Source organism: Aliiglaciecola sp. NS0011-25, from assembly GCF_040370605.1.
GTDB classification, from domain to species: domain Bacteria; phylum Pseudomonadota; class Gammaproteobacteria; order Enterobacterales; family Alteromonadaceae; genus Aliiglaciecola; species Aliiglaciecola lipolytica_A.
In genome coordinates this window covers 115,343-173,013 of the sequence record NZ_BAABWR010000011.1, presented here as the reverse complement: position 1 = coordinate 173,013, position 57,671 = coordinate 115,343, and the positions used below count along the sequence as shown (strand labels likewise).

49 protein-coding genes (1 of these 49 cut by a window edge) are annotated in these 57,671 nt (G+C 41.9%); 27 read left to right on the top strand and 22 right to left on the bottom strand.

Translation table 11 applies throughout. The annotated features are described in order from the left end of the window. The 5 genes from ABWV72_RS11610 to ABWV72_RS11590 all read left to right on the top strand — a co-directional run. Window positions 1-606, top strand: partial view of a glycoside-pentoside-hexuronide (GPH):cation symporter gene (locus ABWV72_RS11610; protein WP_303500111.1) — the 3' end only. 711 nt of this gene lie to the left of the window's left edge; 606 of the gene's 1,317 nt are visible here — the last part of the coding sequence; its start codon lies beyond the left edge, outside the window; its stop codon occupies window positions 604-606. Window positions 607-608: 2 nt separating this feature from the next. Further along, complete coding sequence (locus tag ABWV72_RS11605) at window positions 609-2,252, top strand: glycoside hydrolase family 43 protein (protein ID WP_353370669.1); 1,644 nt, start codon at window positions 609-611, stop codon at window positions 2,250-2,252. Window positions 2,253-2,374: 122 nt separating this feature from the next. After that, window positions 2,375-5,557 (top strand): TonB-dependent receptor, encoded by a 3,183-nt coding sequence (locus ABWV72_RS11600; RefSeq protein WP_353370667.1) that lies wholly within the window; start codon window positions 2,375-2,377, stop codon window positions 5,555-5,557. A gap of 154 nt (window positions 5,558-5,711) precedes the next feature. Beyond that, entirely contained in the window at window positions 5,712-7,244 is a 1,533-nt protein-coding gene (locus ABWV72_RS11595) for a tryptophan halogenase family protein (RefSeq protein ID WP_353370665.1), read from the top strand. Window positions 7,245-7,599: 355 nt separating this feature from the next. Beyond that, window positions 7,600-9,294, top strand: coding sequence for a purple acid phosphatase family protein (locus ABWV72_RS11590; protein WP_216049397.1), 1,695 nt, complete (start codon window positions 7,600-7,602; stop codon window positions 9,292-9,294). An 87-nt stretch (window positions 9,295-9,381) separates the two neighbouring features. On the opposite strand, the gene ABWV72_RS11585 is transcribed toward ABWV72_RS11590, so the two are convergent. Then, window positions 9,382-10,404 carry a purine-nucleoside phosphorylase gene (locus ABWV72_RS11585; RefSeq protein WP_353370663.1) on the bottom strand — a complete coding sequence of 341 codons (1,023 nt, stop codon included), beginning with the start codon at window positions 10,402-10,404 and terminating at the stop codon, window positions 9,382-9,384. 141 nt (window positions 10,405-10,545) lie between these two features. On the opposite strand from ABWV72_RS11585, the gene ABWV72_RS11580 reads away from it, so the two are divergent. The 6 genes from ABWV72_RS11580 to ABWV72_RS11555 all read left to right on the top strand — a co-directional run bounded on the left by ABWV72_RS11580 (window position 10,546) and on the right by ABWV72_RS11555 (window position 15,611). Further along, window positions 10,546-10,902, top strand: coding sequence for a VOC family protein (locus tag ABWV72_RS11580; RefSeq protein ID WP_353370661.1), 357 nt, complete (start codon window positions 10,546-10,548; stop codon window positions 10,900-10,902). Between the two features lie 240 nt (window positions 10,903-11,142). Further along, the gene (locus ABWV72_RS11575) at window positions 11,143-11,511 is read left to right on the top strand and encodes a hypothetical protein (RefSeq protein ID WP_342806124.1); all 369 of its coding nucleotides are present in this window, start codon (window positions 11,143-11,145) and stop codon (window positions 11,509-11,511) included. A gap of 71 nt (window positions 11,512-11,582) precedes the next feature. Next, window positions 11,583-12,260: a YjbF family lipoprotein gene (locus tag ABWV72_RS11570; protein WP_353370659.1), complete on the top strand. Its 678-nt coding sequence runs from the start codon at window positions 11,583-11,585 to the stop codon at window positions 12,258-12,260. Next, window positions 12,253-12,984 carry a capsule biosynthesis GfcC family protein gene (locus ABWV72_RS11565; protein WP_353370657.1) on the top strand — a complete coding sequence of 244 codons (732 nt, stop codon included), beginning with the start codon at window positions 12,253-12,255 and terminating at the stop codon, window positions 12,982-12,984. The genes ABWV72_RS11570 and ABWV72_RS11565 overlap by 8 nt, the downstream gene beginning before the upstream one ends. Then, the gene (locus ABWV72_RS11560) at window positions 12,981-15,101 is read left to right on the top strand and encodes a YjbH domain-containing protein (protein WP_216049391.1); all 2,121 of its coding nucleotides are present in this window, start codon (window positions 12,981-12,983) and stop codon (window positions 15,099-15,101) included. The genes ABWV72_RS11565 and ABWV72_RS11560 overlap by 4 nt, the downstream gene beginning before the upstream one ends. A 78-nt stretch (window positions 15,102-15,179) precedes the next feature. Further along, window positions 15,180-15,611 (top strand): acyl-CoA thioesterase, encoded by a 432-nt coding sequence (locus tag ABWV72_RS11555; RefSeq protein ID WP_353370654.1) that lies wholly within the window; start codon window positions 15,180-15,182, stop codon window positions 15,609-15,611. A 26-nt stretch (window positions 15,612-15,637) separates the two neighbouring features. On the opposite strand, the gene ABWV72_RS11550 is transcribed toward ABWV72_RS11555, so the two are convergent. From ABWV72_RS11550 to imuA, 3 genes are read right to left on the bottom strand one after another with little or no spacing between them, the layout of a single operon-like run. Then, window positions 15,638-18,712, bottom strand: coding sequence for an error-prone DNA polymerase (locus ABWV72_RS11550; protein WP_353370652.1), 3,075 nt, complete (start codon window positions 18,710-18,712; stop codon window positions 15,638-15,640). Between the two features lie 35 nt (window positions 18,713-18,747). Then, complete coding sequence (locus ABWV72_RS11545) at window positions 18,748-20,202, bottom strand: Y-family DNA polymerase (RefSeq protein WP_216049388.1); 1,455 nt, start codon at window positions 20,200-20,202, stop codon at window positions 18,748-18,750. A 1-nt stretch (window position 20,203) separates the two neighbouring features. Further along, window positions 20,204-20,884: a translesion DNA synthesis-associated protein ImuA gene (gene imuA, locus ABWV72_RS11540; RefSeq protein ID WP_216049387.1), complete on the bottom strand. Its 681-nt coding sequence runs from the start codon at window positions 20,882-20,884 to the stop codon at window positions 20,204-20,206. A gap of 273 nt (window positions 20,885-21,157) precedes the next feature. On the opposite strand from imuA, the gene ABWV72_RS11535 reads away from it, so the two are divergent. Then, window positions 21,158-21,625 carry an EVE domain-containing protein gene (locus ABWV72_RS11535; protein ID WP_216049386.1) on the top strand — a complete coding sequence of 156 codons (468 nt, stop codon included), beginning with the start codon at window positions 21,158-21,160 and terminating at the stop codon, window positions 21,623-21,625. A 45-nt stretch (window positions 21,626-21,670) separates the two neighbouring features. On the opposite strand, the gene ABWV72_RS11530 is transcribed toward ABWV72_RS11535, so the two are convergent. The 5 genes from ABWV72_RS11530 to coaBC form a co-directional block, all read right to left on the bottom strand. After that, window positions 21,671-23,428 carry a DUF885 domain-containing protein gene (locus tag ABWV72_RS11530; RefSeq protein ID WP_353370649.1) on the bottom strand — a complete coding sequence of 586 codons (1,758 nt, stop codon included), beginning with the start codon at window positions 23,426-23,428 and terminating at the stop codon, window positions 21,671-21,673. Window positions 23,429-23,537: 109 nt separating this feature from the next. Next, on the bottom strand, window positions 23,538-23,861 hold the full coding sequence (locus ABWV72_RS11525) for a DUF1820 family protein (protein WP_216049384.1): 324 nt from the start codon (window positions 23,859-23,861) through the stop codon (window positions 23,538-23,540). Between the two features lie 141 nt (window positions 23,862-24,002). Further along, entirely contained in the window at window positions 24,003-24,572 is a 570-nt protein-coding gene (locus ABWV72_RS11520) for a TetR/AcrR family transcriptional regulator (RefSeq protein ID WP_216049383.1), read from the bottom strand. Between the two features lie 318 nt (window positions 24,573-24,890). Then, complete coding sequence (gene slmA, locus ABWV72_RS11515) at window positions 24,891-25,481, bottom strand: nucleoid occlusion factor SlmA (protein WP_216049382.1); 591 nt, start codon at window positions 25,479-25,481, stop codon at window positions 24,891-24,893. A 45-nt stretch (window positions 25,482-25,526) separates the two neighbouring features. Further along, window positions 25,527-26,735 carry a bifunctional phosphopantothenoylcysteine decarboxylase/phosphopantothenate--cysteine ligase CoaBC gene (gene coaBC / locus ABWV72_RS11510; RefSeq protein ID WP_342806140.1) on the bottom strand — a complete coding sequence of 403 codons (1,209 nt, stop codon included), beginning with the start codon at window positions 26,733-26,735 and terminating at the stop codon, window positions 25,527-25,529. 176 nt (window positions 26,736-26,911) lie between these two features. On the opposite strand from coaBC, the gene radC reads away from it, so the two are divergent. Continuing rightward, entirely contained in the window at window positions 26,912-27,586 is a 675-nt protein-coding gene (gene radC / locus ABWV72_RS11505; RefSeq protein ID WP_216049380.1) for a RadC family protein, read from the top strand. Between the two features lie 105 nt (window positions 27,587-27,691). Continuing rightward, on the top strand, window positions 27,692-28,183 hold the full coding sequence (locus ABWV72_RS11500) for a VOC family protein (protein ID WP_216049379.1): 492 nt from the start codon (window positions 27,692-27,694) through the stop codon (window positions 28,181-28,183). A 480-nt stretch (window positions 28,184-28,663) separates the two neighbouring features. Here the strand turns inward: ABWV72_RS11500 and ABWV72_RS11495 are convergent, their stop codons facing one another. The 10 genes from ABWV72_RS11495 to ABWV72_RS11450 all read right to left on the bottom strand — a co-directional run bounded on the left by ABWV72_RS11495 (window position 28,664) and on the right by ABWV72_RS11450 (window position 42,466). Then, window positions 28,664-29,551 (bottom strand): TauD/TfdA dioxygenase family protein, encoded by an 888-nt coding sequence (locus ABWV72_RS11495; RefSeq protein ID WP_353370645.1) that lies wholly within the window; start codon window positions 29,549-29,551, stop codon window positions 28,664-28,666. Window positions 29,552-29,568: 17 nt separating this feature from the next. Then, window positions 29,569-30,894, bottom strand: a complete 1,326-nt coding sequence (locus ABWV72_RS11490; protein WP_342806144.1) for a zinc-binding metallopeptidase family protein — start codon at window positions 30,892-30,894, stop codon at window positions 29,569-29,571. Further along, window positions 30,891-31,538, bottom strand: coding sequence for a cysteine hydrolase family protein (locus ABWV72_RS11485; RefSeq protein WP_342806146.1), 648 nt, complete (start codon window positions 31,536-31,538; stop codon window positions 30,891-30,893). Before ABWV72_RS11485 ends, ABWV72_RS11490 begins: the two co-directional genes overlap by 4 nt. Beyond that, window positions 31,531-32,586 carry an LLM class flavin-dependent oxidoreductase gene (locus tag ABWV72_RS11480; RefSeq protein ID WP_216049375.1) on the bottom strand — a complete coding sequence of 352 codons (1,056 nt, stop codon included), beginning with the start codon at window positions 32,584-32,586 and terminating at the stop codon, window positions 31,531-31,533. The genes ABWV72_RS11485 and ABWV72_RS11480 overlap by 8 nt, the downstream gene beginning before the upstream one ends. Before the next feature lie 22 nt (window positions 32,587-32,608). Beyond that, window positions 32,609-33,910, bottom strand: coding sequence for an MFS transporter (locus ABWV72_RS11475; RefSeq protein ID WP_342806149.1), 1,302 nt, complete (start codon window positions 33,908-33,910; stop codon window positions 32,609-32,611). Between the two features lie 63 nt (window positions 33,911-33,973). Next, the gene (locus ABWV72_RS11470) at window positions 33,974-36,433 is read right to left on the bottom strand and encodes a TonB-dependent siderophore receptor (protein ID WP_353370642.1); all 2,460 of its coding nucleotides are present in this window, start codon (window positions 36,431-36,433) and stop codon (window positions 33,974-33,976) included. 151 nt (window positions 36,434-36,584) lie between these two features. Next, window positions 36,585-38,954 carry an acetamidase/formamidase family protein gene (locus ABWV72_RS11465; protein ID WP_216049372.1) on the bottom strand — a complete coding sequence of 790 codons (2,370 nt, stop codon included), beginning with the start codon at window positions 38,952-38,954 and terminating at the stop codon, window positions 36,585-36,587. 216 nt (window positions 38,955-39,170) lie between these two features. Beyond that, on the bottom strand, window positions 39,171-40,259 hold the full coding sequence (locus tag ABWV72_RS11460; protein WP_353370640.1) for an acetamidase/formamidase family protein: 1,089 nt from the start codon (window positions 40,257-40,259) through the stop codon (window positions 39,171-39,173). A gap of 117 nt (window positions 40,260-40,376) precedes the next feature. Beyond that, the gene (ygiD, locus tag ABWV72_RS11455; protein ID WP_216049370.1) at window positions 40,377-41,177 is read right to left on the bottom strand and encodes a 4,5-DOPA-extradiol-dioxygenase; all 801 of its coding nucleotides are present in this window, start codon (window positions 41,175-41,177) and stop codon (window positions 40,377-40,379) included. Between the two features lie 86 nt (window positions 41,178-41,263). Continuing rightward, on the bottom strand, window positions 41,264-42,466 hold the full coding sequence (locus ABWV72_RS11450) for an aromatic ring-hydroxylating oxygenase subunit alpha (RefSeq protein WP_216049369.1): 1,203 nt from the start codon (window positions 42,464-42,466) through the stop codon (window positions 41,264-41,266). Between the two features lie 355 nt (window positions 42,467-42,821). On the opposite strand from ABWV72_RS11450, the gene ABWV72_RS11445 reads away from it, so the two are divergent. The 6 genes from ABWV72_RS11445 (at window position 42,822) to mutM (ending at window position 46,297) form a co-directional block, all read left to right on the top strand. Next, complete coding sequence (locus ABWV72_RS11445; RefSeq protein ID WP_353370637.1) at window positions 42,822-43,430, top strand: NAD(P)H-dependent oxidoreductase; 609 nt, start codon at window positions 42,822-42,824, stop codon at window positions 43,428-43,430. A gap of 31 nt (window positions 43,431-43,461) precedes the next feature. After that, window positions 43,462-44,268, top strand: a complete 807-nt coding sequence (locus ABWV72_RS11440; RefSeq protein ID WP_353370635.1) for a TauD/TfdA dioxygenase family protein — start codon at window positions 43,462-43,464, stop codon at window positions 44,266-44,268. Between the two features lie 217 nt (window positions 44,269-44,485). Then, complete coding sequence (gene rpmB, locus ABWV72_RS11435) at window positions 44,486-44,722, top strand: 50S ribosomal protein L28 (protein WP_008845260.1); 237 nt, start codon at window positions 44,486-44,488, stop codon at window positions 44,720-44,722. 11 nt (window positions 44,723-44,733) lie between these two features. Then, on the top strand, window positions 44,734-44,889 hold the full coding sequence (rpmG, locus tag ABWV72_RS11430) for a 50S ribosomal protein L33 (protein WP_216049366.1): 156 nt from the start codon (window positions 44,734-44,736) through the stop codon (window positions 44,887-44,889). Between the two features lie 137 nt (window positions 44,890-45,026). Further along, entirely contained in the window at window positions 45,027-45,485 is a 459-nt protein-coding gene (locus ABWV72_RS11425; protein WP_216049365.1) for a hypothetical protein, read from the top strand. Further along, window positions 45,485-46,297 carry a bifunctional DNA-formamidopyrimidine glycosylase/DNA-(apurinic or apyrimidinic site) lyase gene (gene mutM, locus ABWV72_RS11420; RefSeq protein WP_353370632.1) on the top strand — a complete coding sequence of 271 codons (813 nt, stop codon included), beginning with the start codon at window positions 45,485-45,487 and terminating at the stop codon, window positions 46,295-46,297. Before ABWV72_RS11425 ends, mutM begins: the two co-directional genes overlap by 1 nt. Before the next feature lie 164 nt (window positions 46,298-46,461). Here the strand turns inward: mutM and coaD are convergent, their stop codons facing one another. Beyond that, a complete protein-coding gene (coaD, locus tag ABWV72_RS11415) occupies window positions 46,462-46,950 on the bottom strand; it encodes a pantetheine-phosphate adenylyltransferase (RefSeq protein WP_216049363.1) in 489 nt (162 codons plus the stop codon). Between the two features lie 205 nt (window positions 46,951-47,155). Between coaD and ABWV72_RS11410 the strand changes: the two genes are divergently transcribed. The 3 genes from ABWV72_RS11410 to ABWV72_RS11400 are packed head-to-tail and all read left to right on the top strand — an operon-like array spanning window position 47,156 to window position 50,192. Further along, entirely contained in the window at window positions 47,156-48,598 is a 1,443-nt protein-coding gene (locus ABWV72_RS11410; protein WP_353370629.1) for a capsule assembly Wzi family protein, read from the top strand. Window positions 48,599-48,630: 32 nt separating this feature from the next. Next, a complete protein-coding gene (locus ABWV72_RS11405; protein ID WP_252729304.1) occupies window positions 48,631-49,410 on the top strand; it encodes a glycosyltransferase family 2 protein in 780 nt (259 codons plus the stop codon). A gap of 5 nt (window positions 49,411-49,415) precedes the next feature. Continuing rightward, window positions 49,416-50,192 carry a glycosyltransferase family 2 protein gene (locus ABWV72_RS11400; protein ID WP_353370627.1) on the top strand — a complete coding sequence of 259 codons (777 nt, stop codon included), beginning with the start codon at window positions 49,416-49,418 and terminating at the stop codon, window positions 50,190-50,192. A gap of 16 nt (window positions 50,193-50,208) precedes the next feature. On the opposite strand, the gene ABWV72_RS11395 is transcribed toward ABWV72_RS11400, so the two are convergent. Next, a complete protein-coding gene (locus ABWV72_RS11395) occupies window positions 50,209-50,925 on the bottom strand; it encodes a 3-deoxy-D-manno-octulosonic acid kinase (RefSeq protein WP_353370625.1) in 717 nt (238 codons plus the stop codon). An 83-nt stretch (window positions 50,926-51,008) separates the two neighbouring features. Between ABWV72_RS11395 and ABWV72_RS11390 the strand changes: the two genes are divergently transcribed. Then, the gene (locus tag ABWV72_RS11390; RefSeq protein ID WP_303500095.1) at window positions 51,009-52,049 is read left to right on the top strand and encodes a glycosyltransferase family 9 protein; all 1,041 of its coding nucleotides are present in this window, start codon (window positions 51,009-51,011) and stop codon (window positions 52,047-52,049) included. On the opposite strand, the gene ABWV72_RS11385 is transcribed toward ABWV72_RS11390, so the two are convergent. Then, on the bottom strand, window positions 52,037-53,356 hold the full coding sequence (locus tag ABWV72_RS11385; protein WP_353370622.1) for a 3-deoxy-D-manno-octulosonic acid transferase: 1,320 nt from the start codon (window positions 53,354-53,356) through the stop codon (window positions 52,037-52,039). The two genes, ABWV72_RS11390 and ABWV72_RS11385, sit on opposite strands and share 13 nt — an antisense overlap. A gap of 197 nt (window positions 53,357-53,553) precedes the next feature. On the opposite strand from ABWV72_RS11385, the gene ABWV72_RS11380 reads away from it, so the two are divergent. From ABWV72_RS11380 to ABWV72_RS11370, 3 genes are all read left to right on the top strand, one after another. Next, on the top strand, window positions 53,554-53,991 hold the full coding sequence (locus ABWV72_RS11380) for a type 2 periplasmic-binding domain-containing protein (protein ID WP_216049359.1): 438 nt from the start codon (window positions 53,554-53,556) through the stop codon (window positions 53,989-53,991). A 3-nt stretch (window positions 53,992-53,994) separates the two neighbouring features. Continuing rightward, window positions 53,995-55,176, top strand: coding sequence for a TonB-dependent receptor (locus tag ABWV72_RS11375; RefSeq protein WP_353370620.1), 1,182 nt, complete (start codon window positions 53,995-53,997; stop codon window positions 55,174-55,176). A gap of 76 nt (window positions 55,177-55,252) precedes the next feature. Beyond that, the gene (locus ABWV72_RS11370) at window positions 55,253-57,622 is read left to right on the top strand and encodes a putative bifunctional diguanylate cyclase/phosphodiesterase (protein ID WP_353370618.1); all 2,370 of its coding nucleotides are present in this window, start codon (window positions 55,253-55,255) and stop codon (window positions 57,620-57,622) included. Window positions 57,623-57,671 lie beyond the last annotated feature (49 nt).

Sequence of the window (57,671 nt, the reverse complement as noted above, 5' to 3'; positions counted from 1 at the left end):
CTTGTTAGCCTGCTATTGCTAATCAGCGTGGCGATGCGAGGCGCAACCACTCCTTATTACGTGCAATATTATTTGCAACAAGAGAGCTTAATTACGTTATTTATGACCAGCGGTATGGTTGCTGGTATAGCGGGGGCTTTAAGCGCGAATTGGCTGGTAAAAAGATTTTGCAAAGTAACACTTATGCGCATTTCTGCTCTGGGCATAGTCGTTGCCAATGGTGTGTTGTTCTTTGTGCCCCGGGATGCATGGGAAATTGCACTAGTGTTCTCAATTTTAGCCAATTTTACGCACATGATATTTACCCCTTTACTATTTTCAGCCGTACCCGACACCGTTGATTATGGCGCTAAAAAGTTAGGTCAAAGTGCGATGGCAATGGCGTTTTCTGGCCACCTCCTGATGATCAAGCTAGGTATCGCGTTGGGCGGCGCGTTTACTGGCTGGATTCTGGCCACCTCTGGCTACCAACCAAATATAGATCAAAGCGAATCAGCTTTGAACGGTATCCTGTTTTTGTATTCTGCAAGCTCTGTTATTGCCGGCCTTGTAGTATTTGCATGCATGAAATTTTACAAACTTACACGTGATTTTAAGGAAGCGTGAGAATGACAAACTCTACTCAAACAATGATACAAAATCCAATACTTCCAGGTTTCAATCCTGACCCGAGTATTGTTGCCGTTGGTGACGATTTTTACATCGCTACATCCACGTTCGAATGGTACCCAGGTGTGCAAATACATCACTCAAAAGATTTAAAAAATTGGCGATTACTAAGTCGGCCATTAAATCGAGAGGCTTTGTTGGATTTGCGTGGCGAGCCGGATTCTTGCGGAGTTTGGGCCCCGTGTCTTAGTTATCATGATGGGCTGTTTTATCTAATTTATACAGACGTAAAACGATTCGATGGCAATTTCAAAGACGCACACAACTATTTGACTACTTGCGACACTATAGATGGCGAGTGGAGTGACCCTATTTACATGAACTCTAGCGGCTTCGATCCATCTTTATTTCATGATGATGATGGCAAAAAGTGGTTCGTAAATATGGTGTGGGATCATCGCCATCAAAAGAATAGATTTGGTGGTATTTTGCTTCAAGAATATTGCCCTGTTAAAAAGCAACTTGTTGGTGAAATCAAGAATATCTTTGCCGGCAGTAAACTCGCTTGTACCGAAGCCCCTCATTTGTATAAACGAAACGGTTACTATTATTTAATCACTGCCGAAGGTGGCACCTTTTATACCCATGCGATGACGGTTGCTCGTTCTAGAAATATTGACGGTCCTTACGAGCTAGACCCTTATGGGTACTTGCTAACCGCTAAAGACAACCAACATTTAGGGCTGCAGCGGACAGGGCACGGCGATCTGTTTGAAACACCCAACGGTGAAACTTATCTTGTTCATTTGTGCGGTCGTCCATTATTAGGCGAACGACGCTGTCCACTTGGCCGTGAAACCGGTTTGCAAAAGACTTATTGGACTGAGGATGACTGGCTAAGAGTTGAAAATGCAGTCACAGATGGGCTACCCGAAATGCTAGTGCCAGCGCCGAATATGCCAGAACATCCATGGCCTGCCACTAAACATAAACATGATTTTGATACACCAGAGCTACCAATAGAATTTCAATGGTTACGTACACCGAATCCCGAGCGCTTGTTCAGTTTAAGTGCTCGACCAGGTTACATGCGTTTGATTGGCCGAGAATCAATCGGGTCGTTATACGAACATGCGTTAGTCGCCCGCAGACAACAGGCTTTTGCTTATTCAGCACAAACCGCTATGGAGTTTTCGCCAACTAATTTTCAGCAAACTGCTGGGCTTATCTGTTATTACAACAGCAATAAATTTCACTATTGTTACGTATCCATCGACGATGAAGGTAATCGTTTTGTGGATGTGATGAGTTGTTTGGGTAACCAAGACTTAACCCTCACATTTGGCCTTCGCGAGGGGCATACAGACGGTTTCATCACGGATCCCCGCTTTTTATTGCCAAACCAAGGGCCTGTATATTTAAGAGCAGATGTTGACCATCACTTACTCACCTTTTCTTTTTCAGTGGACGAAAAACACTGGACAAAACTGCCTATCAACCTTGACTACACCATTATTTCAGATGAAGCAGGCGGAGGCGATGGCTGTCATTTTACCGGGGGGTTTGTCGGTATGGCTTGCCAAGATGTGTCAGGACAGCAATGCAAAGCTGATTTTGACTATTTTGAATACATTGAATGCTAGACAGAGTGAGTGTTTTTAGACCTTTTATACGGCGGCATTTATTGGGCTGCTGGTAAGCGCATTGCCAAATAAACACAATAAAAATAAAACCATAAATAATCATACGAACTTGGAGCTTAACCGTGCAACATAATAACGAATTAGCCGAACTAAAACGTAAGAGTATAACTAGATTTAATAAATCCATGATTGCACTAGCAATAATGGGTTTTAGCAGCCAAAGCTTGGCACAAGAAGCTGGGGCAATCACCGCAGTTGAAGGCGATGATGTTGAAGTAATCAACGTCAGAGGTGTGAGATCAAGCGTCATTCAGGCGCAAGAATTAAAACGTGAAGCCGATACTTTTGTCGACGCAATAACCGCGTCGGATATTGGTGCGCTTCCTGACCGAAGCGTACTTGAGGCGATGCAACGTATTCCGGGCATTTCAATTGAACGTTTTGCCGCCGCCAATGATCCTGATCACTTTGGTGTGGAAGGCAGTGGCGCGGTCATCCGCGGCATGTCAGCAACCCGAAGTGAATTTAACGGGCGCGACTCATTTACTGCAAACTCGGGCCGTGGTCTTAGTTTCCAAGATGTCCCACCAGAATTAATGGGGTCGGTACAAGTCTATAAAAATCAGAGTGCTGATCTTATCGAAGGGGGGATTGGTGGTACTGTTAGTTTACATACTCGCCTGCCTTTTGATTCTGAAGAGCGTATTTTTGCGGTTTCAGCAGATCTCACATACAGCGACCTGATAGAAGAAACAACGCCTAGTGCTTCTGCGATGTTTAGCGACAGTTGGAATACCGACGCTGGTAAGTTCGGTTTTCTAGTTAACGTCGCTAAGTCAGAGTTAGATAGCCTGTCTCATAGTATGCAGTCAGAAGTGTTTTTAACCCGCGATGATTTAGTCGATGGACAAACTGTCCTTGCTCCTAACGGCGGCAATTTTGGGAAAAACAATATAAATCGCGAACGACAAGGGCTTGCACTCGCCGCTCAATGGGAAAGTCCTGACCGACGTACCTTAGTGACAGGCCAGTTTATGCGTTCAGACGCGACCTTGGCTTGGACAGAAAATACGTTTAGCTATCAGACTGATCAAAATAATGGCGACGAAGCTGATGGCCTAAGACGTGACACTTATCCTCTTGACGGCACGCCGGCTTATGAATTTGATGATAGCGGCACTTTCATTAATGGCACAATTACTGATCAACGTGATGGTGGTTGGCGTTCAAATGGTAGTGACCAACAGCGAGTCCCTATTGCCGCTGATTGGGGAAATCCGTCTGTACCGCAATTTGGTAATACTTATCAATCGACCACCCGTGCTAAAGAGCAACGGACGGTTGTTGATGATTACGCTTTTAATGTTAAATTTAGACCGAATGATACTTGGTCCCACGAGTTTGACATTCAGTATATCGATGCAACAACTAAAGACGATGATGTGACTTTATATTTAGGTACTCAAGCCAACTTGAGTTTGAACTTAAAAGGTGATGTTCCTCAAATCGAACTTTTAGAGCCTTGGAATGGTAACGCTGGTGGTAACGGACAAGAGAGTAATCCGGCCTTTTTCCAAACCAAATCTTCGTATTATTGGCGTTCTGCAATGGATCATTACGAACGCAGTGAAGGGGATTCGGTGGCGTTTCGCTATGATACTAAGTATACCTTCGATAGCGGTTTTTTCTCTTCGATAAAAGCCGGTGTGCGATACTCTGAACGGGAACAAACAGTGCGCTTTTCTGCATATAACTGGCAAACACTTGGTGCACTATTTAGTAATGACGTCGATGGTGATGGCTATGCCGCTGCATGGCTGGATTTACCGGCAAACGAAAGCTTGATTAACGAAGTTCAACAAGTGAGCTGGGATGATCATCATCGTGGCAACAATGTAATAGTACCTGGCGGCACAACTCTGCATCCTTCGATTGCATTAGTACAAGACTACGCTAATTGGGGAAGTCGACTTTCTGGAGTAGCTTCTGACTGGGAACCCTTGTCTGAGAGACAAATACAAAACGGTGTTGATGCCAATGGCAACCCCACTTACGAACAATTAGACGGCCCCTTTAGACCAGCTGAAACTAATACTTTTGTGGAAACAAATACCGCCGCCTATGTACGATTTGATTTTGAATCTGATGCATACAAGTTCCCATTTAATGGTAACTTTGGCGTTCGCTACGTTAAAGTCAAGCGGGAAACAGATGGCGCTGTTACCTTTCCTAACCTAATTCCTAATGATCCAGCGGATACTTCTGACCGCTTAAACTTTTTACCCGCGGATGACAGTGCCTTTGGTAACTATGGTACCGCGGTACTTAACGATGTTTACAAGGATGATTTCATTCTGCCTAGCTTTAATATAAAAGTAGAATTGGACGACGATTTAATTGCTCGCTTTGCGGTATCTAAAGCGATTGCTTACCCAGACACTGGCAACTTAAAAAACTACGTTAATATTCAAGATGGCATCTTTATCACCGACCGAACTGAACCATCAGAACCTGGTGGTGAAGCCATCATAAACAGCTCAGATGTAGTTACTTGGGAAGGGAGTTCAGGAAATCCGTATTTAGCGCCAATGGAGTCGATTCAGTATGACTTCTCTTTGGAGTGGTATTTCAGCCCCTCAAACTCACTAACCACAACGGTATTCTACAAAGATTTGAGTAACTTCTTTGTGACAGGTGCTGTAGATGAGCAGTATACCAATAATGGTGTGACGAATACCGTGCGGGTACAAAAACCGCTTAATACCGACGAAGGTACTATGCAAGGTATTGAGTTTGCTTATTCACAGTTTTTCGATTTCTTGCCAGAACCTTTTGATGGCTTAGGTATACAGGCAAACTACACTTATATTGAAGCTGAAGGTGTGCCCAATAGTAATACTTTTGAAACAGAACCTGACGGCCAACCGAAGGATGGACCAGCGGAAGCGGCATTTGAATCATTGCCGTTAGAGGGACAGTCTAAACACACTGCTAATTTAGTGCTGACTTATGAAAAGAATGATGTGTCAGCGCGCATGGCCTATAACTGGCGGTCTGCATATTTGTTAACCGCTAGGGACGTTATCGCGCCTTATAGACCCATTTATAATGAAAGTGCTGGTTTTCTTGATGGTTCGATTTTTTACAACGTAACTGACAATATTAAAGTCGGACTGCAAGCCGTTAACTTGTTAGATACAGTTACCAAGACGACCATGCAGATTGACGATGCAGGAACTAGAACTGGACGTTCTTGGTTTGTAAATGATAGACGATTCTCTTTTGTGGTTAGAGCGAATTTCTAATCTATCTAACTAAGCTGAAGAATTATGCGCAACCTATTGGTTGCGCATTTACATTCAATCATATGTTTGTAATCTTTCAGTCAGATATAACCTCAACAAAAAGTTGACCCGCTTCATTAAGTAACACAGAGTAGTTAAAGAGTAGGAGAGGTAAATGAGCGAGCACCTAATTAAAAATATTGTGATCGTGGGTGGTGGCACTTCAGGCTGGATGACGGCCGCAGCCTTGGGCACTTTACTGCGCCAAGAGGGCATGAATATCCGCTTAATAGAATCAAGTGATATTGCTAATGTAGGTGTAGGTGAAGCAACCATTCCGCAACTTAAACTATTTAATGACTTGCTTGGATTAGACGAAGATGATTTTGTCAGAAAAACCCAAGCGACCTTCAAACATGGTATCGAATTCGTTAACTGGAAGAAGTTGGATCATAGCTATATGCATCCCTTTGGTACATTAGGCTTGAATTTTGAAGGTGTGGAATTTCATCAATTTTGGTTGAAGATGGCAAAGCTCGGTAAAGCCAGCAACTTACAGGATTATTCGTTTAACAGTGTGGCCGCTAAATCGGGCAAGATGATGCGCTCAATCGATACACCGAACTCGCCACTGAATAATATCGCTTATGCTTTCCACTTCGACGCTAGTTTATATGTTAAATATCTGCGTGAAATTGCAGAAAAACATGGCGTTAAACGCACTGATGCAAAAGTCACAGAAGTGAAATTGCGTAAAGAAGACGGTTTTATAGAAAGCCTGTTGTTAGACAATGGTGAAGTGGTTGAAGGCGAGTTGTTTATTGATTGTAGTGGTTTTCGGGGCATACTAATTGAACAAGCACTGCACACCGGTTATGAAGATTGGAGTCATTGGTTGCCCTGTGATCGTGCGGTTGCTGTGCAAAGTAAAACCACCGAAGCGCCTATTCCTTATACCCGTTCAACAGCGCAAAAAGCTGGCTGGCAATGGCGCATTCCTTTGCAACATAGGGTTGGCAATGGGCATGTTTACTCCTCGAAGTTTATGAGCGATGAAGAAGCTGAGCAAATTCTACTTGAAGGTATAGATGGTGAGCCGTTAACCGCGCCACGTATCATTAGGTTTAAAACCGGCATGCGACGGAAATTCTGGAATAAAAACTGTGTGGCGATAGGTTTAGCTGGTGGTTTTATCGAACCGCTTGAGTCAACTGCAATCCACTTAGTACAAAGTGGTATTTCTCGTCTTATGAGCCTTTTCCCGTCAAAGCAGTTTTTTAAATCTGATATAGATACTTATAACCAGCAGGCTGCTTTAGAAATGGAGCGCATTCGCGACTTTATTATTCTGCACTACAAAGTTACAGAAAGGGACGATACGCCGTTTTGGGACTATGTTCGCAATATGGAAATACCAGAATATCTACAGAGAAAAATAGACTTATTTAAGGCAAATGGCCGCATATTTCGTGAAGACGAAGAATTATTTAATCAAACTAGTTGGTTAAGTGTAATGGTGGGGCAGGGTATTGTGCCCGACGGCTATCATCCTATGGTTGACGTATTGAGCGAAGAGCAAATAACAAAGCGCATGGATAACGTTAAGAGCGTGATCGAAAAATCTGTCGACTATATGCCAAGCCAAGCACAGTTTATTGCTCAACACTGTGCAGCCCCTTCAATGGATGCCAATTCTAATAATGACTAAAAGGCTGCAGCTTAGGTGTAGATGTCAATACACAAATGGCCTACACCGCTAACCTAAATTTTTTTATCTTGTAGCACTGGCTTTAGCCTGAGGCATGTCCAGCCCATGGAATGCCTCACCCGTGGCGCGTTTAGTCCCTGATATTTAACCTTAAATAAACCTTGGTTAAATTTTTAACTCATTGTTTTTATGTTCTATTTTCTGTCACATTTGTGACGCTAAATTGACTTCTATTTATCATAAATAAGTAGCAAAAATGTCATTAAGCACTTCTATCCTACGCGCAGTCTAAATTAAACAGATTGATTCTTTGGAATTGTACTGTTTGCAAATAACTTAAATAGGGTATTAGTACATGAAGTCTACCTCTACATTTCCATATGTTCTTAAAACGCTTGTCGCCGTGAGTATAGTTTCGCTTGCTGGCTGTAATAGTGACAATGAATCGTCACCTGAGGCTGAGATTACACCAACATCATATATCAACTTTACTGTTCTTCCATATCTTCAAAACCCGACATCGAGTGAAATAACCGTGAATTGGTTAAGTGACACTGATCAACCGGGCACAGTTACGATTGAAGGTATTGGTTCTTTTGTGTCTGATGTACAACTGGCTGAATCGCTAACTTATGGAACCTCTGAAGTTGAATATATTCATGGGGAAACCAATTTTGGCGAAACTCATAGTGAGGTTGCAGAAGGTGAAGCTCCGGCATCTAGTTATAAGCATTCCGTTAGAATTACAGGTTTAGAAGCTAATACTTCTTATGAATATACCGTCGAGCAACCTGAGGCTAGTGCTTTTACCGCTACGTTAACTACAGCTCCAAATCAAGGTAGTCGTGAAACTGTTAGATTTATTACTATGTCTGATATGGAGACAGAGCCGGAATCGACTGAAAAAACTGTTCGTTGGACGGCAAATGCTTTGGCGATCGGTGGTGATAAGTTAGGTACTGACCCCGATACTTATACTCGCCAGTATCCTGTTGACCAAACAACGGGTTATAAGGCTAACTTGGTTTACGCTGCGCAAAGAACGCCAGATTTTTGGGTGATCGCCGGTGACTTAGTTGAGAAAGGTGGACGACAACTCGATTGGGATGAGTTTTGGCGACATAGTGCCGGTGAGTGGGGAACGCTAGCTTCCACAACACCGATTTTTCCTGCATTAGGAAATCATGAAAATTACTGGCATCCAGATGCGCCGGGTTACAATGCTGAAGCGTCTATGTTGTCTTATGATAAATGGAATACCTATTGGGATTTGCCCACCAACGACGCGTCAGATGAACGCTACGAAAAACGATTTTATCGTGTCGACTATGGTCCTGTAACTTTAATTACCTTAGATTCATCTAATGGTAATGATGAGGATCCAAGTCAAGATACTAATTTGTTTATCAATGGTGAAGAATCACGAGTACCTGACTTTAACCAAGGAAGCGAACAATGGAATTGGGCTGTACGTGAACTTGCTAGTGCTCAAGCTGAAGGCCAAGTAATCTTTGTGCAATTCCACCACACTGCTTTTGGCACTGGTGTGCATAGTCTTCCATCGGGAAGTGCGGGTATCGCTAATGCTGAAGATAGTCAGTCTGGTGTGCCAATGCGTATTTATCAGCAGCTTTTTGAACAGTATGATGTTACCGCGGTTTTGTCTGGTCATGATGAGTTGTTGGAATATGTAAACATTAATGGCGTGAGTTACTGGGATGTCGGTTTTGCTGGCGATGGCCTTAGAGGGCCAGGATACCCGCCAACTACTGATTATGTACCTTTTGATTTATTGCCTCTCGAAGCACAGTTGACCCATTGGAGTGCCCATGGAGATGCACCTGAAGTTTGGGATGGAGAGCAGTTAATCTCTGGCGGCAAGCATTATGGATTTCTTGAAGTAGAAGTGCGCCCTTCTGGTGATTATAACTACGAAGTGGTTATGACTCCTCGCTATGTCTTCCCGGTAACCGATGAGACAGGTGCGGCTACTGGTGAGTTTGATCATCGCCAGTATGACAAAGTCGTTCGCATTATCGTCGAGCGTTAATTCGTTTAACATCTTGGATGGGTATAACTACTCATCCAAGACTTTCCCAGTTACTCAATGCCGTGGGCTAGTTAATTCGGTAGCGATTTAATTCTGAATTAATTCAGGCACTCCATTTTTCCAATCGTCCCAATTAGCCACAATAGTGTCGACCACCTTACTACCAACCAAAACAATATTTTCAACGGTTTCAGCAAAACCTCCCGCGGTTTCCCCTGGTGCTGGATCTAAGTGCTCAAGAGTGCTCTCGTTGGGATTTCCTTGGTCGAAGTTAACTGCTCCCCGAAGACTCATGACTCTATCTATTTCTACTGTTCTTGATAGAACCTGAGCTAAAGCCGTGGCTTCCATTTCAGTTATAATATAGTCATCAACAGCATATAGTTGTGTAATGTATTGCGCTTGTTTTGATAATCCAGGTCCATGAAAAAAAGTGTCGCCGGTCATATGGGTGCCGATCGTTATTGCTGGGCTGCGTCTCGCTTCTTTTTGTGGATAGCGCATGCGATAAGCATTGGCCGATTCGGAGTCTTTTAATGTCACAGATTGACTTAACCAAACACTCCATTTCAGTAATTCTGAATTAAGCTGGTAGCGACGAATATCTTCGTATCCTTTGCGTGGCATAAATGTAGGAGCGCCTGCTTGCCCTTCTTCTGCTTTCCAGCGATGACCTAAGTCATAATCTACAAGCCAACTTGCCCAGCTGACGTCACCGATAGTCCCCTTAGATGGTGGAGTACCGCCAACGCCACTGAGTATGAAATAGCTATTTGTAAAATTAAATTGCGGTGAAAGTAAAATAGCTTGCATGGACGCTGAAGAGCCTACTTTTCCCATCCCCAATACTGAGCCACAAACACCGTTTGAATTACAAAATACCGGACGATGTGCGCCTTTAACGTTTATTGGTCTACTGTCGCTAAAATAATGTTCATACCAGTGTTGGAACTCTCCGGCTTTATCACCACTGTTAGCTCCAATTTCAAACATGGCCGCGATAAATACTCTAACTTCGATTGTTTTGTGTTTGTCGTTCGCTTGCGCTTGTATCGATAAAAAATACCAGATACATAGAAGGACGATTTTTGATGGAAGTATCCTTATCATCTTGTCACTCACCTTTTTGATTCAATTTAATGCTGCAACTCTGCAATAGCGTATATTAAAACTAAAATTACATCTAAAGTTTATACTCAGTGATTACGCTTGCTTTGCGTTATTCATAAATGTCAGATTTCAGGAGCTAATATGAACGAAAATGAAAAGCTAAATTATGTGGAATTTCCTGCAAAAAATCTAAGTGCCACCAAACAGTTTTTTAGTGCGGTATTCAATTGGCAGTTTGTTGATTATGGTCCTGAATACACGTCGTTTTCGAATCAAGGGCTTGATGGCGGGTTTTATCAAGCTGAGCTTTGTAACATACCTGAAAATGGCGGTGCACTTTTAGTATTTTACAGCAGCGATATACAAGCAACATTACAAAAAATAAAATCACAAAATGGCAAGATCATTCGTCCTATTTTTGATTTTCCCGGAGGTTGCCGTTTTCATTTTAGTGAACCCAGCGGTAATGAGTTTGCAGTCTGGTCTGAAAGCCAATAAACACGGCTTTATCAGGTATATTTAAGTATATAAAGGTATTGAAATATAACGGGATTATGTTGCATCCGTGTTAATAAAGTGACAGTTTATGTCTACTTTAAAACACGATTAAAAACTTTTTGAAATATTCAGATTAAAAAGTTCTTTAAATCAGCCATTGATCGTAAATTAGGCATTGAGATCGTAGAGCGGATACTTTAATATCCGACATCAGGTGTCAAATACTTTCAAGGAAAAGTGATGAGAAAAAGTTTAATTGGATTAGCAGTAGCTGCAGCAGTCGCTTCTGTTAGCGTACAAGCTCAGCAAGAGCAACAAGGTGGAGCTGGCGCAAGCGGCGGTGCATTTGGTGGTGTTGCTGGTGGTACTATCGCTGCTGGTGTTGTTGGCGCTACTATTTTAGCGGGTGTGATTTCAAATTCGAATGGTGATGCTCCAGAGCGTCCTATTACTGTTCCACCTACGCCTACACCTACGTGTGAAGGCGATGATGATTTAGTTGACGGTGTATGTATCGGTACCACTATTACAGTGACTACTACTGGAACTGGAACTAGTACATCAACTGTAACTGTTCCTGTTACTTATACTTACTCGCCTTCGATCTAAGTTTAGTAAAAGATTTAAAGCCGCCTTTGGGCGGCTTTTTTATTGGTTGTGAATATCTATTATGGATAACAATGAAAATAACTTTTAGCTTATTAGTATGTAGTGCACTTTTTCTGTCGGCTTGCTCTTCTACACAAAGAGCTTATAAACAAAACATAGAATTGTATTTTAGTAGTAAACAAAGTGTTACTTTAACTAAAGATACCGTTTTAGAAACCCCCATTGATCTCATATACATAAAAGCGGGTGAACGTCCATACGCTACTATGGCACTGGCTTTTATCGAAAACAGTCGATATAAATGGGTTTCCGCAGATAATGCAGTATTGGTTACTCAAAATGGAAGGTTGGAACGTACTTTAGGTCTAAAAAACAATTTAATTTATGTGGCTAACTTAGATGCTGATCCTATGGTGTCAAAAAGTGATGTAGCAGAAAATGCGAATTGGAATAGTTATTTAGATTTTGACCCACATCAGTATGGGGTGAGATTGTATTCAGAGTTTAAACGTCAAGAGAATATACCCCTGACAATTCTGGATCAGCAATTTACAACCACTAAAGTAATAGAAAACGTCACAACTCAAAGTGTCGAAACTGCTTCAGATAGTTGGCAGAATGTGTATTGGTATCATACTCAAACTGGACAGTTATTGCGTTCTTCACAACAGTTCTCTGGCTCATCTGAGCGTTACGAAATACAATATGTTAGCAGGGCTATGAGATTGCTGGAGTCTACTAATGAATAGATTAAAAAGCCTTTTCACAGTTATCTTGTTTTCATTCTGCATTAATAACTATGCGAATTCCCAAGTCGAAGTTACGGTTAATGGCAATATTTTGAACTTTGCTGAAAACCCCAGATTGAATCAAGTTTTAGAATCAATTGCCCTGGAGCAAAATTGGTATTGGCGTGCTAGTCAGTTATTTAAATTGGATTCCGACATAGCTGAAAAAAGCAGACAGGAACTGGTTAAACAGCTTTCGGTTAAATCAAAGGTTGCTGATTCAGCTACATTTAACCAACTTATAAAACAAATAGAAAGCTGGACACTCGCACAGCGGATCGACATTGCCATCGATTACGATTTGGCGCGGTTTCAACTAAATCATAATCCACTATTCGATGATGGAAAATACCGTTTAACCCTTAGTAAACGAATGACCACTCTGTTTATTTTCGGCGCTGTGTCACAGCCAAGTACGATTGAATATGAGAATAATCAGTGTATCGAAAACATCGTGGCGCAAATTAGTAAAACAGAATCTGCCGATGCAAACATTGTTTATGCAATTCAACCTGACGGCGTTATTCGTCAATTACCTGTAGCCTATTGGAACCAAAAATGCCACCAGGTGATGCCCGGTACACAACTTTATATTCCTTTGGTAGAGTCCCAATGGTTTGCAGATAATAGTCAGCTCAATCAGCTTATCGCTGAACTTGCAGTAAATAGGGTAGTCATTGAATGATCACAATTAAAAGGATGTTAGCTCTTGTTGTAATGACTAACGCCGCGTTAATTAGTTTTATTACATCAACTGCATATGCCTCTGAGCAATCGTTTGACGACGATAATGGAGATGTGTCGCAAATGATTAGGGGCGGAGCCGGTTTAATACAGACTCCCACAGCGCGGATGGCTAAAGAAGGCTCGTTCACTTTAAACTATAACGATATTGATCAATATCGATTTTGGTCAGCAAGCCTGCAGCTTTTCCCGTGGATGGAGTCTACAGTTCGTTATACCGACGTAAGAACACAACTTTATAGCCAAGATCCAAGCTTTAGTGGTGATCAAACCCTAAAAGACAAAGGCATTGATGTTAAGTTTCGACTGATTAAAGAAAGCTATTATTTACCTGATGTTTCATTTGGTTTAACGGATATCGGTGGAACCGGTTTCTTTAGCAGTGAGTTTATTAACTTTAGTAAAAATCTTGGCCCCTTTGACATACATCTTGGTGTAGGTACCGGTTACCTTGGCGCAGGTGGAAATATCACTAACCCACTGTGTGAAATTAAGGATTCATTTTGTGAGCGTCCTGGTGGATTTGGTGGTCGAGGTGGAAAAATTGACTACAACGAGTTCTTCAAAGGTCCAGCGTCGGTTTTTGGTGGCATTGAGTATAGAACACCTATTGAGGGGCTAACCCTTAAGCTAGAATATGACGGTAATGATTATGTAAATGACCGTGCTGGAACGCTAGAACAAGACAGTGAGTGGAATGTTGGCGCGGTTTATAAATACAATAATTGGGACTTTAACGTAAGTTATCAAAGGGGCAATACCTTTGGTTTTGGCGTGTCATACAACTTCAATATGCACACGGTTAAACAACATAAATTTGATCGCCCACCTAGAGAGCTGAACAATGCGAAACCGGCAGAATCAATTGAAACGATTAACCGTGATCGCCTGTATGCTGATTTAGTAAATGAAGGCAGTTTTATCATTAATGCTACTCATACTGGTGAAGACGAAATGACGTTTTACGGAACTCAGTTAGGTTACCGTGATCATGATGAGGCAACTCAGCGCGTTGGTAGAATATTAGCTTCCGAGTTACCTGATTCTATTAAAACCTATAAGTTGGTGGATACATTGGCCAACATTCCATTACTCGAAACGAAAATAGATGCGCAAGAATTTAAAGTTGCCGCAAACTATCAGCGTTTAGAAACTGATATTCAATCAGCATACGTTCGTCAAAACCCTACTCAATCCACAGTCGATAATTACCACCCCAAAGATTACTCTGGGGCGTTTTTCAATATGGAAAGCTTTTGGATTCAAACTTTTGGTAATCCAGAGGATTTTTACCTTTATCAAGGTGGTGCATATCTTAACGGCGGTTACCAATTTAATCCAAACTTCTCTGTTCGTGGTGGGTTGAAAGTGACTGTGCTTGAAAACTTCGATAAGTTTAATTTTTTAGTCGACTCTGAAACCTCGCATCTACCTAGAGTGCGCACGCAAGTTCGAGAATATGTAACGCGCAGTAAAGTGACTATGGAAAATGCGTACCTGCATTGGTTCGATAAAATTGCAGAAGATACTTATGCGCAAGTGTATGGTGGTTATTTAGAGACCATGTTTGGTGGTGTGGGTACCGAGGTGCTATATCGCCCTGTAGATAGCAGCCTAGCGTTTGGAGTTGATCTAAACTACGTACAACAACGTGACTTTAATAACGAAACAGGGTTCTTCGATTATAAAGCCTTCACTGGTCATGCGAGTGTTTATTGGACGCCTGAATTTTTACCTGACATGCAGCTAACCGTAAATGCTGGTCAGTTCTTGGCAAAAGATAAAGGCGTTAATATCGATGTAGCTAAACGTTTTGACAGTGGCATTATTGTGGGTGCCTATGCCGCATTTACTAATGTATCAGCTGAGGAATATGGAGAAGGTAGCTTTACCAAAGGATTCTATATTTCCATACCATTTGATCTCTTCTCGTTAGCGCCAGCTAAAGGGCGTGGAAAAATTCCATGGATTCCTATTGGCCGTGATGGCGGGCAAATGTTGCAACGCCCAGTTAAGTTGAAAAATTTGACCGAAGCGAGAGCACCATTTTACGATTAGGATAAAATGATAAGCGGTCCCTAATATTCTGATTGCAAAGTATTAGGGGCTTTAGCGCTCAGATTTTTAGGTTTAAACATGTCAACTAAGTACACTCGAAACGATTATAAAGTTTTTTATCCTATGCAAACCCGCTGGGCTGATAACGATATCTATGGGCATGTTAATAATGTTCAGTATTACGCTTATTTCGACACTGCAGTTAACCGTTATTTAATTGAAGAAGGCGGTTTGAATATTCATAGCGATGCAGTGGTGGGCTTTGTTGTTGAATCAAAATGTCAGTACTTTTCTGCCATTGCGTATCCACAATCTTTGCAAATTGGTTTGCGAGTTTCTCGTTTAGGCAATAGCTCGGTTACCTATGAAATTGGAATTTTTGTTGAGGGAGAGAGTTCACCGTCAGCACAAGGTCATTTTGTGCATGTGTTTGTTGAACAACAAACTAACAAGAGTACTGCTATTCCTTCGAATATTCTTGAAGCCCTTAAATTGATTCAGGTTGAGTAGTCCGTTTTATTGACGTTAATCAGTCTTCAATGGAAATCTCTGGAAGTGGTATTTAAATCTTCCAGTAAGTGACTCAAGTCAGTAATTTTCCCTGCAATGATATGAGTGACATCACCATCGCCACGCTCCAAAATACCGCTAACTTTGATTATTTTTGATTTTAAAAAAGCCTTTTTTTGTGCCCGAGCGGTAGCCTGCCATACCACTACATTGCAACAACCCGTATCATCTTCTAAGGTAATAAAGGTTACTCCTGCTGCGGTGCCTGGTGCTTGTCTACCAATGACCACACCGATAACATTGACTACAGATTTATGCTGCTTTTCAGCCAATTGCTTTGCCGCTGTGTACTTACCTAATTTCCCCGCATTACGTAATAATTTTATCGGATGATGGGTTAACGACATGCTTGTTGCCGCATAGTCTTCAACCATTTCCTCTACATCTGTTGGTGCAACATCAAATAAGAATGATTGTTCCTGATTTTTGAACAAGGGTAATTCCGACTCACTCTCCATTAATGCCCAGCGTGCTTTATAGCGATTCTGGGCCAGTGAGGATAGTGCATTGGCGCTGGCAAGGGCTTCCATATGATCGCGCTGAACTGACAACTGTTTTAGTTCAACAACAGATTTATAGCCGTTTTGGGGGCGTTGATTAACCAGTAGTTGTGCAGCACTCTTCGACAAGCCTTTGATCATGCGTAATCCTAGACGTATGGCGAAGGTGTCCCCATCTTTTTGCAAGATATGATCATAATCAGAGTGATTGATGCAGATGGGGAGTATCTTGATGTGATGGCGCTTCGCGTCTTGAATTAATTGTGCTGGTGGATAAAAACCCATGGGCCAACTATTCAACAGACCCACGTAAAATGCCTGCGGGTAATAATACTTAAGCCAAGATGACACGTAGGCAAGTACCGCAAATGATGCCGAGTGGGATTCTGGAAATCCATATTCACCAAAGCCACATATTTGGTTGAATATACGTTGGGCATAATCTTGCGTATAACCTCGTTCAAGCATGCCATTGATGAGTTTGTGTTGGAATTGCATGAGTTGTCCGTTTTTCTTCCAACTTGCCATTGCTCGTCTAAGTTGATCGGCTTCGCCACCGCTAAAACCAGCAGCGACCATAGCCAGTTGAATAACCTGCTCCTGAAAAATGGGTACACCCATGGTTCGACTAAGCACCCCAGCGACTTCTTCTGAGGGATATTCGATAGGCTCCTTGCCATCACGTCTGCGTAAAAATGGATGAACCATGTCACCTTGGATAGGCCCAGGCCTGACAATCGCAATTTGAATCACCAAATCATAATAGGTTTTCGGCTTAAGGCGAGGCAGCATGCTCATTTGCGCACGGGATTCGATTTGAAAAACCCCAACCGTATCGGCTTGTTGAATCATTTTGTAGACTTGTGGATCATCTTCGAGTTTGGTGATCTGCGCTATGCTGAGGGAGTGACCATAGTGCTTTTCGACTAATTGAAAAGATTTACGAATGGCAGTGAGCATACCTAAGGCCAACACATCGACTTTCAATAATCCTAGGCTTTCCAGATCGTCTTTATCCCATTGTATGACGCTGCGCTCTGCCATGGCCGCATTTTCAATAGGTACAAGCTGATATAAAGGACCTGATGAAATAATAAAACCTCCTACATGTTGGGATAGGTGTCTTGGAAAACCCATTATTTCATTGACCAAAGAGATGAAGTGTTTACCTTTTACTGAGGCAGGATCTAGACCTAATTCGGCAATTTGTGCCTGCCAATTTAGACCGCTGTCTCGACGGTTAATATTTTTAATAAAAAAGTCTAGCTGGGTTTCGTTTATCCCCAATGCCTTACCCACTTCCCGTAACGCACTTTTGAAACGGTAGCAGGATACGGTTGCCGCTATGGCGGTGCGTTCCCGTCCATATTTAGTATAGATATATTGAATTACCTCTTCTCTGCGTTGGTGTTCAAAGTCGACATCAATATCAGGGGGCTCATCTCGCTCTTTGGAAATGAAGCGTTCAAATAGCACGTTAATTTGACGAGGATCGACAGAAGTGATCTCTAAACAATAACAAACTACGGAATTCGCCGCCGAACCCCGTCCTTGATATAAAATCTGTTGAGACTGCGCAAATTGCACTACATCATAAATAGTGAGAAAAAAGAATTCATATTCTTGTTCCTCAATGAGTACCAATTCTTTTTCAATAATATTACGAATGTCAGGTTTTATGCCTTCTGGAAAGCGTTTTTGAATACCTACTTCGACTAAGTCTCTAAGGTGTTGTTGGGGGGATTTTCCTTCAGGAATAAGTTCTGCAGGATACTCATAACGCAGCTCTCGCATATTAAAATTGCACATACGGGCAACTTCTACTGAGTTATCCAGCCAACTCCGTTTGAAAAGCTTGTTGAGCTTGTCATGACTACGTAAACAACGTTCACTATTGGATAGTAGTTTACGACCAAGCGCGGCCACCGTAGTACGGTGTTTGATGGCGCTGAGCAGATGCTGTAAAGGGAGGCGACTTGGATTGTGCATTAGCACACCGCCGCAAGCACAGATTGGAAGATCAAATAACTGGCTGAGCTTTTCATAATGGTCGAGCATCGATTGCTCATTGGCAGTGAGGTGACGTTGGGCGGCGATCCATAAACGATTTTTATAGTGCTTTTTTAACCAATTTGCCCAAGGTTCATCAACATTTAGTTTGCCATTGGGCAGCCACAACATTAAGCAATGTTTAATGGTTTTAAGATCCCATTTAGCCAAGCTATATTCACCTTTAGGTGAGCGTCGTCTAGCATTTGTAATGATTCGACATAATTCAGCATAAGCTTCCCGGTTAGGGCATAACAAAACACACCGCAAGCTGTCATCTAGTTTAAAATAACTGCCTACGATGAGTTTAATTGCAAGCTTGTGATCTTTAATTTCGGTGTAAGCCCTTACTACCCCTGCAACAGAACATTCATCGGTTATTGCTATTGCTTCATAGCCTAAAAAATGCGCTTGCTGAATGAGTTCCTGAGGATGGGAAGCACCATGCAAAAAGCTAAAATTAGACTGGCAGAATAACTCAGCGTAGGCCATAGATTGGTCTCTAACTTATCTTTTTAACGAGCACGTTAGCTAAAAAAACCATGGGCAAACCACAAGCTATTACTGGTACGATATATCCATAGCCACTGGCCATGTTGATTACGCGCGATGAAATAGTCTCGGGTGATTGCTTGGTTGTCCCACCATCCAGTACTTATGCGTTCTGGCCCATGTATGATGGATACTTTTTCTGTTAATGGTTGTGGTGTTTGCAGCATAAAGCTTGGTCGTAATGGGTAGGTCGAAATGTGTTTAGGTGTTGTTTCCAGTTGGGGTTGCACATATTTATTTACTTTTTCGGGGCGAAAATCATCATCTAACATCACCTGCGAAATCGCCTCTTCTCCTAGCTTGGCTTGTAGCAATGAGATTAATTGTAAATACGTGAGAGTACCCTTGCTGGCACTGAATAAATCGCCTTTATCGGGGCTACGTAATTGGGTTTCGGCGGTACTTAGCTCTAGTGCAAATATGGGCGCTTGTAAAACTAAGTTGTCCAATTTCAATATGCTAAGATTAACCCACTTGTCAGCTTGGTATTCTCCTTGCGCAGAACCTACCTCTAAGGTGAGTGCTTTATTATCTCGTTGATAGAAAGTAAAAATAATCTTCTGAGTAAGCAAATCCCGTATTTTTAAAAACTGCTCTAATGCAGTTAACAACAGTTTTATTGGTGATAGAAGTGTGTCGGTATGACTTATCTCATAAAGTAGTTCTAAGTAACGTTGAAACTTAGATTGGGGATGGTAGAAATCCATTGGATGATGAAATTCACCACTTAGTCTACCCAAGTAAGTCACCAAATCTATATCAAAACGCTTGGCGACATCCTTTAATGGCACTGCCATTAGATCGGCAAGAGTGTGGATACCGACTCTAGCTAACTTGGTAACGGTTTTCTTATCTAATTCAGAGTCAACTAGTTGTCGAATACCAATTTGGTGTTGCAACATAGGTAGATGGTCGCTGACTTGATTCCACGCCGTTCGGGCTAGGATACGGGCAGCATAAGGGGATTGTCCGCTGGCATAATAATATTTTACCTGGAACTCTTTTAGTTGGTTTTTAACAACCCGCCAATAGCCATTAAGTCCGCCGTACAACATCAGCATATTGTGTATTCGTAACAGCAAGCCATTTGGCGGAAACAGACAGATATCAGAGGTGACTAGATACAAGTGTTCGGCTATCTCAACTAATTTTTTTTGCTCTATATCACTTTTATAGGGCAACACCTGGAGGTGTTGATCTAGTGCCGCGGCGGTTCCCAATCCCATTCCTGTGCGAATACCGGCATCAATAGCAGCTTGATTTAATTGCAATACGCAATTTGTTTGATGATGCAATATGACCAATGAGTGCTGAGTATTGATCTGCCCGCTAGTGTCTTCAACACGCCTTTGCTGAGGCGATGGAATTGCATGACATACACTGTCTAATTGCAAATGAGGAAAGTGTAAATATAACCAAAGAGATTGCATATTAGCTGACTTTAGCCCGTGGAAATGTCAGCACATTAGTGGCGCGTTGGTTGAGTGCTAATTCAGGCCAAATGTGGCTCATATTGAGATTAAATGGCTGGGCTGGCCAACCGCCTTTACGTTTGGTAATTTGCACCTCTAAGCCCTGTTCATGAGCACTGAGTTTCATCGCTAGGCTCACCGGTAACGACAAACTTAATTGTCGATTTTGACGCACTACAAAATGTAAAGCGTCACCTTGTTCAGCGGCTAGTTGTAGACGTTTGGTTTGGGCGATTTCAAGCTGTTGATGCCACATTAGGACACTATGGCAGCAGCCGCTCTTAAGGCATTGCTCGGCACTCCAAAGCGCATGCTCTGCACTATTTGGTTGAACAATTAGAACCTGTTCAAGTGTGATCCCAAATTCCGCCAACATTTCTCCGTTAATTTGCATCGGAGGCGCAATAAACACCAATAAGCGCTTATGCTGCTGACGATATCGCAAAGCTGGCAATAACAAACGTAATTCGCCGATGCCTATGGGAGTATGGATATCAATCATTCCCGATTGTGGGAAGCCGCCTTGAAGTGCTTCATCAAGTTCTTCATAACCTGTACTTTCGGAGGTCAGGCACTGTTCTTGTTGATTGCCTTGCCATACTAAGCGTTTATTTTTTAGTTGTTCCAATAGTGTGTTCATAAATAACTTAAACTCCGGATAAGTACCGCATCTCGACAATGCTATTTTTACGCCTACGGCGTTGGAGGTTCTAAAAATAGTCCGCTATTACGTGCAAACCCCCGCTCTACTATCCATAACAATTTTATTATCGAGCATAATAAACAGGTATAATTTATACTGTATTTATGTACAGTATATTGATCAATTTCATAGATGCAAGTTTTGCTGTAAGTTGAAGCAATAGTTATTATGATGGACCGCTGTAATACCAAAGAGCATAAAAGGTAGGTTATGAATTATTGGTTATTTAAGAGTGAACCAGATGCATTTAGCATCGACGATTTAGCGAATAAGGCCAATCAAACAGAGCATTGGGATGGTATTCGTAATTATCAGGCTCGCAACTTTTTGCGGGATAAAGTGCAACTTGGTGATCAAGTATTCATATATCATTCTAGTTGTAAAAATGTCGGAATAGCAGGTTTGGCCGAAGTGGTGAAGGGCGCTTATCCAGATCATACTCAGTTTGACCCAGAGTCAAAATACTATGATCCGAAATCAGATCCTGAGCAGCCTAGATGGTATATGGTAGATGTTAAATTGGTTAAAAAATTCAATCAAATCCTGAGCTTAAAAAGCATAAAGGCGATGCCGCAGATACAACAAATTGGTCTGGTTCAAAAAGGCCATCGTTTGTCTATTATGCCCGTGAATGCAGAAGAGTTCGCTTATTTGCTTAAAGAGTGTAACGAACTTTAATTAAAAATAGATTGCAGAGCATTGAAGCTCTGCATATTTTACAAATTATGACTTTTTCTGTTGTTCAATAAATAAAGCAATATTTTCTCTAAGTACAGACAGTGGGATAGAGCCGTACTCCAACACTGCATCATGAAATGCACGTAAATCAAACTTATCACCAAGGGCTTCTTCAGCTTCAGCGCGTAATTTTTTAATCTCTAACTCGCCAATTTTATAGGCTAGCGCCTGTGCTGGCCAAGAGATATAACGGTCGATTTCAGTGGTCACGTTGTGTTCTGAAAGCGCTGTATTCTCTAGCATATAATCTAAAGCGCGCTGTCGCGACCAACCTTTTATGTGCATACCGGTATCAACCACCAAACGGCACGCTCGCCACATTTCATAACTCAAGCGACCAAATTCTTCGTAGGGTGTTTGATAAATTCCCACTTCTTTGCCCAGAAACTCAGAGTACAAGCCCCAGCCTTCACCAAAAGCTGAAATGTAAGTGTAACGACGTACATTTGGTAAATCACTCATCTCTGATGCAAGTGAGATTTGTAAATGATGGCCCGGAACCGCTTCATGCATTGTCAGTGCAGGGATAGCATATAAAGGTCGTTTATCTAATGCGTAGGTGTTTACCCAGTAATAACCAGGTTCATCGTCACGCCTTGGTGATACATATCTGCCTGTGGTGTATTTCGGTGCAATGGCATCAGGAACGGGGGCTACGCCGTAAGGAGTACGAGGTAGCTTGTAAAACAGCTTAGGCAACTGCGCATCCATGCGTTTAGCTACGTAAGATGCGTGTTTCAACAGTTCAACTGGCGTTTTTGCATAAAATTGCGGGTCGGTACGTAAGAATTGGATAAATTCATTAATACTACCTTGGAACTCTAATTCATCCACAATGCTCTGCATTTGGGCTCGTATACGCGCTACTTCTGTTAATCCCAGTTGATGGATTTCATCCACTGAAAGATCTGTAGTGGTATAATATTGGGCGCGATTTTGGTACATCTGTTCGCCGTTAGGCCAAGATTTAGAAGCCACATCTGACTTTGCTTTAGGAATATAATCGGTGACTAAAAAATCGTAAAAGTGTTGATAAGCACCCATAACATCTTGTTTGATAACTTGCTTCGCTTCTATTATTAATGCACGTTTTTGTGCCTCAGAAACATTGATATCATCGATTTTTAGGAAGGGGCTGTAAAATGTATTTTCTTCTACCTGGCCGTTAAAAAAACTCTCAACCGACTTTTCAAAACCCAGCATAACCGTTTTGGGTTGAACCATTCCCACTTCCATCCCTTTTTTCATCCACGCAATTTGTTGCGCAAAATAAGCGGGGATTAAACGAAGTCGAGTGAGATAATTTTGGTAGTCTTTTAGATCCGCGAAGCGACTCGAACGGGGGAGTCCAGCCATTGCACTATGAAAACCGTACTCCGACGTTAACGGTACATAATGTGCGTTGAAACGATATTCATCGACATAATTTTGCACCCGATAACGCTGCATCAGCAAATTAATTTGATCTGTTCGAGCTAACTGCTGTTTATCTATTTGGTCTAGTTGGTTTAAGAATTTTTTGAATTGAGAGTTTTGTTTGGCGAGCCCATCAGGCGAAATATCGGCAAGTTTGTCATCGAAGTCATGTACTCCTTGAGAGCTTGCGTAAACAGGTGATATAGATAGCTCGTATTGCCAAATATCATCCATCAATTGAAGTAATTTTTGCTGTTCAGATGCGGTAACTGGAAGGCATAGAAACAGCAAGAAAAATATCGATACTCTGTTCAAAACTATATGCATGTTGGACTTTTTCCTAATTATTATAGTTACAGCTTAAGGCAAAACGGCTCCAATACAAAACGTACTGAAACTGTAATTGACGGTATGTTAGGTGCTGTACGGAAAAGTACTAATTTTTAGGTGTGTAAATCGGACTCGGAAATGCCGTTACTTTATCTGACAATTCAGTAATTTTTGCCGTACCTTGTTTCTTCACTTCGTCAATTCTTAACACGCTGTGCATAGGTATATAAGTGTGTTTTACATCAGCAAATTCGGTTTTTAATTTTTCGTGGCTCGGGTCTAATACCAGCGTTGTGTGGGTATCCCAGACAAAATCACCTATCTCTACAAATCCAAACATACTGCCTTGACTGACTTCACGTACATAAACTTCATAACGTTCGCCATTACTAACAAACTGTACCCTAAATAAAGGATTTTTAGTTGTCATCTTACTCACTTTTAGATATCAAAACGGGCATGAATTCTAACGACAACTGAGACAATCGCCAAGTGAAATTCGAAGGCTATTGATAAAACCATATAGGTTATTAAATATGAAAACCAGAAGTGAGAAGACTAGGCTATTTAATTAAGGTTTCAGTGGCCCTAAAATGGCCTGAGTAGCCAACATTAGTTCATCAGTGTCACCGGCTAAAATCCCATTAACGGCAAATCCTTGTACGTAACTGCATAACTGTAAACCGGTGGACTCAATATTGATATCCTGCCTAACTTCTCCTAGTTTTTGGGCTTTTTCCAAACAACCAATAAAGTCAATCTGGAGACGATCCAGATAATGCCGACCAATATCTCGGATCTTGAGGTCATCGAAGCCTAATTCAGTAATAATATTAATTAACAAACAGCCTCGACCTCTAACCAAATCAATATAAGCTGAGAAAAAACCTTGAATAGAAAGCATACCTTGGTTGTGTTCTAGGTGTGAAAACGCTTTGGATAAATGCTGCTCTTGATAATGGGCTAGCACAATATATAAAAACTGCTGTTTAGAACCGAATTCAATATAGAATCCACGTCGGTTAAAATCGGTTCTGGCGATAATTTCGTCCATTGCAGCACCATGATAACCATGCTCCAAGAAGACCGCAATTGCTTGTTCAAGCACCTCTTCAACGTTGTATAGGGCCTTACGAGGCATATCAAATTCGCTTAAATAAAAAAGAACATGTGTTCTTTATAGGTTAGTCGAGAATTAGATTGTGTCAAGACATTGTATTAGGAGCTTTAGCCTTTGAGCTATGTTCGATTTTTTGCGGGTACAAATTGTAGCAGGGGCTTTAGCCTTTGAGCTATGTTCGATTTTTTGCGAGCATAAATTGTATTAGGGGCTTTAGCCTTTGCGCTATGTTCGATTTTCTGCGGGTATAAATTGTAGCAGGGGCTTTAGCCCCTGACTGGTGTCCGGTTTCCAGATTGAATAAACATCAAGCAACCGGATTATATTATCGAAACGAATTTAAGAAAAAAACTGTTTGTTGATGAACTGCCAAGTTTCTTTAAAATCTTCGGTGGGGCGGCGTTTGAAATCACTACGGATAAACAAATTAATACGACCGTCGGTATAGCAGATCAGCATATTTGCAATCACACCTTCATCCGCAGGTAATGATTTTCCTTCACGAAGTTTACGTTCTCTTAAAACCTGTTTTATTTGCGTTTCAAGGCGCTCAAAAATCTGTGCAATTCTGCCACGTAAACGTTCCTGCTCTCCCATTAAGGCATCACCGTTCAAAATGCGGGTAATACCTGGATTTTTTTCTGAGAAACCTAAAATCAAATGAATAATCAATTGAATACGCACAGCGCTATCTTTTTCTTCATTAATAATTTTATTGATACGTGAAAACAAGGTTTCTTCGATAAACTCAATTAAACCTTCAAACATCCGTGCTTTACTGGGAAAGTGGCGGTATAAAGCAGCCTCTGACACGCCTACTTCTGTTGCCAATTTAGCCGTAGTGATACGCTGTCCAGGGTTGTTTTCTAGCATACTTGCTAGACATTGCAGAATTTGCGCTCTGCGGTTTGGACGTTTAATCGCGGGCATTAATCATGTCTCCCTGTCTGTAGGACCATATTATTATTCTTAGAGTTATTTTGTTGCATGTTTATTTCTATATTTTTCAGATACTAATTGCATCAATTTAAAAGCAAGTTGCTTTTTATCGGCAACATCGAGAGATTTTTCACCCTCTTTCCAAAAAACCGTCAAAGCATTTTGATCACTATTGAATCCAATGTTGCTATTTGAAACATCATTAGCAGCGATCATATCAAGCTGTTTACGCTCCAGCTTTTCTTTTGCATAACGACTAACGTCTTGTGTTTCGGCAGCGAAGCCGACAGTGAACACTGACCGTTGTTGTTTTGCGACATCTGCAAGAATATCAGGGTTTTTAGTAAAAGTAAGGGTCAACTCTTGATTGTTCTTCTTGATTTTTTGATTTACCGCTTCTAAAGGACGATAGTCGGCTACGGCTGCACAGCCAATGAAAATATCCGCGCTTTGTATATTTCCCATAACGGCATCATGCATTTGTTGCGCACTTTCAACATTAATCAGGTTCGCTTTGTTAGGAGCGCTTAAATTTACTGGGCCACTCACCAAAGTCACTTCAGCACCCATGGCTATTGCCGCATTGGCTAGTGCATAACCCATTTTGCCCGAGCTGTGGTTGCTGATGTAACGCACGGGATCAATTGCTTCTCGGGTCGGTCCTGCCGTAATCACTATTTTTTTGCCAGTCAAGCATTGAGGCGGCTTGGGTTGGGTGATTAGGTCTGCCAAGTACTGAGGTTCAGGCATACGTCCTTGCCCAATATCGCCACAAGCTTGCTCACCTGAGTCGGGTGGAATAATAGTGACCCCACGATTGGACAAGATGGAAAGGTTCTTCTGCGTAGCATCAGCCTTCCACATTTGCTGATTCATGGCAGGAGAAATATATACCTCAGCAGTACTGGCCAAGCATAACGTCGACAACAAATCGTCGGCCATGCCATGGGCAAGTTTAGCAATAAAGTTTGCGGTGGCAGGGGCGATAAGAATGCTATCAGCCCATTTCGCCAATTCTATATGACCCATAGCTGCTTCTGCAGCCGGATCGAGTAAATCGCTAGAAACCGGATTGCCTGATACTGCTTGCAATGCTAAAGGACTAACAAAATGTTCAGCTGAAGCGGTTAATACTGCTCGTACCTCAGCGTCCTTGGCGGTTAGTTTGCGTATTAAATCTGGGGTTTTATAAGCGGCAATGCCACCTGTAATTCCGAGTAAAACCTTGTGCTTTTGAATGGCCATGTGTCTAAATATTCACTAAAAATCTGTGCTGCATTTTACCTAATATAAAGGTTAGACAAAACACTTAGGTACTTGATATGACTTAATATTGGCCTGATCGGCGATCATTTGCTAGGTTTAATTAGTGATATACGACTAATTGCTAGTAATTTTAACCCTAATTCAGGCACGGATGCATGAAACTATCAGAATGGCCAAAAATGGAGCGGCCAAGAGAAAAGCTCCTATCCATGGGCAGTGAAGCTCTTTCAGACGCAGAACTTCTCGCTATTTTTTTGAGAACTGGAGTACAAGGAAGCAGTGCTGTTGATTTAGCCCGTGAATTACTCACTCAGTTTGGCTCTTTGCGCAGTTTACTGAATGCCAGTAAAAGCCAATTTTGCTTGGGTAAAGGTTTGGGCGAAGTGAAATATGTGCAGTTACAAGCGACTTTGGAAATGTCGAAACGCTATTTTGCTCAATCACTCACGCGAACACACACATTTGATAGCGCCAATCGCACTAAACAGTATCTGCTGAGTCAACTACGTGACGAACCTAACGAGGTCTTTGCGGTATTAATGCTCGACAGCCAACATCGTCTTATTACCTTCAAAAAACTGTTTTTTGGGACGATTAACGCAGCAAGTGTTTACCCTCGAGTCATTGTTCAACAAGCCTTAGAGTGTAATGCAGCGGCAATTATATTAAGTCACAACCACCCGTCGGGCATCGCAGAGCCTAGTCAAGCAGATCAACATATTACTCAACGTATCAAACACGCCTTAGAGTTGATTGATGTCACTGTACTGGATCATATTATTGTCGGCGATGGTGACTGCGTGTCTTTTGCTGAACGGGGATTGGTATAAGGCAATCAGATGCATAAAATCAATTAAAAAGGCATATGAATGAAAGTATTGGTAAAGGAATAATTCATCATAGGTGTAAATTCAAGTAAAACACAGGATAGTATAATGACTTACCCCAATACCCTTATTTTTGTTGATCTCAGCGCTGATGATCCCGCTGCTGCTGGTGAGTTTTACGCCGAGGTGTTTGGTTGGGAAAATGACCCTCGTCCAATGGGGGTTTATCATCGCATGGTTCCCGGTGGTGTTATGCACGACAGTGAAGGCAATGAAACCACGATTGGAAACTTTCACCTTGGCATACATAAAGCTGAAAATGCCCGTCCTCATCCCAGTCCTGATGGCGTTGAGCCCCGCTCTATATCCACCGAAGGGCGTAAGCCTAGAGTTTGGATTTTAGTCAGTGATGATGACAATATTGACGACATTTTAGCCCGTGCAGAGTCTCGAGGTGCAAGTATTTTATGGAAGGATCATTTTTGGGCTGAATTTAATGGTATTAACGCAGCCTTTCAAGATCCTTGGGGTAATGAAATTATATTGTGGGTAAAAGGTGGTGATGCACCTCAGATACCTGCTCATTTTACCCAAGAATAACTGTGACAGGGGGCTTTAGCCCCTGAAATCCGTTTAAGTTCCACAGGCATAAATATCAGTCTACAGGTGTTGTGTCGCAGGGGCTCTAGCCCCTGAAATCCATTTAATTTGCACTGACATAAATGCCAGTCTACAGGTGTTGTGTAGCAGGGGTTCTAGCCCCTGAAATCCATTTAATCTCCACTGGCATAAATACCAGACTACAGGTGTTGTGTAGTGGGGGCTCTAGCCCCTGAAATCCATTTAATTTCCACTGGCATAAATGCCAGTCTACAGGCGTCGTGTCGCAGGGGCTTTAGCCCCTGAAATCCATTTAATTTCCACAGGCATAAATATCAGTCTACAGGTGTTGTGTCGCAGGGGCTCTAGTCCCTGAAATCCATTTAATTTCCATAGGCATAAATGCCAGTCTACAGGTGTTGTGTAGCTGGGGCTCTAGCCCCTGAAATCCATTTAATTTGCACTGGCATAAATACCAGTCTACAGGTCACCTACTGAAATCGGTTTTTCACCTTTGACCCATAATCGATGTGCCATACGTTGATATTTTTTATCATCGTAAACGGTGCCTGTATGCAATGTGCAGCGGTTGTCCCACATTAACACGTCGCCTTTCTGCCACTTGTGGGCATACACATACTTAGGTTGGGTAATGTATTCAACTAGCTCATCGACCAAAGCCATGGCTTCGTCATCTTCCATGCCTAGAATATGCTTTACCGTACCTGTACTAACCCACAATGCCTTACGGCCATCGGCGGGGTGGACGCGGATCATTGGATGAATGACATCAGGGTTTTCGCGACGCAATTCATCGGTAATTTCATAGCTATTGAATTCACGATTTTGAATAAAATGCACCAATGAATGATGAATTTTTAACGGATCTAATCGTGCTTTTTGCTCTTCTGGTAAATCTTCATAGGCAGCCACTTGGTCAGCTAACAGGGTGTCGCCCCCTTCATCAGGAACGGTAACCGCGTAGAGCATAGTGCACATTACCGGTTCTTCTTTGTAAGAATAATCTGTGTGCCAGCCTAAACCGTCGTTATGTGCGCCAATGGGTTCACCGTTTTCATCAAGCATATTAGAAATTTTAAAAATATGCGGATAGTTAGGTAAACAAAATTTGGTTTGAGTATGCAGCTCCGGCTCACCAAAAGCGTTAATAAAACGCATTAGGTCATCGGGCTCCATTGTTTGATTGCGTAATAAAATTGCGCCATGTTGATGAAACGCCGCGACTACTTTGGTCAAGGTTTCTTGGTCTGCTGATGGTAAGTCTACATCGACTATTTGCGCACCAAAGTCGCCCTTTAAATGCTCTATGGTTAATTCTTCTGACGTTTTAGCTAATGACTTATTCATAATTTGGCTCACTGATTTTAAGATTCACGTTTGCCACACACCGACAAAGCAGTTAATGCATAAATTAATGCACTGTCTACTAAATCTTGTGGAGTGGCGCGCCATCTGGGCATACCGGAAGTTACGGCCGGAATCCGCTGCATATTAAATACATTGTGGTCACGCCACATGCTTGAATAAGCGGGATGGGCAAGTTCAATTGGTTCATTTTTGGTTGCCTTAGTGGCGTCGCACAGCGACTTGACTAATGGCGCTACGGCTTGCGCATCTGCCTCGAAACCATTTCTAACAACCATTGGTTCTATGTCGTAATCATCAACATCTAAAGATGCCATTAGTTGCTTTAGTTGGTGGTATGGTTGCGCCGCTGTTTGTTGCGCAGTAAGGCCCACTTCGATATACACTGAGCAAACATCTGTACCGGCACCAAAGGTCAATGGCGAACCGGCTTTAATAGAATCAATTTGTACTTTAGGGACAGACACTCCACCTGTAGTCACATATTTATTTTCAGCTTCATATTGTTGTGACCAGCCATGTAAGGCATCAATCACAGCGCCTAATTTGTATATCGGATTTGGATGTTTGTTCGTTTCTACAGGAGCTTCCAATATTGGTGTAAATACCCCCTCGCCGAACAACTGAATACGATACAACGCATAACCATTTCCTTGCCATGTAACGCCCCAGTCACAACCTTCAGCAGCGATGGCATAATCTGCTATTACGCCTCCATGATGAAATAGGTAGTGTGCACCTATATCTTTGCCCATATAGTCCACGCCCTGCCATTGTTCCATTGGCTCAGGACCAATTTCTCCCGGGCAAGCCGTTAAATATAACTTACCCGCTAATTCGAAACCGGCTTGTTTTAATGCTTTAGCGGCAATTAAAAAACAACTCATAGGGCCGCGATCATTACTAATAGGAAAGCCGTGAAATTTACCATCTTCCAACCAACACTTGTTCCATTCGGGATTATCTAAGGTTTTTTGTGAAAATTTATGTTGATTTATATGCGGGTCATCGCTGGGGCTTTCGGTATCAAGATGGGCGGTAAACAACAAATTTTTACCAACACCTTTACCGCCATATTCACCGATGATGTTTTGGCGCTCTGGTGTCGCGCCACATTGACGGGCTTTGAAACCATTTGTTTGTAACCAGTCAAACACAAATTTACCCGATTCTGCTTCATAGCCAGATTGGCTAGGAATATTACCAAGGGTTAGCGCCAGTTCAGTTATTTCTTGGATGTCGATGGCGGCTTTAATTGCTGCAACATCTTCATCTGTAACAGAGTAATTTACTTGTGTATCAGATGGGTACAATGGGCTGGTCATGCTGCCTCCCAACGTTTAAGAATAGATTGGGTATCGCTTAGTAAAGCGAAGTTTATCGCCATCGCTCGCAGGCTAGCGTCGTGCAACTCTGGTTCGTATGCGCCGCAACCATCAGTCACAACAATGGCATGGTAATCATGGTGAAAAGCATCTCGAACGCTAGACTCAACACAACATTCAGTCGTAACGCCACAAAACACCAACGTATCTAACTGCTTTTGTGTTAACACCTCATCCAGTTGGGTATTAAAAAAAGCGCTATAACGTGTTTTATAAATTACCACATCACCGTCTTGAGGCTGAATACCATAAAAATCCATACCTGAGGTATCTGCACGGCAGATTGCGCTTTCTGCTTTAGCATCTCTGCCTTGTCTGGTCATCCATTCTTGCCAAGCAGGAGAGTCATCTTGTTCAGTGGTTTTTAAGCCAACAAAGATAACCGCGATACCCTTTGAACGAGCACTGGCAACTAGCTTTTGGATATTTTCAATAGCGGGTTGCAGCAAACTCATGTCCAGTCCAAACTGGCCTAAAAGGCCGTCTGGACTGGCGAAGTCGTTTTGCACATCGACGATGCACAACGCGGTTCGAGCAGGTGCTATCCAATCAGGCTGAAGCTCTGTTAAATCAGAATCAGCCATAATGGGCTCTTACCGCTGGTAAAATATCTTTGCCAAATTTGTGCAGCCCTTTTTCGTAATCATCAAAAATCACCATGACACCGTCCATTTCAGTGTTATCAATCATTTCGATAAGCTGCTTTTTCACTGACTCTACAGTGCCTACGATCTCGCGACTCATAAATGCACCTTGAGCACGAATTACCATGGCGTTATCTTTTAAAGCTGGGTCAATTCCGTAAGAACGCATCATGCCTTCAATTGCGCCTAGATCTTTACCCTCGCGATAATAGTCAGCTTTGGCTTGAGCTTCTTCTTCAGTGTCCTCAATGATAAGCGTTGCCATACAAAAACATTTCACTGGCGTATCAAGCTCATCGGCAATCTTGCGTGCCATACGAGTAATTTTTAAGGTTTCTTCATCGTCCTTTCCGCCCACGAAACATGCATCAGTATTTTTTACTGAAAAGCGCAAACCGCGTTCTGATTGGCCTGCACAAACCGTGAATGGTTTGTTTTGGGGTTTAGGCTGTGACACACAATCTTCAAACTTGAAGTATTTACCATCGTAATCCACATGATCTTCTTGCCAGAGTTTATGAACTAAGTCACTCCACTCTTGGGCATAAACATAACGTTCGTCATGGTCGATATCATCACGCCACGCGCCCATTTGGTTAAGCTCATCCCTGAAAGAACCTGAAACAATATTTAAACCGGCACGGCCACCGGAAATCTGGTCGAGGGTGCTCATCATTTTGGCTACCGCTCCAGGATTCATCATTAAAGTATGCACAGTGGCAATAATTTTGGCGTGATTAGTCGCTTCCGCTAACCCAGCCATCATGGTGATTGATTCTAATGACGTTCCCCAATGCTCAGTTTTACCGCCATAACCACGCCACTTTGCCATCGACATAATGAAATCCATTTTGTAACTGTCAGCAATCACTGCGGCAGTTTTATTTTGCTGATATGAAGCATCGAGAGTGGGGGTGTTTTCTGAAACAATCCAACCGCCATTTGCGATCGGTAAAAACACGCCAAATTCTTTAGTGTTGGTCGTCATATTATAAACTCCTGAATAACAACTATTTGCTGGCTACTTTAGCGGCAAGCATATTATTAATTGATGGGTCAGATGGGGGCGTTTCGGTTACTTTTTTCTGATTTAGTCTTGGCGGACGCATGAATGCAATGCCAACTAAAACCAGCATGGGCAATATACCAATCATTACGAAAGGCGGTACAAAGGTACCTGATACATCGCGCATACGACCACTAATTATTGGTGCTGCAGATGCGATAGTTGCACCAATGTTCATTAATGAAAATAGAGGTAAATAAGGTCCGGTTCCAAAGTATCTTACAAGTAAAACTGTGCAGGATAGGAAGGTAAGACCAAATCCAAAACCTATGGCAAAGGCGAAGAAACCTAAGGTCACTAATGTTTGACCAAAACTTAAGGCAAACATTCCGCCGGCCAATAGAAGTAGTGCAACTTGAAGCATTACTTTTGGATCAAAAAACTCACCGATAAAGCCGCCAACGACACGGGAAATAGCATTACAGAAAGCTTCTGCGGACAACAAAGTACTGGCTAAAGCGAAAGTGATTCCCACTTCAGTCATATGTGCTACCGAGAAGCTGTTGACTGTAATTCCCACAAATAACACTGTGGAATACGCTACGAGTAGTAAAATGTATTGAGGGGTGCGAACCGCTTGTTTAAATGTCCAAGTTTGTTCGGTTTCGTAAACCCGTTGTTTTTCGGTATCCACTTTTTCTTGTTTAGGAGGTGTTCTTAATCGATTGGCGTCCGTGAATAACAGCGATAGCAGCATTAGCCCTACTGAGATTACAATTGCTGCCAGCATAACCAGCCAATGCAGCCGCCAGTTTCCTAGCACATTGGTTGCCATCCAAACAACAATGGGTCCAACCACGCCACCTAGACCGCCTACGGTATAATAAAAACCGAAGGCCGTTGAACGTCTTTTGAAAAAGTGAGTGATGATATAAGTACCTGGTACTGAACCTACAAAGGTATATCCAGTGCCAGTGAGAATGCATCCTAAAAAGTAAGTTATAGGTTCCGTAGTTAAAAACAAAACAACAAAACCAACCGCCAATAGCAATACACCAATAATCAGCGTAGTGGCAACACCCCATCTTCTAATTGTCACTGTAGGTAAGTACCCACTTAGCCCGCAAGCCACACCCAGAAAAGTAAATCCTAGGCCTGCTGTGGTCCAATCCCAACCTAACTCAGTGACCATTGCTGGTAGAATAACGCCCAGTGAAGTAAAGGTTGCGGCGGTGACGACAAAAAAGCTTAAACTGAAGGTGCATAAAACAAACCATGCTTGTTTGTCAGCGCTTAACTTACCCATAATGATCCTCAAAGTGTGCAGTGTGAATACAACAATTTTTCAGCTGCACACAGATATTTCTATTTAAAAAGCGTAATTGACTGTTGCTCGCCATTCACGTCCCTTGCCTGGCAATACGGCCACGTCACCGTATAAATCCTGTAGTGATGTAAAGTAGGTTTCGTCAAATACATTATCTATATTCAACATCAACGACCAATCACCATAGTGAGCGAAGAACGAACCCTGCACAGTCAAATAGCTTGGATACTTAACAGAATTTTCTACCAAGCCGGAGGATTCTGATACGTATCTTACCCCCCAAGTTGAACCAATACTGTCAAAAACTCCTGCTTCACTGGCATAAGTCGCATAGATACTAGTGACTGCATCCGGTATGCGCGTATCTTCTAACTCTCCTAAGTAGTAGTCGCTACCCGTTGCTGCATACATGCTGCTAGCAAAGCTCAATGCTGCCACCGAGATGCCATAGTTATCGATATCGTTCAAGCCAATATCTCGCGGATTAACAATGTAATAACCGGCAAAGCCGTCAATGTATTCGGTTTTTTGTTTGTTACTGGTAATGCTAAAACTTAAATTTTCACTGGCTAGAATACGCAGTTCCAATTCAGCACCTTCACTTCGAGTGCGGCTAACGGTGCTTCCCCCGACAGTGCTCAACTCGGTTCTTTCTTGTCGATAGCCAGAGATAGAGCCGGTGACAATGCCTTCGAATAATTCGAGTTTAACACCGCCTTCGAGCAATTCGCCGTCAGATAACCACTCGCCATTCGCAATCAAGTCCGGTGATACGTCACCTGCTTGACTAAACTCGATGGCTGAAGATTCTGCGTAGCTTATATAAGGTCGAATACCCGACTCTAGGTCTAATAACAACATCGCACTGAAGGTAAACTCACCGTCTGTATCTTCAGCGTAGGTTTCCGTAGCGTAAGAATAGGTAGGATCGCCATTCTCAGTTGACTCCACGTCGTAGTAATCGTAACGACCACTTAATGACAAATTCCAAATATCCATCGCGGTTAAGTCGACCATCGCAAACGCAGAGTTATAGCTCCATTTTGATTGGGTATCTAAGTCCCAGAAAAAATCAGAGTTAAATGGAGAGCCAATAATGTCGTTTGGCATCGCACCTACAGAAATATCTCTGCGGTTGATGGCAATTTGACCACCATTATAGGATTCTTTTCTACGCGCATCATAATAACGGCTGCTTACACCTACGTTATAGGAACCTTGAATTGCGTCACTACTGCTGCCAAAGGCACTGATATATGAAACACGAAGCTCCGCTGTTTTGGCTAAATAATCTGCGGGGAACCCATAACTAACAAAACGTTGATTATCTAAGTAATCAGCAAATAGTTGCAGTTTTAGTTGGCTGTCATCGTCATAGGTCTTGATAAGATCGACAAATCCAGTAAAGGTTGATGTATCAGAAAAGTCGCTGTCACTTGTATACACATTGTGACGAGATAATTGTGTGGTGCCTACATTGCTATCTAAAGCTGCGACGTTCGCATCAGCATATAAATAAAAGTCTGGATAAGACGTCAATTTGGCAAAGTAGGTAGGATCTTGTGCAGATAGTTCCGCCCATTCCATTTGACCATTACCATTGGTATCCACTAAATCCGTATCACGGCCGGTAATATAAGTCCCATTATCAATTAATTCTTGGGTTACACGATTCCATCCAGGAGTTTGCACGTAGCCTTCGGCATTATATGCCATTAGGCCAGCAACTAATGTCCAGTTATTGCTTAACTCAAAGTCTGCAGTTACTTGCAGCATTTGATGCTCTGGCTCAATACCGTCGTAATAACTACCTGAATCTTCTATTTCAACATAGGTATAAATGCCGCCTTCTGCGTCACCCACATTAACAGGTACACCAAATTGGAAGCTTAAATTCTTTTTGTCGTATGAACCAAGGGTCAGTTGTACTTCACCAACCGTTTCTGGCAAGTAGCCTCCACTTTGACTTAATCTGGCTGTTTTCGGTTCAAGGTTAAGCAAGCCACCAATTTTACCTGGACCAAAATTAGCCGTAGGAGGACCTCGAAGAATATCAACTCTGGATGTTGAGCCGATTGGAGTTTGATAAGTACCGCGGTTTTCAATGCGTTTAAAGCCATGGAAATAGGTCTCTGCCAATGTTCCCCTCACATTTAAAGCACCCTCTACACCGTAGAAAGAAGCGGTAAATGTACCTGGAGCTACAGCAGTAAGATCATCTACAGTAGTTACCCCAAATGCCTTCAATGTTTCATCACTGACGAATGTTGCCGAACGAGGCGTTTCGAGTAATGACTTTTCGAAGCCGAACAATAAGCCGCTGGGTTGATTCTCAAGAAAGCCCGCAATATCTCTTTTTGCGACTACTGATACCACCTCGATAGAGTCTAAATTTTCTTCATTTTGTGTTGTTAACTCTTGTGCCATTAACTCAGTGCTAGCGCCATGCATCGCAACTACAGCTAACGAAACTGATTTAAAGAGCTTATTCAATTTGAACATAGTGTGAACCCTTCTGTTTTTATTTTCGTTTTTGCTGCTGGGTATTACACTAACAACTTACGTGTCATCACTTTTGTAGTTATCCGTCTAAGTACTTGACTATTTGTGTAACTCGACGCTTTATCCTTTTAACGTTGGTAAATTTATCAACCTAATCTGTGTTTTCAGCCAAATTCGTGAATATTCCTTTCGGGATAGCTGCATGCACTCCCCAATTACCATCAACCACCTGAGTCACGCCAAAGTCCACAGCAACAGACAATAACGAAATAGCTTCATCTTCACTTAGGTTTTGCGAATTCATTAAAAATCGACGCGCTTTTCTAAACGCGTCTCGCATAGCCAAGTCGATTGTTGATTGGTTATAAATTTCACTTTGGGCATTGCTGCCCAGTTCTTTTAAATAATTAGGGTGACTGAACCCTAAAACAACCCATTCATCGTCAGTTTCGATTAACGGGAAGTCCATATCAAAATATTGTCCGGGTAAGTCGGCTTGTTTGTGCAAAATAACCTGGAATTCTCCCGTTAATGAGCACTCTATCGCCGTTCCGCATAGCTCAGAGTCTCCTTGACTCGCATGAGGATCACCCACTGACAGTATACCTCCCTTAACGGCCACAGGTAAAAATACTCTGGAGCCTTTGCCTAAACGCCAATTGTCTAAATTGCCACCTTGATTAGATGGTGGAACAGAATCGACCAAGTCAGCATGATTAGGTGCTAACCCAATAGTACCAAAATGTGGCCTAAGAGGTATTTCTACATTTTGTAAAATGTCGAAGTTTTTTTGGGTCTTACTATGGTCAACTGGTACACCTGGATAATCTATGCGCTCATGGGTAACTCCAAATGGATCTGTTTGCGGTATCCAACGATAATTATACACAGCGTGCGCACAGCTGGGTTTGTCTGATTCGTCAATTTCGTAGATAGTAACCACTTCTCTAGGCTTAGGTTCAGTGAGCAAATCATTGTAATGAAATCCCCAGAAAGTAGCGGCGTTAGAGCCAAAACTGCGGCCTTTGAACTGGTCACTGTGATTGTGTCGAGTATGAATATCTAATATTCGTAGCTCGATTACATCTCCGGGCATGGCTTCATTTATGTATATGGGGCCAGTACAAACGTGAACTCCAAATCCTTCCCCCGCGCCTCGACCGTAAATGGAGGCATCCATGGGACCTGCACCTCTGCGATCAACATTTTTCTGTTTAGATGTCCATTTAAAAACACTCTCGGCACCGGGATCATCTTTTATCATCCGTTCATAGTCGTCGTAGGCGTGGTGGGTGAGGGTCTCTATTGTTACCTTTTCATGGGAATTCATATACAGCACTGGAGTCAGTTCACGGTCGAAAAAGCCCCAGTGAATAGTATCTTTATTGACTGGAATGTAATGATGAACCGAAGATGCTTTGTCTTGGGCTAATTTAAGCGCTTGCGACTGTTTGGCCATTGCCGCCACATCAACTTGAGGCTTATTGCCGGTGTCTTCGCGGTTTTCGGTGGTACTCACACCTATGGGGCGGCCTCTGCTCTGCTTTAATTCATGCTCTTTCGCGGCCTTCTGTTTAGAACGTTTACGATATTCTCTGGGAGACATTTTTACGTAATCACGAAAAGAACGACTAAAATAAGCTGAATCGTTAAATCCCCAGCGGAAACAAATTTCAGAAATAGATAATTGCGCATGCACTGGACTATCGAAGTCGTCTTTACAGCGCTCTAAACGCCGATTTCGAATGTAGCGGCTGAAGCTCTGATCTACCGATTCAAATAATTTCTGCAAGTATCGGGGAGACACTTTATGTTCGCTGGCTACTTCATTTAAGTTCAAATCTGGATTGGATAGTCGGACTTCTATACTTTGGCAAATTCGATGTAATAAAGCGGCTTTTACTCCAGCCGAACCGCCGAGAGAGCGGGTATCTGCTTCTGGAAATAGCGCTGCGATTAGAAATTCAGGAATAGCCATTTCTAGTGGACGTAGCTGATCTTCAGTCATTTTTTCCAAATTATTAGCCACTGAAACTAGCATCGCGGCTAATGTTTGAGCAGGACCTGAATGCCCCGGTAAATGCAGCATGTGTGAAGGAAGAGGAGCGATTAAACGTGCATTGAATGCGATATTTGGTACGGTCACGAATAATTGTCTGAAATCAGAATGTAAGGTAAGTGAGGTTTTGGAACCCATAGCGCCAAATACAATATCACCAGGTAAAACCTCAAAAGAGCGATTCCCCTCTCTAATTGTCATTCGCCCTTCGAGGGGGAAAGCAACCCAAACACCATTATTGGTATTTTCTTTTTTAGCAATAATATTCTGAGATGCCGAACTAATTCGAGTGAATTCAATCCCGTTAGGCGTGGTTAAATTATGCATCACAGCATAAAAATCCTCTAACTTGCCCTTATATTCACAAAATAAACCGAGTTTTTCTAACGCCCCCTGCCAACTAGGAAGTCGTTCAATTTTAGAATGGGCATCGGTGGAATATTCCCAACTTCGACTAAGCATAATTTTCTCTCTTCAAATTCTCGTGACTGCACGGATAGCAATTTGTATTTTTACGTAACGGATTGGTGTTACTAGGAAAACTTTTTCTTTAAGGTTAGGTAGCAAAGCAAGTTACATACCACAGCAGGGGAGTTGTGAAGCAAAGCATGAAATGAGAATGATTATAAAAAACGCACGCTCAAAGAGTATGCGTTCAGTGTGAGGATTCAACAGCCTTTAGTCTGAATCAGGCTCACCGGTGTCTACGATACTACGTGGTATTTTAACGTGAACACCCTGTACACTATCTACCACTTGAGTTACCCCGAAATCACTGGCAACACTCATCAAAGAGTAGGCGTCGTCGCGGCTCAAACCTCGATGTTCTGAAAGCAATTCAAGCATATCGATTGAGGCATTTTTCATAGCGACATTGAGATCTTCGTCAAAGCCATGTACCACAAAATAATTTGGTGTTTCTAACAGCGGGGAAGGGAATACAAAGTCTTTGCGCACAATGATTTGCATGGTGACATCCAATGAGGCTTCAATTGCAGTGCCACTGATTTCACCATCACCTTGTGATACGTGGGGGTCGCCAATAGAAAATAATCCACCTTCTACCTGCACCGGATAATACATGGTAGAACCTGCACCAATCCGCCAGTTATCAATGTTACCACCATGTTTACCAGGTGGAATAGTGCTCACTCTGCCACTGACATCCGGTGCCACTCCAGCAGTGCCTAAGTGAGGGCGAACAGGCACTCGGACGCCATTTAAAGTCGTTTCTCGTTCACATTCAGGACACTTAGTTATCGTTCCAGGCGTTAAATATTTTCCCTTAAAGTCATAAGCATAGTGACCATGAGCTTGCATACTCGCCATGTCTAAACGGTAAATGGTGACTCGTTCTTTTTGTTCGAATTCATCATATAAGTGTCCCCAGTTAGCTGCTAAGTTTGAACCATAAGAAAAGCGCGGACGCATCGACAAATAACGAACCTCTAGGATATCACCAGGTTGAGCACCTTCGACAAATATTGGTCCTGTCATTAGGTGGACACCAGGGTTTCTGTCTGCTTCTGGAATGCCGTCCCATATGGCTTTGAGACTATCATTCATCATCAAGTCAGGCGCATCGCCAGCATGATGGGTTATGGCTTCCGCCTGAATGATATCACCACTTTTCACCTTTAATGCTGGCGCTTCGGTTGCAGAAAAGTAACCCCAATGACAGTTTTCCACTGTGGCTTTTAAGGTGTGCATAGCGCTTGCTTGACAACGATCCTGTTCTGACAAATCGTCAGTTTTCAACAGTGACATAAACTCTCCTTTCAATTATTTAGTTTGTCTTAATGGAAATAGTATTTTTCCAGATTAAGGGCTGAGGAGGTTTATTACTTGACTGTTTACGCCAGCTTAGTTGTGTGAAATAACCTTTTAGCTAAATACTACCGTCGTCATATCTAATGAGCCGTATTCAACGTAAGCAGTTTCAAAGCGCAATTTATCGTCAGGCAAGCGTGCGCCCAATACATAAAGTATCGGCAAAAAGTGATCTGGACTCGGAACTGACTCATTGGCATCTGCACCAAGGGCAGTGTACTGCACTACCTTTTCGGGGGTATTCTCGACAATCGCAGTGCGCATCGCATCACCAAAACGTTTCGCCCAAGCATAGGTTCTATTGCGACCACCCCAATCCATGGCTGGTAAGTTGTGTACTATATTGCCACTTCCCATTATCAAGTATCCTTGCTGGCGAAGTTGGGCAAGCTTTTGACCTATTCTAAAATGAAACTCTGGTGTTTGTTGACGATTAATCGAGAGTTGCACTACGGGAATATTGGCTTTGGGGTAGACTTTAGCTAAGACGCACCAAGCGCCGTGGTCAAACCCCCAACTGTCATCCAGTGCTGCGCCTTCTTCAGATAAAATGGATACCAACTTTTCCGCTAATTCCGGTGATCCTGGGGCTGGATATTGCATTTCATACATGGCTGGTGGAAAGCCCCCAAAGTCGTGAATCGTGCGAGGTTTAAGCATCGAAGTAACGCCCACACCTTGAGTGTACCAATGGGCAGAAATACATATTATGCCTTTTGGGGCTGGGAACTCTTGCCCTAGACGTTGCCACATTCTTGTTGCTTCATTGTCTTCAAGAATGTTACCTGGACTGCCATGACCGAAAAAAATCGATGGCATGGTGTTCGTTGATTGATTATCAGATTGATTTTGCATGGATTTTACCTACCAAAAAGTCATATACCATTTGCATGGCATATGACGAAATTTATTTTTGCGTACTGTAGAAATTACGATATTAATTAAGCACTCTGTTTAATCGGAATGATCTGTTTAGACTTGTCCCAACAAGATTGATAACGCTCTACTAACCATTCATTTAATAGTTGTTGTGCCTTTTCTTGCCAAGAATAGCGGCCTCTGGGAGCGAATCTAGAGGTTAAGCCAACTTGTACTAATCTATCGACATGCAAGTCTTGCTCAGTAATTTCCATGGCAGCTTTCATATTAAAATCTATTTTGTCTTCAAACAAAGGATCTTTCATTGCTCCAGGAGCAACCAAGTAGCCAATGGTCATACTATGACTGTCAGCGGATTCTGCATGCAAGATTAAGTAAATAATCATGTCGCTAGTCATCACCAAAGATAGAGTTGGCGGCAAGTTGGCAAACACCGCTTGGTGGCGGTCTTCGTCAGTTAAATTAGGAAAAATTGGTAATATCGCTTTTTGCAGTGGATTAAAAGCTGCGTCAGGGTGATTGGTTCCATTTAATCTAACATAACCTGCTTCACCTGCAGGCATTTCTGGAAAAACTGACTTTTCGCTAGGAATAAAGTCGTGCAGGGGACCTTTGTGAAGTTTGGTTGCATGATATCCGTCATTATTGTTTTCCATCATCACTTTCCAGTTCCAGTTGTATTTCTCTGGCGTCATGGGTCTGGGGCCTTCGGCTTTTTCCAAGTCGTAATTTTTTAGATATTTAGTGACTTCGGTTAATCTTGATGCCAATGGCGCTGCATTTAGGTCAAAATTAACAAAAATAAAGCCTAACCAGACTTCAACTTTTAGTTTTGGCAATGCAATATCATCACGACTAAAGTCACAGGTCTTATTCATTGCAGGAGCTCCTGACAAAGTGCCATCTAAACGATAACCCCAGTGATGATAAGGACACAAGAAGGCCTGTGCGTTACCGTGGCCCTCAGCCACTAACATTGCTCTATGTTGACACACCGCCGACAAAGCATGAATTTCTTGGGTTCTATCTCTACATATAATCAAAGGTTCGTTGACGTGAGTGACAGTGAAAAAATCACCGACTTTGGGAATCAACGATTCACGCCCAACACACAGCCACTCGTGGTTAAATAAAGCTTCTTTTTCGAATTCAAAAAATGCTTGATCAGAATAACATTCTGGAGGTAACGTTTCCGCTTGCTCAACTTCTAATGTGGAGCTGGCCAAACTGGCAAAAAACTCTTCGTCGAATACTTTTTTCATCATGCGCTATTTCCCAATGCTATTTTTATACTTGTTTAGTATTTTTGTTGAAGAGAATATCGATACAGTCTCTTTGAAACAGAAACTGATTACTTCCCAAACTGGCTCTAGTATAAAAATTTCATAGCGGCGTATCTTGGACGTATCCGTCAAACAAGTTGTAAAAAGACGTCTTTTGGTTTGCTCTATTTCGGGGGGATGATGGTCCAATGCACCAGGCTTGTGCGCAACTGCACTGATGCAATGCGAAATTAGCGCAACTCTTTTGGCAAACACAATTTATCGGGCGTAAAAAATCAAGAACTTGTGGCATGGCTTGTTTAAATTTAACTTAAACATAGCTAATGAAGACGTAAATATGAAAATAGGTATTATCTGCGGTAGCCAGCGGGTTAAATCGCAAACCAGTAAAGTGGGTTTATATATTCAACAAACGTTAAACTCGCAAGATGTGAACACTTTTTTATTAGACTTAGGTAAACAGCCTCTGGCTAATTTCGATGATAGCTTTTGGTATGAAAAACAAGGTAGTTTACAAACAGCCTGGCAACCCATTGCTAAAGAATTACAAAGTTGCGATGGATTTATTGTTCTCACTCCTGATTGGCATGGAATGGTACCTAGTTGTTTAAAAAACTTTTTCCTATTCAGTAGCGCCGCAGAAATGGCCAATAAACCCGGTTTGATAGTCGCAATATCTGCTTCCGTCGGGGGATATTTACCGGTGGCAGAATTGCGCATTAGCAGTTACAAAAATAATAGAATTTGTTGGATACCTGATCATATTATCGTGCGCAACGTAAAGCTTTGTATGAATGATACAAATCCACCTGAAAACCAGGATGACATTTATATTCGCACTCGATTACAGCATTCTATTAATTTGTTAACTGAATATGCTAAGGCGTTGAGCGCAGTTAGAAATAGCCAAGTGGCAGATTACAAAACCTATCAATACGGTATGTAAGCACAATCGTATTCAACTTAAAGGTAATTACATGAGCAGCATCACTGTCACGCCAATGACAAAAAATATTGGGGCGATTATCGGAAATGTGGATTTAACTCAACCATTATCTGAACAACAGCGTGCGGATTTAAATCAAGCATTGATGGATCATCAAGTTATCTTCTTTCGTGGCCAACCATTGAGTCACGACCAACATCGAGAAGTCGGGCAAGTTTTTGGTGATCTTATTGTGCATCCAGGTGCACCAAGCATTGAAGGGTACAAAGATATTGTGGCGATACATGCAGATAAAGAGTCCAAATATGTGGCAGGCGATAATTGGCACTCTGACCTGAGTTGCAACCCAGAGCCTCCTATGGGCTCGATGTTGTATTTACATACTCTGCCATCAATTGGTGGCGATACGCTGTTCTCATCGATGTACGCAGCATACGATTCGTTATCTCCAGCCATGCAAGACTATTTAAGTGGACTCGAAGCCGAACATGACGCAAATCCTGTCTATCACAGTATCTATGGTGATTATGGTACAGCCTATCCATGTAGCCGCCATCCAATTGTAAGAACCCATCCGGTGACCGGAAGAAAAGGCATTTTTGTCAACGCTTCTTACACTACTCGAATTGTGGGTCTATCGAAAACCGAAAGCGATGGCATTCTTAAAATGTTATTTGAACTGGCAAAAGATCCCAATTTCCAAGTGCGTTTTAGCTGGCAGCCTCACTCAATTGCGTTATGGGATAATCGATGTACCCAACATTTTGCGGTTTGGGATTACTTCCCTGAAACGCGTTCTGGCTATCGAGTTACAATAGGCGGCGATAAACCATATTGAGTGGCAAAGCACCGGATATCCCATGTAACTAGGGTTGTAAGCTGGCTTGCAACTGAGTAAAGATAAGATCTTTTTCACACAAAAGCCTTGATCGTGGCGGTTATATGCTGTATAAAATGCGCCCTCTTGTCACTACCGCTATGCGTTTAGTGTGATTTATTGCTTTTCTTAAATATAGCGAAGCTAATTGTTAAAAGTTGTTTTGGAGACAAATACGATGTCCAGAGTATGTCAAGTAACTGGTAAGCGCCCAGCGGTAGGAAACAACCGCTCTCACGCGAAAAATGCGACCCGTCGTCGCTTTTTGCCAAATCTTCAAACCCACCGTTTTTGGGTTGAAAGTGAAAACCGTTTCGTTAAATTACGCCTAACGCCAAAAGGCATGCGTATCATCGATAAAAAAGGTATTGATTCAGTTCTTACTGATATCCGTGCCCGTGGCGAGAAAATTTAAGGAGCCCGACCATGCGTGATAAAATTAAATTAGTTTCTTCAGCGGGTACTGGCTACTACTACACCACTGACAAAAATAAACGTAACATGCCTGGCAAAATGGAGATCAAAAAGTTTGATCCTAAAATTCGCCAACACGTTATGTTCAAGGAAGCCAAAATCAAGTAAACCTGCTTGTTTTTGTCTCCCGAAAAACCCGGTTTATGCCGGGTTTTTTGCGTTATTTAACTATTTGTTCATAACTTTTGAATAATCGCTATAATTCATTCTTTATTGATTCTACTTATCCTCAATTCAGGTTAAAAATGCGTTTATCACGAAAAGCTTGGAACAATGTCATTATCATCAGCATGTTGTTAATGATTTTTTTATTCAACTCCACCAATAATATTCTCACCGGTGGGGATGATGGCGAGCTGCAAGCCAGCATGCTTCCAAGCGGTTCTAAATTGATGACTTTGCAAATGCCCATAGTGACCATGGAGCGAATTGGCCAAGGTTGGCGAGCTAGGCCATCTGAAAAAATCACCGAAGCGCAGATGTTAGCGATAGCGAAAAATTGGGAAACTGCAAAAATGACACCCTTTGAGGGTGATCTTCCGCAACAAATGCCAAAAATAGCCATTGCTTGGTTGGCAGGAGAAAATAGTGGTCGTGTATTTCAGCTTTACGAAGATGGTGATAATACCTTGGTGTTACATCAACAACAGTTATTTGAGATTCGCGATATACCCATTACAACATTGCTACTAGAGACTTATTAATGCCTGAGTTACCTGAAGTTGAAGTGAGCCGCCTAGGTATTTCTCCCCATATGATTGGCAAGACCATTAGCCAAGTCGTTGTTCGTCATAAACAACTTCGTTGGCCGATACCCGATGAAGTGCATTTAACTCATGGCTTGGTAATCGAAAATATTCGCCGTCGTGCTAAGTACCTGTTAATTGATACTCATGCAGGCAGCATAATTCTGCATTTAGGAATGTCAGGGCGGTTGCGGGTTATTCCTACTAATACACCCTTGCAAAAGCATGATCATGTAGATATTCAATTAACTGATGGATTGTGTTTACGTCTCAATGATGCCCGTCGATTTGGCGCGTGTTTATGGTTAGATAAGCAGCAAGAGTCTCATGCATTATTTAGTAATCTTGGACCTGAGCCACTCACCGATGACTTTGACGCTCAGCGGCTTGTTGATATGTCACGGGGAAAGCTGGTGCCTGTGAAGAGCTTTATCATGGATAACAAAGTTGTTGTTGGGGTGGGAAATATTTATGCAAATGAATCATTATTTTTGGCTGGAATAGATCCGCGGCGTCAGGCGGGGAAAGTCAGTAAAAAGCGTTATTTTGCGTTAACCCCCATTATTAAAGACGTTTTGTCCAAGGCCATTGAACAAGGTGGAACTACCTTGAAAGATTTCGCCCAAGCCGACGGTAATCCTGGGTACTTTGCCCAAGAATTACGGGTTTATGGTCGCGCTAAACAACCATGTGTGAGTTGTGAAACGCCACTCAAATCAGTGGTTATCGGGCAACGTAATACCTTCTATTGCCCCACCTGCCAGCGTTAAGTTGTAGCATGGCCTTTAGGCCATGGAAGGTCGCACGATTGCACGGGGTTAAAACACCCGCCTACAAGAGACATTTCTCATGTAGCATGGCCTTTAGGCCATGGATTGTTGACAAAAATGGACAAGGTTAGAGCGGCGGGGCTAACGCATCCGCCTACAATCTATTAAGCGTCTTTGTGGAACTTTTCAGTCAAGGCTTTTTGCACAACGGGATGACAAAAGCCATCCACTTTACCGCGATGTTTAGCCACTTCTTTGACTAATGTTGAAGAGATAAATGAATTTTCTTCGGCGGGTGTTAAAAATACACTTTCTAACTTTGGATTTAACCGTCTATTCATGTTTGCTAACTGGAATTCATATTCAAAATCTGAAACTGCTCGCAAACCACGGATTAAAATCGATGTATCTAAACTATCCGCAAAATCTGCCAAAAGCCCAGTGAAGCCGACAACATTCACGTTTTCCAAGTGAGATGTAACTTGCTTTATTAAATCAACTCGCTCTTCTAAGGTAAAAAGAGGTTCTTTACTTGGATTCGCAGCAATAGCCACTGTCACCGTTGAGAACATTCTCGCGGCTCTTTCAATTAGGTCAGCGTGGCCATTAGTGATAGGATCGAATGTGCCTGGATAAATGGCTTTTGTGTGCATATTAACAACTCAATGAAGTTCAATAATTAAAGCACACAGCTTATAATAGACCTAAGCATAAATCCAAGGGTGAATAGCCCTAACTCATCATCAGAGTTTATGATGAGTATTCATCAACTAACAGAATATACCGGTGATTTTTCACTTATTAGTTTTGTTGGTACTTAACTGGCGTTAAGGTTACTTATATTATGGAGCGTTTTTAGTGCCTAAGTGCATTCAGTTTTGCTTATTGTTTTTAATTTTTTCTGGACAGAGTTCCGCATCTCCTTGGGTTGGTACCACAGATCCGCAATTGCATTATGATGTACAAATACTCAGTGAATTTGGTTATTTAGATAGCGTTACCACGACTTTCCCTATTCCTTGGAAAGGCATCTCGGAGCAGCTATCGCAGCTTGATACTGCCTTTATGCATCCGTCTGCAGCCATCGCAGCGAATCGCTTAAAACACTATTTAGTGCTGCAAAAGCATAAAGATACATTTTCGTCGGTGACCGCATACGGTGCGACTGAACGCACCCGTTATGCCAGTTTTGATGGTCAGCAGGGGGAAAAGGGACGTCTCAATATTAATTCTGAAACGCGAGTAGGAAGATTGGCTGGGAAACTATCAGTCAATTTTGAGCCTAATGGCGAGCAGAATTTAGATCAAAGTTATTTGGCATACCAACTTGGTGATTGGAATCTTCGTTTAGGCTCTATCGATCAGTGGTGGGGACCATCTCACGGCAATAGCTTAATATTATCCAACAATGCACGTCCAATACCCACATTGGCATTATCTCGCTCTCGAACCTCAAAGTCTGATTCTAACTGGTTGTCATTCTTGGGCCCTTGGTACGCCACAGCGCAGGTTGGACAGTTAGAAGATAGCCGTGATGTACCCGATGCAAAAATATGGGCTAGCCGCTTTACCTCCCGTCCCATTCCAGGACTAGAAGTCGGCCTTTCTTGGTTAGCTGTATGGGGTGGTGATGGCCAACCAGACCGAATGAATGACTTTTTCAGAGTGCTTACTTTTCAAAAACGTTGTTCTGATGGTGCTGATGAATGTGAGCCATCTATGGAAACTCATATCGGCAGTCATTTAGCAGGTCTTGATGCTAAATACACATTTCGCGTTCTACAACATCCAGTCAGTATCTACGGTCAATATGTAGATGAAGGAGACTCCAGTGAATTTAACGTCAGTAACCAAGCTCGCAGTGTTGGTATATCTAGTTACCTGTGGGATGCAAAAGTCTACCTAGAAAATAGCGATACCAACGTATCTTGCGACGACGCCATTGTAGACGTAACCCATTGCTATTATGAAAGTGGCACCTATTCCTCTGGGTATCGTTATTACACCCGAGAACTGGGCGAAGATCGTCAAACCGATGCACGTATGACATCCTTAGGTATTCTAAAACACTTTACCGATGGTGATGTGTTCGAAGCCGCCATTCGTTATATTAAAATTGACGATGCTGATGTAGAGCAAGTCGGACTTACTGAAAAAATTACTCAGCTAAGCGGATATTATCAAACTGTGTGGGGACACTGGCAAGTCAAGCTAGGCGCTGTTCTTGATGCAAGTAAGGTGAATCAGCAGGACTCTGAAAACGACTTTACAGTTTTTTCTGAAATTAAATACAGCCTGTAACTATTAGAAATTCGAATGAATAAGAGCCGCCAATGACTAGACGCAAAATATCCTGTTTCATGATCGTATGTAATGAAGCTGACAGAATTGAAGCAAGTTTAAAGCCCCTAGCGGGTTGGGTTGACCAACTGGTAGTGCTCGATTCTGGCAGTACAGATAACACAGTAGAGCTGGTCAAAAAATACACGGACAAGGTTTATCAGACCGATTGGCCTGGATTTGGCGCACAGCGTAATCGTGCTCTTACCTATTGTGAACATGATTGGGTGCTGAATATTGATGCTGATGAGGTTATTACCGAAGAGCTCAAACAAGAAATTGATGATGTGCTAAGCGAACCTAACCTAGATGCTACTTTTATCAAATTTCCTTGGCACACCTTTTTATTCGGCAAAACCCTCAAACACGGTCGTTATGCATCGCCGCAAGGTAAGCTATTTCTCAAAGAGGGCGCTAATTTCAAACATCGAAGTGTACATGAATCTTTAGAAATGCCGGTAGAAAAAGTCCGCATATTGAAATCGCCGTTACTTCATTATAGTTGGCGAGATTATTATCATGTTCAAGAAAAACACCTGAAATATGCGGTTTTAGGTGCCGGTGATAAAGCTAAGAAAAATAAAAAATCGTCTTTGAGCTTTGCTGTACTGCGATTCTTTGTCGACTTCATTCAGCAATATATTTTTCGATTGGGTTTTTTGGACGGAAAACGTGGATTTTTAATGGCGATAATTTTAGGGCAGTATGCTTTTCATAAATACGCCGCTTTGTGGGCAGTCAATCAACAACCTGACTCAACCGAAGAAGATTAATCGTCATGTCTCATACACCCATTAGCGTTTTTATTATTACCCTCAACGAAGAAAAGTACCTTAACCAAGTGTTAGAGAACCTTCGAAATTTTGATGAGATTATACTTGTCGATTCAGGCAGTACTGACAATACGGTTGAAATCGCTAAACAATATGGTGCCAAAGTGTATCACCAAGATTGGTTGGGGTTTGCTAAACAAAAGTCCTACGCAATGTCTTTATGCCGTAACGACTGGGTACTAAATGTTGATGGTGATGAGATTCTTAGCTCTGAATTTGTTAGTCGGATTCAATCGGTAGTGGATGAAAAAAGTGCGGATGCCTATCGATTGTATTTTGAAGATATATTTTGGCAATTACCAATGTCCGCCAATTCGAAAAAACGCTCTATCGTTAGGCTCTACAACAAACATAAAGTCCAATTTCCAACTGATCGCTTAGTGCATGAAAACGTAAAGGTAAGTAAAAGCGCGAAACAACAAGATATGTCAGGTTTGGTCATACATTATGGATATCAAAGCACTGAAGTGCTCATGGAAAAGCAGAATAAATACTCTTCTTTGAAAGCCCAAGAAAAGTTTAATAAAGGCAAAAAGCCTTCTTGGCTAAAATTGTTTTTGGTGTTCCCTCTGATGTTTGTAAAAGCTTATTTTATTGAACGAATGTTTCTTTCCGGTCGTCGAGGGCTCGTTCATGCCTATATTTCAGCAATGTATGGCTTTTTAAAAGAAGCGAAATTACACGAATTGCATTTTGTGAATAAAAATAACAGGAAGAAGTAAGCGAGTGATTGTGAAATTAGTGATTTTTATAGCCGGCTTGCAAAAATAGCCAATCGCTTTGTTGAAAGTTGTAATTATCGATTTTATTTGTCTCTTTATTAAGCGATCTCAGAAGTCGTTCTAAATTACTCTGTTTCCACGACTCCCCGGCTTTTTCTGCGCACTTATCGAAATCAATCAACCAGATTTTACCAGCATCATCGAGCATGATGTTGTGGATATTTAAGTCGTGATGATAAATCTGTTGCTGGTGGAATTGAGCAATGGTTTCACCGATGTTTTTCCATTCTTGTTCAGATAACGCCCGATTTTGCAAAACATGATGAATATCTTGGGCATTTGCAATTTTAACAGTGAGCAAATCGGCTTGATAATAGATGCACTTTTTAATAATGCGATAGGCAACCGGAGTGGGGGCAGGCAAACCCATAGCGTTCATCTTTGCCAATAAATTATATTCTCGAAATGCGCGAGTAGACTCAAGGCCTAAATATAAATATTGATCGCTGAGCAATTTACCAATCAAACCACCACGACGGTAATGCCTGAGCACCAATTCATGTTGTTCGGTTTGAATAAAGTGTGTTGTACCGCGACCAACTGCTGAGCCGATAATCGCATTTTTTTGCTGCCAAAATATTGGTGAAAAGTAATCAGACTGACAATTAGGCAAAAAACACGGATCAAAGTAGATTATTTCTCCTATTTTATTGGTTTGCTCTGTATCTGTCATATAAATTCTGATTCGCCCTTGTGTAATGGTATGAATTGTAATGAAATTGGACACATATTACAGCAGCAATCGAACCTACTATTGTGAATGTCCAAAAACTCTGTCTTCTGCGTCTATCAGCGATTGGTGATGTTTGCCATGCCGCAGCTATGGTAGACCGAATTGTTAAACATGCTCCTAACATCCAAATTACTTGGATCATTGGCAAGATTGAGTATCAATTATTGAAAGGTATGCCAAATGTACGTTTCATCATTTTTGATAAAAAAATGGGAAAAGATGCCTATGTCAAACTCAAAGATGATTTGAATGGAGAAAAGTTTGATGCCTTGTTTTTAATGCAGGTGGCATTTCGTGCCAACTGGGCGGCGAGATTAATCAATGCTACAACGAAAATTGGCTTTGATTGGGCTCGAAGCAAAGAATTACATTGGTTATTTGCTAATCGGCGCATAGCCGCACAGCAGCACGCCCATGTTTTAGAGGGCTTTATGGGGTTTGCTGATAGCATAAATGTGCCTTCACCTAACAACGTGAGTTGGTCCATTCCACTTGCTGATGACGAGCAAAAGTTGGCTAAAGATCTGCAAGCAGAGCTTAAATCCTATGTGGTAATCAGCCCCGCTGCTAGTAAAGCGGAAAGAAACTGGTTACCGGAGCGATATGCGAGCATAGCGGATTATTTAACTGAAAAAGGGATTAACGTTGTTTTGTGCGGAGGTCCAGCTGATTTAGATAAAAGTTTAGGTCAGCAAATTGAAACTCATAGTAAGCATAAAGTTACAAATTTGATTGGTAAAACCTCGCTAAAACAAATGCTAGCAGTGCTTAAGTTCGCGAAATTTGTGATTGCTCCTGATACTGGGCCAGCCCATATGGCGACTACTGTTGGCACTGACGTAATTGGCCTGTATGCACACAGTAATCCTCGCCGGACGGGGCCATATTTAAGTTTGCAATATGTGGTTTCAGTTTACGACCAGGTTATTTTGCAACAAACCGGTAAAACTTGGCAGCAGCTTCCTTGGGGAACCCGGGCAAAAGGTCAAGATTTGATGAAGTTAATTGAAGTGGAAAAGGTTGTTGAGCAAATTGACAGGCTGTTATCTGCTCAAGGCCGATGAGTATTTATTAGTTCAATGGTTTTTTGCAGCGCTCCTCTATTGGATTTTATAACATCGTAACCCTTCTGGCCGGCGGAAATACGCGCTTTATCGTCAACAAGCCAATGACTAACTAAATCAACAATATCTTGGCTAGTAGTGACTAAGAATAGATTACCGCTTTGTTTTAAAGATTCACATATAGCAGGGTTATTGTGAATGTGGTTTCCCATCATTGTGGGGATTGCAGCCACTGCCGCTTCCAGTGGATTGTGTCCGCCTTTCGCTGCAATGCTACCACCGATGAACGCAAAATCAGCATAATGATATAGGTCGGTTAAAACACCCATTTGGTCAACTAAAACAATGTCGGTATGGCGCACACTCTTGTTTGTTTGAGACGTTCTGGAGACGCTTAATCCAGAGCCGCTGAGCAACTCATAAACTTTATCAAAACGCTGAGGATGGCGCGGAACTATCATTAACAGTAATTCAGGAAACTGTTTGATAAGAGACTTAGTGGCTTCAACTAAAATTTGCTCTTCTGGATCGTGGGTACTTCCAGCAATAAGTATTTTTCGCTTTTCATGCTTAAATTTCGTGACTAAGGGTTCAGCTGCACCACTAATAGTATTTTCCAATTCAAATTTAATATTGCCGGTAATCGTCAGTTTATCTGCGGGGATGCCCAGGCTAAGGTAATTTCGGTAATCTCTTTCTGATTGGGCACAAACGTGTTTGATGGATTGCATCATTGGACTGATCAACGCAGCCATTTTTTGATATCCGCGAACAGAGCGATCGGTCATTCTGCCGTTGACCAAAATTACCGGAATTTGACCTTTCACACATTGCCTTATCATATTCGGCCACAATTCAACTTCTACCACCAAAACTTGTTTTGGACGAATTTTGTTTAACATTCGTTTCATCATCCATCCCAAATCAAAAGGTAAATATAAATGCTGCACTTTCTCACCTAAAAGATTTTTCACATTAGCTGCCCCTGTAGGGGTAGTGGTCGTGACTGTTACGTTTAGGTTTGGATCTTCGCGAAATAATTTTTCAATTAAACTAGCAGCTACAGCGACTTCGCCCACTGAAACACAGTGAATTAATATCTCCGATCCCTTTACAGCTTTGGTGTAAATCGAGAAACGGTTTAAACGATGTAAATTAAATTGTTTTTTGCGCAAACTAAAATTGACTAACCAATGTATAAATAAAATAGGAATAACCAACGATAAAGTTAATGAGTACAGCCAGCGGCTACAAACTAGCTTCGTAGAATTTAAAAATGAAGACTGTTGAGAGGGTGATTGAGTCATGCTGGTAATTATTATACTCTGTCGGCATATGATTAGTAAAAGTCGAATAATCGCGTTTAAAGGTCGTTTTTTAGCCAAAGTGACTGAAAACAGTAAACGAAACTAATATTAACTCAAAAAAGCATGCGCAAGTTCTAAAAAGATAAACTAATCTTAATTTCTCAGGAGAAATCCTGTTTAGAGGAAAGGTGAAAGGATTGTTAAGTAGACTGGCTCAGGTCACTTTTATTTTATTGACCATATTATCAACTGCAACTCTGGCAGAGGATAGGTCAATCAGTGTTTTAGTTAACAGTGATGTAAAAACGGAAGAACTGACCCCCGCTCAATTGCGCAAAATATTTTCGATGCGACAAACTGTCTGGCCTGATGGACAGCCTATATCTGTGTTTGTATTAAAAACCGATAATCCAGCCCATCAAGCACTTTGTAAAGATGTCCTTAAAATGTTCCCTTACCAAATAGAAAGACTGTGGAATAAGTTAGCTTATTCTGGATTAGGAGATAAACCCAAAGAGCTGAAAAGTACCAAAGAAATGCTTAAAAAACTCCGCTCTACCCCCGGTGCCATAGGTTATGTGCTCGATGTTAGCAGCACCGAGAAAGTCAAAAAAATAAAAGTAATAGGAGAATAGCAGATGAAATTATCGGTAAATTTGCTAGCTCTATTTGGTTTTACCTTATCCGCTTTTTCGTTTAGCGCGAGTAGTTCAGACAACTTTAATTGGCGTGGCTTTATTGCTCAAGGAGTGATTCAGGCACAAAACTCTAATTACATTGATGACGAAGGCGACGTCACCTTGAAACTGACAGAGATAGGTCTCAATGGATCTTATACTTTAGATTCCAACTTTAGAGTGGCGGGGCAGGTCGTTTATTTAAACGGTGGTAATCGTTATCCTGAGGGATTCCGAGTTGACTATTTATTTCTAGATTGGCGCGCTATTAGTACACTAGATTGGCAGGTCAACGTGCATTTAGGCAGAGTGAAAAACTATCATTGGTTGTACTCATCCACTCGGGATGTACCCCATACTAGACCAACCATCATTCTACCTCAGTCCATCTATTTTGACGCCTTCAGAGATGTGGCCCTTGGAGTTGATGGTGTGGCGTTAGTTGCCAACACATCAAATACTTTGGGAGACTGGGAATTCAATTGGAGTTATGGAAGCTCGCCCATCAGTCAGGAACAAACTAAGAATTTGATTGCAGAGATTGCCACAGGAGACATTGAACAAAAGTTTGTGCATCAAGGGAATTTCGTTTGGCACAACCAAGCTGTGAAGTTTAGCGTCGGATTGTTGGATTCCAAATTTAAGTATAATAGTGGCGAAAATGATGCATTTTTTGATGGTGATGCACAAGTCCAACGTTTTATGCTTCAGGGCACTTATGAGACTCAAAATTGGCAGTTAGCTATGGAATTATTCAGGGAACGGAGTATCTATAGCAACCTAGTTTATTTGGGGTTCAATAACGACTCCCACGGTGAGGGTGGGTATATTCAAGGTCGTTACAATGTAAATAAAGACATTAGCTTAACTGCAAGATTGGACATTTTTGATTTAGATCGCAAGGATCGAAGTGGTGAAGCTAGGTCGGCGCTATCTGGTGGCATTGTGCCAGCGTACTTTGGCTATCAAGATCAATTCACCTTAGGGACTAGCTGGACTTTTTCAGAAAATTGGCAAGTCCAAGCCGAATTTCATCGTGTCAAAGGCACTGGGCGTTTAGCTCCTGTTTTTATGCCCAATACGATCCAGAACGACCACAAATATTGGAATATTTGGGGTGTTCAATTAGCCCATTGGTTCTAACATGAAGTCTTTTCTTAGCCTTACCAACAAAATGCTCCTACTGTTGCTGGTTTTTTTATTGGTTTTGGGAATATCTATGTCCTTTCTCTGGTTACAAAAAACCAATCAGGACTTCATACTCAAACAACAAGAAATCAAGCATCAAAATCAAAGTCAATACTTACTATTAAATAAGATATTTAGCGCCCGCATTGAGTCTTGGGTTGAGATGTTGGTTCAGTTACATCAGAACGAGCCTGAACCGGTTCAAGCATTAGCTAAAACCTTATCTTCTCGTTTTGAGTTTTTGCAATTGAACATGCAAGTGGAAGAAGGTTGGCTTTTCGATAGCCAAAAAAACCTAATGTATTCCTCTGAATCGGATATACCACCGCATATTCTGAAAAATACGGAGTATGTTTTTGAAAATCAGTCACCTAAAGAAAGCACATTTTGTGTACCTCAGTGTTCACAGATTTTGTCTATTCCTCTGTTTCAGGCGGATGGAAGTGTAGCAGTCATTACATTGAGTCTAAGTCTAATTGATACACTAGCATTTCTTAATCAGTCTACAGATGCCACCCTTGCATTAGTTTATGTGTCTAATAAAACTGAGGCTAAATATGCTCGGGATTTCCGAATAAGAGAACCATTGGCGGTTAAACATTTTGACTTATTTGAACCCTTAATTGATTCGTTTCCGGCAAAGCTAACCATTGATAAACTTACCGTTGAAGGAGCCCAGTTAAATATCAACAATAAACATTATTTTGCTGTGGTTATTCCAATGTCGACTGTAAATGCCGATGATGATTATATTTTGGCAGCATACGATATTACGCCAATGATGTTAGCCCACCGTGCCTACCAACAAACTATACTGATCACTGCATCTGTGGTGTTTGTGCTGGCCATGTTGTTATTCTATTTGATTACCAACAGCGTACGTCAGCGCTTAATTGATTTCAGCGAACGCTTGCCGCTGTTAGCGTTGCGGGAGTATCAACAATTTAGACTCCGAAACAGAGTGACTACACATTATTTTAAAGATGAGCTGGACACCCTAAATGCCTCCGCTAATAAACTGGCTGATCGCCTTGAGCAACTTGATAATGAAGTTTTAACCAAAGCCAATGAATTAGAAAAAATGGCTATGTATGACCAGCTAACTAATCTACCCAACCGGAATATGTTGGTGAGTAAAACTAAAGAGGCGGTGGCAAAGTTAGTCGAGAGTGAAAAGTTTGTCGTGTTAATGATGTTCGACTTAGATGACTTTAAAAAAGTAAATGATAGTTATGGGCATACAATTGGCGATGAATTATTAAGAGAGGCTGCAGCTCGTTTCCAAAGTGCATTAGATGAAAATGGCATCGTTTGTCGACTAGGTGGTGATGAATTTGCAATTTTATTGAACAATGTAGAGGATATCAAAAGTGCCATCAAAGTTGCCGAGAAACTTCTGGATCGCTTTAGAGCGCCGATAAACGTGGCGCAATTGCGTTTTTATGTATCAACCAGTGTCGGCTTTGCTCACACATCATCGGCAGAAACTAACGTCAATGAACTGATTCGTTGTGCAGACATTGCTATGTACCACGCGAAGAACGATGGCGGTAACTGTATCAAGCTATATATCGAATCTATGTCGAAAAATGCCATAGATAAAGTAGCCCTAGAAGATGAGGCCCGAATTGCTCTTATAAACGATAATTTTAGTTTTTCCTTACAACCCCAGATAGAGCTAGAAACTGGACGTCTTGTGGGGTTTGAAGCCTTGTTGCGCTGGAATCACCCTGACAGGGGACCTATTTCACCGGGTGATTTCATCCCTATCCTAGAAAACACTGAGTTTATGTTGACCCTTGGATATTGGTGTATTGAAAATGCGTTTAGTTTGCTGCAAACGTTTAAACAACAAGGATATCCCGATTTAAAAATAGCAATTAATTTGGCCGGTATTCAATTTCTTGATCCTGATTTAGTCCCCTATTTAGAGGAAAAAATAAAAAGTTCTGGGTTGAAACCCAGCTTAATCGAATTGGAATTGACCGAGAGAACCTTAGTGTCTGATATCCAGCGTACCAACGAGATTATGCAAAGGTTAATTGATAAAGGCTTCTTAATTTCTATTGATGATTTTGGCACCGGCTATTCTTCCTTAAGTTACTTGAAAACAATGCCCGCGAATTTTATTAAAATAGACCGCGCGTTTATTGACGGTATGTTATCCAATGATGCCGATAGGCAGATAGTGGCGGCGACTGTGTCCATGGTGCAAAACTTAAAAATGAAAGTAATTGCCGAAGGGATAGAAGAACAATTGCAGATTGATTTACTCAAACAGTTTGATTGCAACATGGCGCAAGGTTTCTATATTGCAAAACCTATCCCCGAAGATTTGTTGTTCGAAGAGTTACAAAAGTACTGTAAAAATGGAATTTGGCAATACGGTCAGTCCCATTAATTGCGTGCAAAGATTGCGATTGTGACTGCCATGTCCACTTCGCCTTCTG

What these genes read in the sequence shown, in the direction of transcription:
- ABWV72_RS11605 (WP_353370669.1), top strand. Translation starts at nt 609, where the DNA reads ATGACAAACTCTACTCAAACAATGATACAAAATCCAATACTTCCAGGT.
- ABWV72_RS11595 (WP_353370665.1), top strand. Translation starts at nt 5,712, where the DNA reads ATGAGCGAGCACCTAATTAAAAATATTGTGATCGTGGGTGGTGGCACT.
- ABWV72_RS11590 (WP_216049397.1), top strand. Translation starts at nt 7,600, where the DNA reads ATGAAGTCTACCTCTACATTTCCATATGTTCTTAAAACGCTTGTCGCC.
- ABWV72_RS11585 (WP_353370663.1), bottom strand. Translation starts at nt 10,404, where the DNA reads ATGATAAGGATACTTCCATCAAAAATCGTCCTTCTATGTATCTGGTAT.
- ABWV72_RS11580 (WP_353370661.1), top strand. Translation starts at nt 10,546, where the DNA reads ATGAACGAAAATGAAAAGCTAAATTATGTGGAATTTCCTGCAAAAAAT.
- ABWV72_RS11575 (WP_342806124.1), top strand. Translation starts at nt 11,143, where the DNA reads ATGAGAAAAAGTTTAATTGGATTAGCAGTAGCTGCAGCAGTCGCTTCT.
- ABWV72_RS11570 (WP_353370659.1), top strand. Translation starts at nt 11,583, where the DNA reads ATGAAAATAACTTTTAGCTTATTAGTATGTAGTGCACTTTTTCTGTCG.
- ABWV72_RS11565 (WP_353370657.1), top strand. Translation starts at nt 12,253, where the DNA reads ATGAATAGATTAAAAAGCCTTTTCACAGTTATCTTGTTTTCATTCTGC.
- ABWV72_RS11560 (WP_216049391.1), top strand. Translation starts at nt 12,981, where the DNA reads ATGATCACAATTAAAAGGATGTTAGCTCTTGTTGTAATGACTAACGCC.
- ABWV72_RS11555 (WP_353370654.1), top strand. Translation starts at nt 15,180, where the DNA reads ATGTCAACTAAGTACACTCGAAACGATTATAAAGTTTTTTATCCTATG.
- ABWV72_RS11550 (WP_353370652.1), bottom strand. Translation starts at nt 18,712, where the DNA reads ATGGCCTACGCTGAGTTATTCTGCCAGTCTAATTTTAGCTTTTTGCAT.
- ABWV72_RS11545 (WP_216049388.1), bottom strand. Translation starts at nt 20,202, where the DNA reads ATGCAATCTCTTTGGTTATATTTACACTTTCCTCATTTGCAATTAGAC.
- imuA (WP_216049387.1), bottom strand. Translation starts at nt 20,884, where the DNA reads ATGAACACACTATTGGAACAACTAAAAAATAAACGCTTAGTATGGCAA.
- ABWV72_RS11535 (WP_216049386.1), top strand. Translation starts at nt 21,158, where the DNA reads ATGAATTATTGGTTATTTAAGAGTGAACCAGATGCATTTAGCATCGAC.
- ABWV72_RS11530 (WP_353370649.1), bottom strand. Translation starts at nt 23,428, where the DNA reads ATGCATATAGTTTTGAACAGAGTATCGATATTTTTCTTGCTGTTTCTA.
- ABWV72_RS11525 (WP_216049384.1), bottom strand. Translation starts at nt 23,861, where the DNA reads ATGACAACTAAAAATCCTTTATTTAGGGTACAGTTTGTTAGTAATGGC.
- ABWV72_RS11520 (WP_216049383.1), bottom strand. Translation starts at nt 24,572, where the DNA reads ATGCCTCGTAAGGCCCTATACAACGTTGAAGAGGTGCTTGAACAAGCA.
- slmA (WP_216049382.1), bottom strand. Translation starts at nt 25,481, where the DNA reads ATGCCCGCGATTAAACGTCCAAACCGCAGAGCGCAAATTCTGCAATGT.
- coaBC (WP_342806140.1), bottom strand. Translation starts at nt 26,735, where the DNA reads ATGGCCATTCAAAAGCACAAGGTTTTACTCGGAATTACAGGTGGCATT.
- radC (WP_216049380.1), top strand. Translation starts at nt 26,912, where the DNA reads ATGAAACTATCAGAATGGCCAAAAATGGAGCGGCCAAGAGAAAAGCTC.
- ABWV72_RS11500 (WP_216049379.1), top strand. Translation starts at nt 27,692, where the DNA reads ATGACTTACCCCAATACCCTTATTTTTGTTGATCTCAGCGCTGATGAT.
- ABWV72_RS11495 (WP_353370645.1), bottom strand. Translation starts at nt 29,551, where the DNA reads ATGAATAAGTCATTAGCTAAAACGTCAGAAGAATTAACCATAGAGCAT.
- ABWV72_RS11490 (WP_342806144.1), bottom strand. Translation starts at nt 30,894, where the DNA reads ATGACCAGCCCATTGTACCCATCTGATACACAAGTAAATTACTCTGTT.
- ABWV72_RS11485 (WP_342806146.1), bottom strand. Translation starts at nt 31,538, where the DNA reads ATGGCTGATTCTGATTTAACAGAGCTTCAGCCTGATTGGATAGCACCT.
- ABWV72_RS11480 (WP_216049375.1), bottom strand. Translation starts at nt 32,586, where the DNA reads ATGACGACCAACACTAAAGAATTTGGCGTGTTTTTACCGATCGCAAAT.
- ABWV72_RS11475 (WP_342806149.1), bottom strand. Translation starts at nt 33,910, where the DNA reads ATGGGTAAGTTAAGCGCTGACAAACAAGCATGGTTTGTTTTATGCACC.
- ABWV72_RS11470 (WP_353370642.1), bottom strand. Translation starts at nt 36,433, where the DNA reads ATGTTCAAATTGAATAAGCTCTTTAAATCAGTTTCGTTAGCTGTAGTT.
- ABWV72_RS11465 (WP_216049372.1), bottom strand. Translation starts at nt 38,954, where the DNA reads ATGCTTAGTCGAAGTTGGGAATATTCCACCGATGCCCATTCTAAAATT.
- ABWV72_RS11460 (WP_353370640.1), bottom strand. Translation starts at nt 40,259, where the DNA reads ATGTCACTGTTGAAAACTGACGATTTGTCAGAACAGGATCGTTGTCAA.
- ygiD (WP_216049370.1), bottom strand. Translation starts at nt 41,177, where the DNA reads ATGCAAAATCAATCTGATAATCAATCAACGAACACCATGCCATCGATT.
- ABWV72_RS11450 (WP_216049369.1), bottom strand. Translation starts at nt 42,466, where the DNA reads ATGATGAAAAAAGTATTCGACGAAGAGTTTTTTGCCAGTTTGGCCAGC.
- ABWV72_RS11445 (WP_353370637.1), top strand. Translation starts at nt 42,822, where the DNA reads ATGAAAATAGGTATTATCTGCGGTAGCCAGCGGGTTAAATCGCAAACC.
- ABWV72_RS11440 (WP_353370635.1), top strand. Translation starts at nt 43,462, where the DNA reads ATGAGCAGCATCACTGTCACGCCAATGACAAAAAATATTGGGGCGATT.
- rpmB (WP_008845260.1), top strand. Translation starts at nt 44,486, where the DNA reads ATGTCCAGAGTATGTCAAGTAACTGGTAAGCGCCCAGCGGTAGGAAAC.
- rpmG (WP_216049366.1), top strand. Translation starts at nt 44,734, where the DNA reads ATGCGTGATAAAATTAAATTAGTTTCTTCAGCGGGTACTGGCTACTAC.
- ABWV72_RS11425 (WP_216049365.1), top strand. Translation starts at nt 45,027, where the DNA reads ATGCGTTTATCACGAAAAGCTTGGAACAATGTCATTATCATCAGCATG.
- mutM (WP_353370632.1), top strand. Translation starts at nt 45,485, where the DNA reads ATGCCTGAGTTACCTGAAGTTGAAGTGAGCCGCCTAGGTATTTCTCCC.
- coaD (WP_216049363.1), bottom strand. Translation starts at nt 46,950, where the DNA reads ATGCACACAAAAGCCATTTATCCAGGCACATTCGATCCTATCACTAAT.
- ABWV72_RS11405 (WP_252729304.1), top strand. Translation starts at nt 48,631, where the DNA reads ATGACTAGACGCAAAATATCCTGTTTCATGATCGTATGTAATGAAGCT.
- ABWV72_RS11400 (WP_353370627.1), top strand. Translation starts at nt 49,416, where the DNA reads ATGTCTCATACACCCATTAGCGTTTTTATTATTACCCTCAACGAAGAA.
- ABWV72_RS11395 (WP_353370625.1), bottom strand. Translation starts at nt 50,925, where the DNA reads ATGACAGATACAGAGCAAACCAATAAAATAGGAGAAATAATCTACTTT.
- ABWV72_RS11385 (WP_353370622.1), bottom strand. Translation starts at nt 53,356, where the DNA reads ATGACTCAATCACCCTCTCAACAGTCTTCATTTTTAAATTCTACGAAG.
- ABWV72_RS11375 (WP_353370620.1), top strand. Translation starts at nt 53,995, where the DNA reads ATGAAATTATCGGTAAATTTGCTAGCTCTATTTGGTTTTACCTTATCC.
- ABWV72_RS11370 (WP_353370618.1), top strand. Translation starts at nt 55,253, where the DNA reads ATGTCCTTTCTCTGGTTACAAAAAACCAATCAGGACTTCATACTCAAA.